The organism is Mycobacterium palustre, from assembly GCF_002101785.1.
In the GTDB taxonomy this organism is placed as follows: Bacteria; Actinomycetota; Actinomycetes; order Mycobacteriales; family Mycobacteriaceae; genus Mycobacterium; species Mycobacterium palustre.
The window spans coordinates 1-57,671 of sequence record NZ_LQPJ01000127.1 but is presented as its reverse complement, the minus strand read 5'-3'; the positions used below and the strand labels follow the sequence as shown (position 1 = coordinate 57,671).

General features: G+C 70.7%; 42 protein-coding genes and 4 pseudogenes. 15 read left to right on the top strand and 31 right to left on the bottom strand.

Features of this window, described 5'->3' with window-relative positions:
* Positions 1–222 (top strand): RecQ family zinc-binding domain-containing protein, encoded by a 222-nt coding sequence (locus AWC19_RS31435; RefSeq protein WP_308207189.1) that lies wholly within the window; start codon positions 1–3, stop codon positions 220–222.
* Between the two features lie 93 nt (positions 223–315).
* Positions 316–1,782 carry an aminotransferase class I/II-fold pyridoxal phosphate-dependent enzyme gene (locus AWC19_RS21280; protein ID WP_085079997.1) on the top strand — a complete coding sequence of 489 codons (1,467 nt, stop codon included), beginning with the start codon at positions 316–318 and terminating at the stop codon, positions 1,780–1,782.
* Positions 1,783–1,791: 9 nt separating this feature from the next.
* Here the strand turns inward: AWC19_RS21280 and AWC19_RS21275 are convergent, their stop codons facing one another.
* The 12 genes and pseudogenes from AWC19_RS21275 to hrcA all read right to left on the bottom strand — a co-directional run bounded on the left by AWC19_RS21275 (position 1,792) and on the right by hrcA (position 11,199).
* Positions 1,792–2,574: an SDR family NAD(P)-dependent oxidoreductase gene (locus tag AWC19_RS21275; RefSeq protein WP_085079995.1), complete on the bottom strand. Its 783-nt coding sequence runs from the start codon at positions 2,572–2,574 to the stop codon at positions 1,792–1,794.
* 76 nt (positions 2,575–2,650) lie between these two features.
* Entirely contained in the window at positions 2,651–3,571 is a 921-nt protein-coding gene (gene era / locus AWC19_RS21270; RefSeq protein ID WP_085079994.1) for a GTPase Era, read from the bottom strand.
* Complete coding sequence (locus tag AWC19_RS21265) at positions 3,568–3,888, bottom strand: cytidine deaminase (protein WP_085079993.1); 321 nt, start codon at positions 3,886–3,888, stop codon at positions 3,568–3,570. Before AWC19_RS21265 ends, era begins: the two co-directional genes overlap by 4 nt.
* Entirely contained in the window at positions 3,881–5,179 is a 1,299-nt protein-coding gene (locus AWC19_RS21260) for a hemolysin family protein (RefSeq protein ID WP_085079991.1), read from the bottom strand. Before AWC19_RS21260 ends, AWC19_RS21265 begins: the two co-directional genes overlap by 8 nt.
* Positions 5,176–5,709, bottom strand: coding sequence for an rRNA maturation RNase YbeY (ybeY, locus tag AWC19_RS21255; protein ID WP_085079990.1), 534 nt, complete (start codon positions 5,707–5,709; stop codon positions 5,176–5,178). Before ybeY ends, AWC19_RS21260 begins: the two co-directional genes overlap by 4 nt.
* Positions 5,710–5,716: 7 nt before the next feature.
* Positions 5,717–6,055, bottom strand: a pseudogene (locus tag AWC19_RS30805) (PhoH family protein); the annotation flags it as partial.
* A gap of 267 nt (positions 6,056–6,322) precedes the next feature.
* Positions 6,323–6,823: pseudogene (locus AWC19_RS30800) on the bottom strand (LAGLIDADG family homing endonuclease); the annotation flags it as partial.
* Between the two features lie 309 nt (positions 6,824–7,132).
* A pseudogene (locus AWC19_RS30795) lies at positions 7,133–7,843 on the bottom strand (PhoH family protein); the annotation flags it as partial.
* Positions 7,844–7,931: 88 nt separating this feature from the next.
* The gene (locus AWC19_RS31430; protein WP_342743803.1) at positions 7,932–8,144 is read right to left on the bottom strand and encodes a hypothetical protein; all 213 of its coding nucleotides are present in this window, start codon (positions 8,142–8,144) and stop codon (positions 7,932–7,934) included.
* Positions 8,141–8,911, bottom strand: a complete 771-nt coding sequence (locus AWC19_RS21245) for a 16S rRNA (uracil(1498)-N(3))-methyltransferase (RefSeq protein WP_085079986.1) — start codon at positions 8,909–8,911, stop codon at positions 8,141–8,143. Before AWC19_RS21245 ends, AWC19_RS31430 begins: the two co-directional genes overlap by 4 nt.
* A 19-nt stretch (positions 8,912–8,930) precedes the next feature.
* Positions 8,931–10,076 (bottom strand): molecular chaperone DnaJ, encoded by a 1,146-nt coding sequence (dnaJ, locus tag AWC19_RS21240; RefSeq protein WP_085079985.1) that lies wholly within the window; start codon positions 10,074–10,076, stop codon positions 8,931–8,933.
* Between the two features lie 79 nt (positions 10,077–10,155).
* Entirely contained in the window at positions 10,156–11,199 is a 1,044-nt protein-coding gene (gene hrcA / locus AWC19_RS21235; RefSeq protein WP_085079984.1) for a heat-inducible transcriptional repressor HrcA, read from the bottom strand.
* A 154-nt stretch (positions 11,200–11,353) separates the two neighbouring features.
* On the opposite strand from hrcA, the gene AWC19_RS21230 reads away from it, so the two are divergent.
* The 3 genes from AWC19_RS21230 to AWC19_RS21220 all read left to right on the top strand — a co-directional run bounded on the left by AWC19_RS21230 (position 11,354) and on the right by AWC19_RS21220 (position 13,208).
* Complete coding sequence (locus AWC19_RS21230) at positions 11,354–11,668, top strand: type II toxin-antitoxin system VapB family antitoxin (RefSeq protein ID WP_085079982.1); 315 nt, start codon at positions 11,354–11,356, stop codon at positions 11,666–11,668.
* Between the two features lie 74 nt (positions 11,669–11,742).
* A complete protein-coding gene (locus AWC19_RS21225) occupies positions 11,743–12,339 on the top strand; it encodes a carboxymuconolactone decarboxylase family protein (protein WP_085079981.1) in 597 nt (198 codons plus the stop codon).
* Positions 12,336–13,208 carry a sigma-70 family RNA polymerase sigma factor gene (locus AWC19_RS21220; RefSeq protein ID WP_085079980.1) on the top strand — a complete coding sequence of 291 codons (873 nt, stop codon included), beginning with the start codon at positions 12,336–12,338 and terminating at the stop codon, positions 13,206–13,208. Before AWC19_RS21225 ends, AWC19_RS21220 begins: the two co-directional genes overlap by 4 nt.
* A gap of 57 nt (positions 13,209–13,265) precedes the next feature.
* Here AWC19_RS21220 and AWC19_RS21215 read toward each other — a convergent pair whose 3' ends face one another.
* The 9 genes from AWC19_RS21215 to AWC19_RS21175 form a co-directional block, all read right to left on the bottom strand.
* Positions 13,266–13,763 (bottom strand): MTB12 family secreted protein, encoded by a 498-nt coding sequence (locus AWC19_RS21215; protein ID WP_085079978.1) that lies wholly within the window; start codon positions 13,761–13,763, stop codon positions 13,266–13,268.
* A 17-nt stretch (positions 13,764–13,780) separates the two neighbouring features.
* Positions 13,781–14,317, bottom strand: coding sequence for an MTB12 family secreted protein (locus AWC19_RS21210; RefSeq protein WP_085079977.1), 537 nt, complete (start codon positions 14,315–14,317; stop codon positions 13,781–13,783).
* A 154-nt stretch (positions 14,318–14,471) separates the two neighbouring features.
* Positions 14,472–14,687 (bottom strand): MbtH family protein, encoded by a 216-nt coding sequence (locus AWC19_RS21205; protein ID WP_085079975.1) that lies wholly within the window; start codon positions 14,685–14,687, stop codon positions 14,472–14,474.
* Positions 14,668–15,978: an NADPH-dependent L-lysine N(6)-monooxygenase MbtG gene (mbtG, locus tag AWC19_RS21200; protein WP_085079974.1), complete on the bottom strand. Its 1,311-nt coding sequence runs from the start codon at positions 15,976–15,978 to the stop codon at positions 14,668–14,670. The genes AWC19_RS21205 and mbtG overlap by 20 nt, the downstream gene beginning before the upstream one ends.
* A complete protein-coding gene (locus AWC19_RS21195; protein ID WP_211284972.1) occupies positions 15,975–20,363 on the bottom strand; it encodes a non-ribosomal peptide synthetase in 4,389 nt (1,462 codons plus the stop codon). Before AWC19_RS21195 ends, mbtG begins: the two co-directional genes overlap by 4 nt.
* Positions 20,360–25,558, bottom strand: coding sequence for a non-ribosomal peptide synthetase (locus AWC19_RS21190; RefSeq protein WP_085079972.1), 5,199 nt, complete (start codon positions 25,556–25,558; stop codon positions 20,360–20,362). The genes AWC19_RS21195 and AWC19_RS21190 overlap by 4 nt, the downstream gene beginning before the upstream one ends.
* On the bottom strand, positions 25,551–28,544 hold the full coding sequence (gene mbtD / locus AWC19_RS21185; RefSeq protein WP_142281328.1) for a mycobactin polyketide synthase MbtD: 2,994 nt from the start codon (positions 28,542–28,544) through the stop codon (positions 25,551–25,553). Before mbtD ends, AWC19_RS21190 begins: the two co-directional genes overlap by 8 nt.
* A complete protein-coding gene (locus AWC19_RS21180; RefSeq protein ID WP_085079970.1) occupies positions 28,544–29,839 on the bottom strand; it encodes a beta-ketoacyl [acyl carrier protein] synthase domain-containing protein in 1,296 nt (431 codons plus the stop codon). The genes mbtD and AWC19_RS21180 overlap by 1 nt, the downstream gene beginning before the upstream one ends.
* Positions 29,829–34,100: a non-ribosomal peptide synthetase gene (locus AWC19_RS21175; RefSeq protein ID WP_085079968.1), complete on the bottom strand. Its 4,272-nt coding sequence runs from the start codon at positions 34,098–34,100 to the stop codon at positions 29,829–29,831. The genes AWC19_RS21180 and AWC19_RS21175 overlap by 11 nt, the downstream gene beginning before the upstream one ends.
* A gap of 140 nt (positions 34,101–34,240) precedes the next feature.
* Between AWC19_RS21175 and AWC19_RS21170 the strand changes: the two genes are divergently transcribed.
* Complete coding sequence (locus tag AWC19_RS21170) at positions 34,241–35,923, top strand: (2,3-dihydroxybenzoyl)adenylate synthase (protein WP_142281342.1); 1,683 nt, start codon at positions 34,241–34,243, stop codon at positions 35,921–35,923.
* A gap of 59 nt (positions 35,924–35,982) precedes the next feature.
* On the opposite strand, the gene AWC19_RS21165 is transcribed toward AWC19_RS21170, so the two are convergent.
* Entirely contained in the window at positions 35,983–37,335 is a 1,353-nt protein-coding gene (locus tag AWC19_RS21165; RefSeq protein WP_085079966.1) for a salicylate synthase, read from the bottom strand.
* 709 nt (positions 37,336–38,044) lie between these two features.
* Between AWC19_RS21165 and AWC19_RS21160 the strand changes: the two genes are divergently transcribed.
* Positions 38,045–39,283 carry a sodium-dependent bicarbonate transport family permease gene (locus AWC19_RS21160; protein ID WP_085079964.1) on the top strand — a complete coding sequence of 413 codons (1,239 nt, stop codon included), beginning with the start codon at positions 38,045–38,047 and terminating at the stop codon, positions 39,281–39,283.
* 282 nt (positions 39,284–39,565) lie between these two features.
* Here AWC19_RS21160 and hemW read toward each other — a convergent pair whose 3' ends face one another.
* Positions 39,566–40,738 (bottom strand): radical SAM family heme chaperone HemW, encoded by a 1,173-nt coding sequence (gene hemW / locus AWC19_RS21155; protein ID WP_085079963.1) that lies wholly within the window; start codon positions 40,736–40,738, stop codon positions 39,566–39,568.
* 145 nt (positions 40,739–40,883) lie between these two features.
* On the opposite strand from hemW, the gene AWC19_RS31655 reads away from it, so the two are divergent.
* From AWC19_RS31655 to AWC19_RS21135, 4 genes are all read left to right on the top strand, one after another.
* Entirely contained in the window at positions 40,884–40,985 is a 102-nt protein-coding gene (locus tag AWC19_RS31655; RefSeq protein WP_372508556.1) for an Ms4527A family Cys-rich leader peptide, read from the top strand.
* A 111-nt stretch (positions 40,986–41,096) separates the two neighbouring features.
* Positions 41,097–42,776, top strand: coding sequence for a nitrite/sulfite reductase (locus tag AWC19_RS21145; RefSeq protein WP_085079961.1), 1,680 nt, complete (start codon positions 41,097–41,099; stop codon positions 42,774–42,776).
* Complete coding sequence (locus tag AWC19_RS21140) at positions 42,773–43,516, top strand: phosphoadenylyl-sulfate reductase (protein ID WP_085079959.1); 744 nt, start codon at positions 42,773–42,775, stop codon at positions 43,514–43,516. The genes AWC19_RS21145 and AWC19_RS21140 overlap by 4 nt, the downstream gene beginning before the upstream one ends.
* A gap of 32 nt (positions 43,517–43,548) precedes the next feature.
* Positions 43,549–44,277: a sirohydrochlorin chelatase gene (locus AWC19_RS21135; RefSeq protein ID WP_372508557.1), complete on the top strand. Its 729-nt coding sequence runs from the start codon at positions 43,549–43,551 to the stop codon at positions 44,275–44,277.
* On the opposite strand, the gene AWC19_RS31650 is transcribed toward AWC19_RS21135, so the two are convergent.
* Positions 44,227–44,583 (bottom strand): hypothetical protein, encoded by a 357-nt coding sequence (locus AWC19_RS31650; protein ID WP_372508558.1) that lies wholly within the window; start codon positions 44,581–44,583, stop codon positions 44,227–44,229. The genes AWC19_RS21135 and AWC19_RS31650 overlap by 51 nt on opposite strands.
* Here AWC19_RS31650 and AWC19_RS21125 point away from each other — a divergent pair.
* On the top strand, positions 44,576–46,498 hold the full coding sequence (locus AWC19_RS21125; RefSeq protein WP_211284971.1) for a gamma-glutamyltransferase family protein: 1,923 nt from the start codon (positions 44,576–44,578) through the stop codon (positions 46,496–46,498). The genes AWC19_RS31650 and AWC19_RS21125 overlap by 8 nt on opposite strands.
* A 1-nt stretch (position 46,499) precedes the next feature.
* Here AWC19_RS21125 and AWC19_RS21120 read toward each other — a convergent pair whose 3' ends face one another.
* The 5 genes from AWC19_RS21120 to AWC19_RS21100 all read right to left on the bottom strand — a co-directional run bounded on the left by AWC19_RS21120 (position 46,500) and on the right by AWC19_RS21100 (position 50,855).
* Positions 46,500–47,579 (bottom strand): sulfate/molybdate ABC transporter ATP-binding protein, encoded by a 1,080-nt coding sequence (locus AWC19_RS21120; RefSeq protein ID WP_085079956.1) that lies wholly within the window; start codon positions 47,577–47,579, stop codon positions 46,500–46,502.
* Between the two features lie 22 nt (positions 47,580–47,601).
* Positions 47,602–48,417, bottom strand: a complete 816-nt coding sequence (gene cysW / locus AWC19_RS21115; protein WP_085079955.1) for a sulfate ABC transporter permease subunit CysW — start codon at positions 48,415–48,417, stop codon at positions 47,602–47,604.
* Positions 48,414–49,301, bottom strand: a complete 888-nt coding sequence (cysT, locus tag AWC19_RS21110; protein WP_085079953.1) for a sulfate ABC transporter permease subunit CysT — start codon at positions 49,299–49,301, stop codon at positions 48,414–48,416. Before cysT ends, cysW begins: the two co-directional genes overlap by 4 nt.
* Positions 49,298–50,344 carry a sulfate ABC transporter substrate-binding protein gene (locus AWC19_RS21105; protein WP_085079952.1) on the bottom strand — a complete coding sequence of 349 codons (1,047 nt, stop codon included), beginning with the start codon at positions 50,342–50,344 and terminating at the stop codon, positions 49,298–49,300. Before AWC19_RS21105 ends, cysT begins: the two co-directional genes overlap by 4 nt.
* A 316-nt stretch (positions 50,345–50,660) precedes the next feature.
* A complete protein-coding gene (locus tag AWC19_RS21100; protein WP_085079950.1) occupies positions 50,661–50,855 on the bottom strand; it encodes a hypothetical protein in 195 nt (64 codons plus the stop codon).
* 54 nt (positions 50,856–50,909) lie between these two features.
* Between AWC19_RS21100 and AWC19_RS21095 the strand changes: the two genes are divergently transcribed.
* Together AWC19_RS21095 and AWC19_RS21090 are read left to right on the top strand one after the other, a co-directional pair.
* A complete protein-coding gene (locus AWC19_RS21095) occupies positions 50,910–52,136 on the top strand; it encodes an FAD-dependent oxidoreductase (RefSeq protein ID WP_085079948.1) in 1,227 nt (408 codons plus the stop codon).
* Between the two features lie 59 nt (positions 52,137–52,195).
* Entirely contained in the window at positions 52,196–54,232 is a 2,037-nt protein-coding gene (locus AWC19_RS21090) for a glycoside hydrolase family 15 protein (RefSeq protein ID WP_085079947.1), read from the top strand.
* An 8-nt stretch (positions 54,233–54,240) separates the two neighbouring features.
* Here AWC19_RS21090 and AWC19_RS21085 read toward each other — a convergent pair whose 3' ends face one another.
* A complete protein-coding gene (locus AWC19_RS21085; protein WP_085079945.1) occupies positions 54,241–54,990 on the bottom strand; it encodes a sensor domain-containing protein in 750 nt (249 codons plus the stop codon).
* 2 nt (positions 54,991–54,992) lie between these two features.
* Positions 54,993–56,997: pseudogene (gene lepA, locus AWC19_RS21080) on the bottom strand (translation elongation factor 4).
* Here lepA and AWC19_RS21075 point away from each other — a divergent pair.
* Positions 56,974–57,576 carry a type II toxin-antitoxin system PemK/MazF family toxin gene (locus AWC19_RS21075; RefSeq protein WP_085079942.1) on the top strand — a complete coding sequence of 201 codons (603 nt, stop codon included), beginning with the start codon at positions 56,974–56,976 and terminating at the stop codon, positions 57,574–57,576. The pseudogene lepA and the gene AWC19_RS21075 sit on opposite strands and share 24 nt — an antisense overlap.
* Positions 57,577–57,671: the final 95 nt, after the last annotated feature.

The window sequence follows — 57,671 nt, the reverse complement described above, 5'->3', positions numbered from 1 at the left end:
ATGTCCCCCGATGCGGCCGTGACCGCGGCCGTGCAGGCTGTCGACCTGCGCGAACGCGTCGATCTCAGCCGCGTCGAGATGATGCGCGGATACTCCGAAACCCGTTCCTGCCGAAGGGTTTTCCTGCTTTCCTACTTCGGCGAACAGCTGGCGGGGCCGTGCGGCAATTGCGATCGATCACCGTGCTTTTCGAGGAATTCGGTTACCGCACGTTGTCGATGACCGCGCTGTGCGAAAACGGACTGCTCGAGGTCGACGACCCGATCGCCGAGCCGGCGTGCGGGTAGCCCGCGACGAGACGGGTATCCCGTGGCAATGGACCAATCCGAAGCCCCGTTGCTAGACGCGCTGGCCGACTACCACGACAAGCATCGGTACGGGTTCACGCCGCCCGGCCACCGGCAGGGCCGCGGCACCGACGACCGGGTGCTGGCCGTGCTGGGCCGCGAACCCTTCCTCGACGACGTGCTGGCCAGCGGCGGCCTGGACGACCGCAAGACCAGCAACCAGTACCTGAAGCGGGCCGAGGATCTGATGGCCGAGGCCGTCGGCGCCGACGTCGCGTGGTTTTCCACCTGCGGAAGTTCGCTGTCGGTCAAGGCCGCGATGATGGCGGTGGCCGGCGGCGGAGAGTCCGGTGGCAGCCTGCTGGTCGGCCGGGACAGCCACAAGTCCGTGGTGGCCGGCCTGATCTTTTCCGGCGTGCAGCCGCGCTGGATCACTCCCCGCTGGGACGCCGAGCGGCACTTCTCGCACCCGCCCTCACCGCAAGAGGTGGAGGAGACCTGGCAGCAGCATCCCGACGCCGCCGGTGCGCTCGTCGTGAGCCCCAGCCCGTACGGAACCTGCGCCGACATCGCCGGGATCGCCGACGTGTGCCACGCGCGCAACAAGCCGCTGATCATCGACGAGGCATGGGGCGCCCACCTGCCGTTCCACGAGGACCTGCCCACCTGGGCGATGGATGCCGGCGCGGACGTCTGCGTGGTCAGCGTGCACAAGATGGGCGCCGGCTTCGAACAGGGCTCGGTGTTTCACCTGCAAGGTGACCGCATCGACCAGGACCGCCTGTCGGCGTGCGCGGACCTGCTGATGACCACCAGCCCCAACGTCCTGGTCTATTCGGCGATGGACGGGTGGCGGCGGCAGATGGTCGAGCACGGCCACGAGTTGCTCGGTGCCGCACTGGATCTGGCGGCGCAACTGCGTCAGGAGATCGAAATGATTCCCGACGTCGAGGTGCTCGACGACGAATTGCTCGGGGTGGAGGCATCCCACGACCTGGACCGGCTGCAGGTGATGATGGACGTGTCGCGCACGGGCACCTCCGGCTATCAGGCCGCCGACTGGCTGCGCGCCAACGCCCACGTCGACGTCGGGATGAGCGATCACCGCCGCATCCTGGCGACCCTGTCCTTTGCGGACGACAAGTCCACCGCGAGCCGGCTCACCGAGGCGCTGCGGGCGTGGCGCAAAGCGGCCGACGGCTTCGATCCGTCGCCCCGGATCGAGCTGCCCTCACCCACCGAGCTGCAGCTGGACAACGTCTGCTCGCCGCGGGAGGCGTTCTTCGGCCGCGTCGAGGCGGTGCCCCTAAAGCGGGCCGCGGGCCGCGTCGCGGCCGAACAGATCACGCCGTATCCCCCCGGCATCCCGGCCGTCGTGCCGGGCGAGCGCCTCAACGACGCGGTGCTGGACTACCTGTGTTCGGGCGCGCGTGCCGGCATGAACGTCCCGGACGCCGCGGACCCGTCGCTGCAGACGATCCGGGTGCTCGCCTAGCGTCCGCGATCAGCTCCGCGGCATCGAAAGGACCCGGTTGCCAACGGCTTTCACCTGATCGGGCAGGACGTGGTTGGCCGCGCCCATGACCTTCGTGAGGACCGAGCCGGCGACGACCTTCCGATCGCCGCGCATCAGCGCCTCGAACCCTTGCCGGGCCACCTGGGCCGGATCGTCCTTTGGCCCCTTGCCCATCAGCGAGTCGACCATCTTTGCGCGGCTGAAGAAGTTGGTGTCGGTGGGTCCGGGCATCAGCGCCGTGACAGTGATTGCCGTGTCGCGCAATTCGTCGCGCAGCGCCTCCGCGAACGACTGGACGAACGACTTCGACGCGTTGTACACCGGCTGATACGAGCCGGGCATCTGCGAGGCGATGGAGGAGGTGAACAGCACCTTGCCCGCGCCGCGGTTCGCCATGTCACGCAGCACCAGCTTGGCCAGGTGCACGGTCGAGCGCACGTTGAGGTCGACGATGCTGAGGTCGTCGGCGAGCTCGCTTTTCAAAAACATCTCGCCGCGGCCCACGCCGGCGTTGAGCGCCGCCGCGGCCAGCGCGCGGTCGCCTTCGATCGCGCTCTGATACAGGTGCTCGACCCCTTCGGGCGTGCGCAGGTCCACATGAACCGGCTGCACGGCCGCGCCGTATTCGGACAGCTTCTCGGGTACGTCGTGGATGGCATCGTCGTCGGCGGCCACGACGAGGTCGTAGCCGTGCTCGGCGAACTGCTTGGCCAGTTCGAACCCGATGCCACTGGATGCGCCGGTCACCAGCGCCAGTTGCGGTTGCGTCATACGCGACGGCTACCCGCCCGCCGCCCGGCCAAACCTTCGTCGGGTCGACGCGGCCGCCCGCCCGGGACGCAAGTGGTCAAAAGCCAAGGCGGCCAAGCTGTTTGGGATCGCTCTGCCAGTTCTTGGCGACCTTGACGCGCAGGTCGAGGTACACCTTGCTGCCGAGCAGCTTCTCGATGTGCCCGCGCGCGGTGGTGCCCACGTCGCGCAGCCTGGCGCCTCCCTTGCCGATCACGATGCCCTTCTGGCTGTCGCGTTCCACGTAGAGGATCGCGTGCACGTCGATCAGATCGTCCCGGTCGTCGCGCCTGGCGACCTCGTCGATCACCACCGCCAGGGAGTGCGGCAGCTCGTCGCGCACCCCCTCGAGCGCCGCCTCGCGGATGAGCTCGGCCATCAGCACCTCCTCGGGCTCGTCGGTGAGCTCACCGTCGGGATAGTAGGCCGGACCGGGCGGCAACGCGGCGGCGAAAACCTCGATCAGCACGTCGACCTGCTCGCCCGTGGCCGCCGACACCGGAACGATCTCGGCCGAACCGCCGACCAGTTCGCTCACGGCGACCAGCTGCGCGGCCACCCGGTCCCTGGGCACCTTGTCGATCTTGGTGACGACGGCGACCAGCGTGGTGTTGGGCGCGACCGCGCGAACCTGCTCGACGATCCACCGGTCCCCCGGCCCGATCGCCTCGTCGGCAGGGATGCACAGCCCGATCACGTCGACCTCGGCGTAGGTGTCGCGGACCAGATCGTTGAGGCGCTTGCCCAGCAGGGTGCGGGGCCGGTGCAGGCCCGGGGTGTCGACGAGGACGATCTGGAAGCCCTCCCGGTGCACGATCCCCCGGATGGTGTGCCGGGTGGTCTGCGGCCGCGTGGAGGTGATGGCCACCTTGGCGCCGACCAGGGCGTTGGTCAGCGTCGACTTGCCGGTGTTGGGCCGGCCCACCAGACACACGAAGCCGGAACGGAATTCGGCGTGGCCGCGCGCGCTGGGGGTCACAACGGGTTCCCGGCGCGATCCGTGACGATGACGACCGCCGTCGGCGACAGTTCGCGCACCGCGGCGATCCCCGGATCGTCCGCGGACGCCGCCACCAAGACGGCGGCCTCCAACCCGGTCGCGCCGCTGGATGCCGCCGCGGCCACCGCCGCCTGCAGGCCGGTCAGCTCGAGGCTCGACAAGCGCACCGGCGCAGCGGCATAGGTGCGCCCGTCGACGTCGCGGACCGCGGCGCCGCTTCGCGCGTCGGCGCGGGCCATCGCCGCGCGCGCCAGCGTCACCAGCTTGGCGTCCTCGGCGTCCAGCCGCTCACTCATGGGACCCTCCGGGCTGCGAACCGTCCGTTTCGAGCGGGCTGAGCAGGACGGTGTTGATCCGCACCCGCCCCCGGTGATCGGGGCCGCCCTCGGCGCGCAGCCGCAAGCCGTGCGACACGACCTCGGCGCCCGGCAACGGCACCCGGCCCAGTTCCAGGGCCAGCAGGCCGCCCACCGTGTCCACGTCGAGGTCATCGAACTCCACCCCGTACAGTTCGCCGAGGTCCTCGATCGGCAGCCGCGCCGAAACCCGAAAACGGTTGTCGCCCAACTCCTCTATCGGCGCCGTCTCCGCCTCGTCGTACTCGTCGGCGATCTCGCCGACGATCTCTTCCAGCACGTCTTCGATGCTGACCAGGCCGGCTATGGCGCCGTACTCGTCGACCAGCAGGGCCATGTGGTTGCGGTCGCGCTGCATCTCCCGCAGCAGCGCGTCCAGCGGCTTGGAGTCGGGAACGAACACCGCCGGGCGCATCACCTGCGACACCTTGGTGTCCCGCCCGCCGTCGGGCGCCAGGAACGTGTGCTGCACAAGGTCTTTCAGGTAGACGACGCCGACGATGTCGTCGACGTTCTCGCCGATCACCGGGATGCGGGAATGCCCGCTGCGCACCGCCAGGTTCGTCGCCTGGCTGGCGAACTTGTCGCTTTCGATCCAGATCATCTCGGTGCGGGGCACCATCACCTCGCGGGCCGGGGTGTCACCGAGCTCGAAGACCGACTGGATCATCCGGCGTTCGTCGGCGGCGACCACACCGCGCTGCTGCGCCAGGTCGACGACTTCGCGCAGTTCGATCTCGGACGCGAACGGGCCGTTGCGCAGGCCGCGGCCCGGTGTCAGCGCGTTGCCCAGCACCACCAGCAGCCGGCTGATCGGCATCAACAACCATGAAATCGCCCGCAGCGGAAGGGCCGTCGACAGCGCGATGGAATACGCGTGCTGGCGGCCGAGGGTGCGCGGGCCCACGCCGATGACGACGAAGCTGGTCACCACCATGATGGTGGCCGCGCCGAACAACGCCCATGTCATGCCGAAGTTGTCGTAGAGGAACACCACCAGCAACACGGTCGCGGTGATCTCGCAGACGATGCGCAGCAGCACGACGAGGTTGATGTAGCGCGGGCGGTCATTCATCACCTTGAACAGCGACCCCGCGCCGGGCCGCTCGTCACGCACCAGTTCCTGCACGCGGGCCAGCGACACGGTGCTGACGGCCGCGTCAATCGCCGCGAAGAGGCCGCCCAGAGCGATCAGCGCGATCGCGCCGAGCAGCTGAGAAACGCCGCTCAACTGTCGAAATACCTTGACTTGTCGAGCAATCGGCGGTCCCGCTCCTGCTGGCGGTCCTGCTGGTAGGCCTCGACCTGTTCGGCGACCCACTCCTCGAGCAACCGATCCTGCAGGGCAAACATCTCTTTTTCCTCGTCCGGCTCGCCGTGGTCGTAACCGAGCAGATGGAGCACGCCGTGAATCGTCAACAGCGCCAACTCATGTCCCAGGCTGTGGCCCGCCGCGGCCGCCTGCTCGGCGGCGAACTCCGGGCACAGCACGATGTCGCCCAGCATCGACGGCCCCGGCTCCGGCGCGTCGGGCCGACCGCCCGGCTCCAGCTCGTCCATCGGAAAGCTCATCACGTCGGTGGGGCCGGGCAGGTCCATCCAGCGCATGTGCAGGTCGGCCATCGCCGCGCTATCCAACAGCACCATCGACAGCTCGGCGCTCGGGTTGACGTCCATCCTGGCGATCACAAACCGCGCGACGCTGACCAGTTCGGCTTCCGAGACGTCGATGCCCGACTCGTTGGCGACTTCGATGCTCATGAGCCCATCATCGGCGACTACGCGTCGCCGATGCGCGCCGAGCCGCCCGGTTCATCCCGGAGCCGGGCTCTTCGTAGCGGGCGTAGGCGTCGACGATCTCCGAGACCAGCCGGTGGCGCACCACGTCGACGCTGGTCAGCTCGGCGATGTGGATGTCCTCGACGCTCGCGAGGATGTCGATCGCCGACCGCAGGCCCGAGCGCGCGCCGCCGGGAAGGTCGATCTGCGTCATGTCGCCGGTGACGACGATCTTCGACCCGAAACCCAGTCGGGTGAGAAACATCTTCATTTGCTCGGCGGTGGTGTTCTGCGCCTCGTCGAGCACGATGAAGGCGTCATTGAGCGTGTTGTGCGTCAGCAAGAAATCCTCGGTGACGTAGAGCGAATCCGCCGCGGCGACCCGGATGCATACCGCCTCCTCGGTGCCCGCGGGCTCGATTCGGTCGATGAAACGCATCGGCCGGCCGCCGCCGGCCGCATCGTATTTCGCGGCTTTGCGGGCGAGCCGGAATGGAACGACGCCCTGCGGCAAGCGGATGTCGACGATGTGCGCGTCACATCGGTGATGCGCGTCGCGTCCGCGGGCAAGCCCCGGTTTGCGCCCTTCGGCCGGCCCGGTGCGCGGGTAGGCGACTCCGCCCAGCGACCGCACCAGGAAAACCACGTCGTCGCGGAGTCGAGCGGACACCGTCGTGAACCGAATGCGGCAACTACGACCCTGTTGCGTGACCGGACCCCCGTCGGAATCCAAGAGACCCTGCAGAACCCCCAGCCGCACCTCAGGTGCGTTGAGTAGGTAGTCCGTGGGGACGAACTTGGTGTCCGGCCGCAAGCCCGCCAGGCCAAGTCGACGAAGCGCGCCGGTCACCGGGTTCTGCGCGGCACGGCCCTCACCGGGGCGAGGGATGCGGTTCAGTGTGTAATCGACGTCTGTCTTGCGCCGAACTTCGATTCCGGTGATCAACCGTCCAAGAGACGCCGCAAGCTCGGGATCCCCCGTCGCGAAGCTTGGTGTCGTGGCACAGGTCAGGCATCCATCGCTTAGAAGCAGGCCAAGCGCGTAGGGATCGAGCGGCACCTCACGTGCGGCGAAGCGCGCGGGCCGGCTGAGCATGGGCAATTCGTAGCGGTAATGGTGCGCCGCCCGGAGGTTCCCGATCATCTCCTTGGTCTGCAGCACGCGTGCCGGCTTGCCGCCCCTCCGATCTCCCCGCGTGTACACCGACCACAGGTGATCACCGGACGCGAGCGTGGAGGCTCCGTCTTGGGTGTGGACCCGGTAGATCTCTTTGAAGCCCTGCGGATAGACGCCCAGGACCTCGGTGGGGCACCCGTCGGCGCCGATCACGAAATCACCGACCCGCAGTTCGCCTATCGGCCGGAACCCGTTGGGGGTCAACACATTGGTGAACACCGGTTGCGCCCTACCCCGCATGTACGCCAGCGGCGCCACCTCGATCACCCCGGCGGACATCAGCTTGGGGATGAGCTCGGCGTCCATCATGTCGTACAGCGCGTCATAGAGCGGGCGCAGATACGGGTCGATCTTCTCGCTCAACGTGCCCGGCAAAAAGCCAAGGCGCTCACCGGCTTCCACCGCCGGCCGGGTCAAGATGATGCGCGAGACCTGCTTGGTCTGCAGCGCGTGGACGGCCTTCGCCATGGCCAGATAGGTCTTGCCGGTGCCGGCGGGGCCGACGCCGAAGACGATGGTGTTGGCGTCGATGGCGTCGACGTAGCGCTTCTGGTTCAGGGTCTTGGGCCGGATCGTGTTGCCGCGCCGCGACAAGATGTCGAGGGTGAGCACCTCGGCGGGTGACTCGTTGCCGGTGCCGACCAGCATGGCGACGCTGTGGCGGACCACCTCCGGCGTCAACGGCTGCCCGCTGGCCACGATGGCGACGAGCTCGGAGACCGCCCGCTCCGCGAGCGCGACGTCGGCCGGCTCACCGGACAGGGTGACGGCGTTGCCCCGCACATGCAGGTCGGCGCTGAGGGTGCGTTCGAGGGCGCGCAGGTTTTCGTCAGACGAGCCGAGCAGGCCCACGACGAGGTCGGGCGGAACATCGATGCTGCTGCGAACCTGAGCAGAGCCCGAAGATGCGTCGGCAGCGCTGGTTTCGCGGGGCGTCACGTGGTTTCCGATACCTGCTTCCTCGTTTTGTCAGGGGCTTGTCGGGGTTCGCTAAGCCGTCTCAGTCTACGCCGGGGGCCCCGGTTGGTCAGCCTCCTCGCCGCCGTCGCTTGCGGGTCAGGGCCCGGATCAGCCGGTCGGTGACGGCGCCGGCTTCCCGGCGTGCCGTGCCGTGATCTTCCGCCCGCGCGACGTAGCGGGTGGCCTCGCGCACCGCGCCAAGCATGGTCAGGGCGGTGGCCTCGATCGGCTGCGGGATGCGGCCGGCCTCGACGGCGCCGGAAAGCCGCGCGCGCGTCAGTCGCCGCCGTCCGGACCGGCGCCATCCCAGCGCGGGGTGAGCACGCCCAGCGCGCCCAGCGCCACCGCGGCGGCCGTCGACGTCCGCAGCACCTGGGGACCGAGGCGCACCGCGACCGCGCCCGCGTCGGTCAGCGCGGCGATCTCCTCCGGCGCGACGCCGCCTTCGGGGCCGACCACGAGCCACACCGAATCCGCTTGGGCGACATGGGTATCGGCGAGCCGGTCGGTGGCCGACTCGTGCAAGACCAGCACGGCCGATCCGGCCGCCGTCTCCTCGCCGACGCGCCCGATCAGCTCGACGGTGGACAGCACGCCGCCCACCGCGGGGATGTGCGCCCGGCGCGACTGGCGGGCCGCCGAGCGGGCGACGGCACGCCACCGGCGCAGGCCCTTGTCGACCCGGGGCCCCTCCCAGGTGGCGACGCACCGGGCCGCCCGCCAGGCCAGGAACGCGTCGGCGCCGGCTTCGGTCGCCAATTCGATGGCCAGCTCGGAACGGTCGGACTTGGGCAGTGCCTGCACGACCGTGACCGCCGGGCGCCCCGGCGCGACGCCCCAGCGTTTCAGCACGCGGGCCCGCAGGCCGTCGCGCCCGGCGTGCTCGACCCGGCAGCGGGCCAGGCCGCCGCCGCCGTCGCCGAGCACCAGTTCCTCCCCGGGACGGATGCGCCGCACGGTGGCGGCGTGAAAGCCCTCGTCGCCGTCGACGACGGCCAAGCCGCCGGTGTCGGGCAGTGCGTCGACATAGAACAGCGTCGCCACCATCTACAGCGGCACCTGAAATCTAGCGGCCGGTGAACGTCTCACGCAGCCTGCTGAACAGCCCGCCCCCGGAGTGTGTGGAGCGCACCTCGGCGACGTCTCGGCTGCGGCGGTTTTTCAGCTCGCGCAGCAGTTCGGCGTCGTGGTGGTCCAGCCGGGTGGGCACCACCACCTCGACGTGGACGTGCAGGTCGCCGCGCACCCCCGACCGCAGGTGCGGCATGCCGTGGCCGCGCAGCGTGATGACCGTGCCCGGCTGGGTGCCCGGCGGGATGGTGATCTCGCTCTTGCCGTCCAAGATGGCGTCGATGGTGACGGTGGCGCCGAGCGCCGCGTCGACCATCGGCACCGACACCGTGCAGTGCAAGTCGTCGCCCTCGCGCACGAAGATGTCGTGGGGCTGCTCGTGGACCTCGACGTACAGGTCACCGGCGGGACCACCGCCGGGGCCGACCTCGCCCTGGGCGGCGAGCCGGACGCGCATGCCGTCGCCGACGCCGGCGGGGATCTTGACGCTGATCTCCCGGCGGGCCCGCACCCGGCCGTCGCCCATGCACTGGTGACACGGGTCGGGGATGACCACGCCGACGCCGCGGCAGGTGGGGCAGGGCCGCGACGTCACCATCTGGCCCAGCAGGGACCGCTGCACCGTCTGGACCTCGCCGCGACCCCCGCAGGTGTCGCACGGGACCGGCACGGAATCCCCGTTGGTGCCCTTGCCCTGGCAGCGGTCGCACAGCACCGCGGTGTCGACGGTGACCTGCTTGGTCACGCCGGTCGCGCACTCTTCGAGATCCAGCCGCATCCGCAGCAGCGAGTCCGACCCCGGCCGCACCCGGCCGGTCGGGCCGCGGGAGGCGGACGCGCCGCCGAAGCCGCCGCCGAAAAACGCCTCGAACACGTCGCCCAGGCCGCCGAATCCACCGAAGCCGCCGGCCGACGCGGCGGCGCTTTCCAAAGGGTCCCCGCCCAGGTCGACGATCCTGCGTTTCTCCGGATCGCTCAGCACCTCGTAGGCGGCGCTGATCTCCTTGAACTTCGCCTGCGCGGCCTCGTCCGGGTTGACGTCGGGATGCAACTCGCGCGCCAGCCTGCGGTAAGCGCGCTTGATCTCCGCATCGCTGGCGTTCCTGCTCACCCCGAGCAGCCCGTAGTAGTCGCGTGCCACGCCTGACCTTTCTAAGCCTCTTCAGCCTCTTCAGAGCCGTTTGCGGAGGCCTCCGCAGAGGCCTCCGCAGGGTGCGCGTTCATCGAGCACCCAACACTTCGCCGATATAGAGAGCAACCGCGGCGACGCTGGCAATAGTTCCCGGATAGTCCATCCGGGTGGGCCCGAGGACGCCCATGCCGCCGTACACGGTATCCGAGGTGCCGTAGGAGGTGGACACCACCGAGGTGCCCGCCATCTGCTCGACGGCCGTCTCGTGGCCGATGCGGACGGTCACCTTGCCGGCCTCCTGCTGCGCCGCCAACAACCGCAGGACCACCACCTGCTCCTCGAGGGCCTCCAGGATGGACCGCAGCGAGCCCCCGAAATCCGCGGCGTTGCGGGTCAGGTTGGCCGTGCCGCCCATCAGCAGCCGCTCTTCGGTGTGCTCGACCAGCGACTCCAGCAACACCGTGGCCGAGCGCCCCACGGCGTCGCTGAGGCTGTTGGCCAGCCCGCTGCGGCCGTCGAGTTCGCCGGCCAGGTCCGCGACCGCGGTGGACGCCGCCGAAAGCTTCTTGCCCACCAGCGCCTGGCCCAGGATCTCGCGCAGCTGGGCAAGCTGATGGTCGTCGATGACGTCGCCGAGTTCGACGATGCGCTGGTCCACCCGGCCGGTGTCGGTGATGACCACCATCAGCAGCCGGGCCGGCGTCAGCGAGATCACTTCCAGGTGGCGAACCGTCGACGTCGACAGCGTCGGGTACTGCACCACCGCGACCTGGCGGGTCAGCTGGGCCAGCAGCCGCACCGCCCGGCGCAGCACGTCGTCGAGGTCGACGCCGGACTCCAGGAAGCTTTGGATAGCGCGCCGCTCGGCCGACGACAGCGGCTTGACGTCCTCGAGGCGGTCGACGAATTCGCGGTAGCCCTTTTCGGTGGGCACCCGCCCGGAGCTGGTGTGCGGCTGGGCGATATAGCCCTCAGCCTCCAGCACCGCCATGTCGTTGCGCACGGTCGCCGACGACACGCCCAGGTTGTGACGCTCCACCAAGGTCTTCGAACCGATGGGTTCCTTGGTGGCGACGAAGTCGGCGACGATGGCTCGCAGCACCTCGAAACGGCGCTCGTCGGCGCTTCCCATCGCACCCACCTCCTTGATCGCGTCCAGTTTACGGTCTCACGCGGGGCGAACTGCCATTTCACGGGCGTCCGGCGGGGACCTTCGGCAAGTTCCCGACTAATCTGTCCCTCATGTGTCCATCGGGCCCAGGCGACGCCTCGCGGGGGCTGCGCCCATGATTTTCAAGGGCGTGCGCGAGGGCAAGCCGTACCCCGATCACGGGCTGTCCTACAGGGATTGGTCCCAGATACCGCCGCAGCAGATCCGGCTCGACGAATTGGTCACGACGACGACGGTGCTCGCGCTGGACCGCCTGCTCTCGGAGGACTCGACCTTCTACGGCGACCTCTTCCCGCACGCGGTGCGGTGGAGGGGCATCACATACCTCGAGGACGGGCTGCACCGCGCCGTGCGGGCCGCGCTGCGGAACCGCACCGTGCTGCACGCCCGGGTGTTCGACATGGACACGCCGCTGCGGCAGCCGACGTAGCTTTCCTGGGTGCGGTCACGTTTCTGCGTCGCCGGGTGTCGACGTAGCAAAGACCACGTTCGAGGAGGACCGCCATGGCACGCCTTCAAGGAGTCTCCGACCGCGACGCCGGCCTGGGCGCCAAGATCGCCTTTTTCTTCACCAGGCGCAAACTGGCGCAGATGACCGGCCTAGAGACCGTCGGGATGCTCGAGCCGCTGCGCATGTATGCGCACATCCCGCGGCTGCTCAGCGCCTACGGAAAGCTGGAGCAGGCCGAATCGAAGCTGGACATCCTCAGCCCCCGGGTACGCGCCCTGGCCGAGCTGAAGGCGGCGACGACGGTGCGCTGCGAGTACTGCATCGACCTGGGTTCACAGATCGCCCGCCAGTGGGGAATCACCGACGAGGAGCTCCTCGCCCTGTCGGATTACCGCAACGCCCAATGCTTTTCCGATGTCGACAAGCTGATCCTCGACTACGCGACGGCGATCAGCCGCACCCCGGTGCAGGTGAGCGATCAACTGTTCAACGCGTTGCGCGCCCACTTCGACACCCCGCAACTCGTCGGGCTCACGCACGTCATCACGTTGGGCAACCTGCGGGCGCGGTTCAACGTCGCGCTCGGCATTGGGTCGTCCGGCTTTTCCGGCGACCGGGTGTGCGCCCTGCCCGAGACCGGCCGCGCGTGAGCGCACCCGGTGCGTCGTTGGCCGCGCGCTTCGAGGCCGCGCGGCCGCGGCTGGGCGCGATCGCCTACCGCATGCTCGGCTCGGTCGACGACGCCGAGGACGCGGTGCAGGAGGCGTGGATTCGGCTGAGCCGCACCGACGCCGAGATCGCCAACGTCGACGCCTGGCTGACCACCGCGGTGGCCCGCATCTGCCTGAACGCGCTGCGCGACCGGCATGCCCGCGGACGGGAGGAGCTCGTGGCGCAGCTGCCGGATCCGATCGTGGACGCGGAAGGCGAATTCGACCCCGAGCACCGGGCGATGCTGGCCGACGCGGTGGGCCTGGCGCTGTTCGTGGTGCTGGACACCCTGCCGCCGGCGGAGCGACTGGCCTTCGTGCTGCACGACGTGTTCGCCGTGCCGTTCGACCGGATCGCACCCATCGTCGACCGGACGCCGGAGGCGACGCGCAAGCTGGCCAGCCGGGCCCGCCGGCGCATCGAGCAGGCCGAACCCACCCCCGACGGCGACATCGGCGTCCAACGCGAGGCCGTCGACGCGTTTTTCGCGGCGGGGCGCAGCGGCGACTTCGACCGGCTGGTGTCGGTGCTGGACCCCGGCGTGGTGTTGCGCGGCGACCTCGGCGCGGGCGCGCCCCCGTTCCGCGCCGAGGGCGCGGCCAACGTGGCCCGGCTGGCGCGCAGCTACGCCGGCCCCGGGCGCGAGGTGCGCCCCGCCACGGTCAACGGCGCCGCCGGCGCCGTCATCTTCGTCGACGGGCGGGCGAGCGCCATCATGGGATTCGTGGTGCGCGCCGCGCGGGTGGCGGCGATCGACGTGCTCGCCGACCCCGAGCGCATCGCCCGGATCGACTTGAGCGCGGTTTAGCGGCGACCGCGGGCGCGGCGGAGCCGGGCGAAGAGGGTCGCCGCCCATCGATCGGGCTTAGCCCGTGGCCGTGGCCGCCTGGATCAGCGCGATGGCCGCATCGTGCTGCAGCACCCAGTTGCCGCCCTGGTTGACGAACGCGAGGTGCTTGGTGACCGGTCCCGCGAACTTCGGCCCCGCGATGGCGACGTCGGCCTGGGCGGCGTTCGGGCCGGCCGGCGCGATGTTCGTCACCGTGAAGGTCTCCGGGAAGTTGCCGTTGCGGTAGGCCTTTCGCAGGTCGTGGTCGGCCACGTGGCCCTCGTCCGGGGTGATGCCGTTTTCGACCAGGTTGTTCTTGGTCGTGTACGACACACCGGGATCGGTGGCCTGGTTGCAGAGGGTCGACAACTGCTCGGGCGTCGGCAATCCCGGCGCCGGCGGCGGGTCCTGCGGCAACGGGGCACCGACCCCGGCCAGTTGCACCTCGGCCACGGGCGCCGCGACGGCGGCGATCCCCGCGGCCCCGCCGCCGATGACGGCAAGCGCCGCCACACCGGTGATGACAGATTTCATGGTTCCCCCTTAAGGCCTCACTGCCCGGCGGCCTGCAACAACTCCATCGCCGAGGCCCGCGACAGCACCCCGCTGCCCTGGTTGACGAACTTGACGTTCTGTGTGACCGGGCTGAGGATCTTCGGGCCCGACACCGCGACGTCGGCCGTGGCCGCGCCCGGCCCGCCCGGCTGGATGTTGGTGACGTTGAACGCCAGCGGCAGGTCGCCGTTCTTGGCGGCCTTGCTCAGCTTGCGGTCGGCGATGTGGGCTTCCATTCCGCTGATGCCGCCCTCGACCAGGTTGCTCTTGTTCGCGAACGGCACGCTGGGATCGGCGAGGCTGTTCAGCAAGCCCGTCAGTTGGTCGGCGCTCGGGACATTGACTGCCGGGGCCGGCGCCGGATCCGCCGGCAAGGGCGCGCCGACCGCGGCCAGCCGCACCGGGACCTCGCCGTTCGCGACGGATGCGACGGACGACGCCCCGAAGGTCGCCGCGCCGATCGCGCCCAGGACCGCCACGCCGGTGACGAGTGATGTGATTCGCACGGTCAGGTTCCTCCCCTGTTTCCGCATGGCCGTAACCGGCCGATGCCGTGTGTTCTAAGTGTGCCCTCTGTGACTGCTGTTGTGTGTCTCAGGCCGATCACGTTACGGGCAAGCTCTGTGGAGGGCGCATGAACAATCTATGCGCTCGCTGTGTGGCCGCCCAGAAACGCCGGCCGCGGCGTCAGTCGGCGGCCATGGCCTCACGCAGGCTGCGGGGCCGCATGTCGGTCCAGTGTTGTTCGACATAATCCAGGCACGCCTCCCGGCCCGCTTCCCCGTACACCACGCGCCAGCCCGCCGGGACGTCGACGAACGCCGGCCACAGGCTGTGCTGGTCCTCGTCGTTGACCAAGACGACGAACGTGCCGGCGTCGTCGTCAAAGGGGTTGGGGCTCATCGCTTCTCCTTCGGTGGTTCGCCGAGCGCCCGGAGCCAGCGGAACCCGCCGGCGTCCCGGTGCCGCCCAGCACCCGGTCCGACAGCAGCCCCAGGCAACTCAGGTTGGGAAATCCGGGCCCCTGGGTGAGCCCGGACAGGTTGGGCAGGAACAGCTTCGGCGCGACGTCGGCGACGGCCAGGTCGTAGCCGATCGCCTCTTGCAGGCTGTCGGCGGTCAGCGGGCCACCCAGCCCGAGCTCGAGCAGGTCCAGCGCGTCCTGGCTGAACAGCGACGTGAACCAGAGCGGGTCGGCGCCGGAACCGTCGATGACGAGGTCGAAACCGTGCACCGTCTCCAGGTTTTCGCTGCCGCGGTTGGTGGACAGGGTCAGCCGGATCTGCCCGTCGCGGCCCACCGCGTGGGCCACGCGGCCGCGCAGGTGGTGAATGCGGTCGTCGGCGAGCAGCGCTTCCTGCACGTTCGCCGAGAACACCCCGCGGTCGGTGCGGGCCAGCGCGTCGCGGCGTTCGTCGAGCGTCAGCGCCGTCCAGTCGGTGGGGTCGGAGAACAGCGAGTTCTCGAAGTAGCCCTCGCCCCGGGTGAACAGCGTGACCTGCGGAGAGATCACGGTGATCGTCGAAACCCGGTGGCGGAACAGCTCGTTGAGCATCGAGGCCGCGGTCTCGCCGCCCCCGATGACGGCCACCCGCTCGGCGCTGATCCGGTCGTCGCCCGCGGCGCGGTCCCAGAATTGGGCGATCGACAGCATCCTCGGATTGCCGGGCAGCAACGACTTTTCGGCCTGGCCGGGGCCGGTGATCATCAAGGCGTCGCCGTGCACGGTGGTTTCGTGGGTGTGCAGCGCCCAGCGGTCTCCGGCGACGGCCAGCCGTTCGACCTCGCCGTGCACCACCTTGAGGCCGACCTGGTCGGCCACCCAACGCAGGTACTGGCTCCACCGGCGGTGGGTCGGCGCCGGCCGGCCCCGGTCGATCCATTCGGCGAACGACGCGGTGGCGATCAGGTAGGACTGCCAGCTGTAGCGGGTCATCCGGTCGTCGAGTTCGGCGTTGCGGCGCGGCACCAGCGCCGAGCGGTAGGGAAACCCGACGTCCTTTTCCGGGCTGGTGCCCAGCCGGTGGGCGCCGTCGGTCCAGCCGCCGCTGGCCTGCCAGTTGGCCCCGACGCCGGTGCGTTCCACCGCCACGACGTCGGGGACCTCGACGCCCATGTCGCGCAACACCGACGCCTTGGCCGCGACGGCGACCGCCTTGGCTCCGGCGCCCAAAATCGCCAGCGTTGGGGTCATCTCACCATCTCCCACAGTGCGTCATTCCAAAGTTCTTGCAGCGCGGCGACATCCGCAGGGTCCAGGATGTCGGGCAGGGCGCGCCACTGCGTGGCGAGCATCCGCGCGTCGCCCGCGCCGAGGATTCCGGCCACCACGGTCAGTTCGTGGCGCACCGCCTGCTCGGGTTCAGGCACCGGGTCCACGTCGGCCAGCAGTTCGCGCTCTAGTCGCAGGCCGCCGACGTCGGCGTGGGCGCTGCCGAGAAAGTTCAAGAGCAGCTGCGGTTCGGGATGGTCGCGCAGGTCGGTGTCGGACCGCAGATACCGCAGCAGGCCGTAATCGACGGGGCTGCCGGGAATCCGGGCCAGGTCGGTGAGGCCGTCGCAGTGGATGCGCAGCGGGTAGATCGCGCTGAGCAACCCGACCGTGTCGCTGGTGTCGATCGTCGCGTCGATGTGGGCGTCCGCGCGGCCGTGCGTCTCCAACGCCAGCAGCGGGGCCGGGGTTTCTTGGCCCCGTCGGCGCCGCCACGCGGTCACCGTGCGCGCGGCCGCGGTCACCAGCAGTTCGTTCATCGGCCGCCCCAGGGCCATCAGGCGGGCCGTCAGGTCGGCCCCGCAGGTCGAGACGCTGACCGCCACGTCGCCGACCCGGTCGGTTTCCGGTCGCAGCCGGCGGGCTCCCAGCGGCGGGTCGGCGCCCTGGAGTTCGCCGACCCAAAAGGCTTGGGTGGTCAACGTTTTGGCGCGCTCCGCCAGCGCTCGCGACCACCGCCGGTAACTGGTGTGCTCGCGGGCCGGCGCGGGTTGGCGGCCCGCGGACAACGCGTGCAGGCCGGCGTCGAGCTCGCTCAGCACGATGCGCCAGGACGCCGGGTCCATCGCCAGCACGTGGGCGGTCAGCACCAGCACGCCGGGACCGTCGGGCTCGCGCAGCCACATCGCCGACAACAGCCGGCCGGCCCCCGGGTCGAGGCCTTCGACCGCGCGGCGGGTGTGCGCGGCGACCTCGACGACCAGCTCCCCGCCGACTTGCGCTTCGGTGAGGACGTTCGTCTTCGGTTGTGCCACAAGCGTCATCGCGTCGCGGTCCAGCCGGCAGCGCAGCACCTCGTGCCCGTCGATGACGGCGCCCAGCAGCGCCCGCAGGCCCTCGCGCGTGACGGTGTCGGGCAGCCGGATGACCTCGGTCTGGGCGAGGCGGCGCGGGTTGCCGTGCTCGTAGAGCCAGCGGGCGTTGGGCAGCACCGGGATCGGCTCGCCGGCCTGGGCCGTCGCCTCCGAAGGCGCGTGCCGCGCGGTGTCGGCGGCGACCGCCACGGCCAGTTCGCGGATGGTGTCGCACTCCAGCATCAGCCGGGCGCGCAGCGCGATGCCGCGGCGGCGGGCGGCCTGCACGACCGACAGCGCCACGATGCTGTCCAAACCCATCTGGTGAAAGTCCGCCGCCACGTCGATCTTCTCGATGTCCTGGGCGCCCAGAACGTCGGCGAACGCTTCGGCCAACGCGGCCTCCGTCGGCGTCTCGGGCGGGGTGGTCGCGCCCTCGGTGAGGTCGATTGCGGCCAAGGCCCTTTCGTCGATCTTGCCGTGGGGGGTCAGCGGCAGCTCGTCGAGGACGACGATGTGGTGCGGGACCAGGTAGCGCGGCAGGCGTTCGGCCAGCATCGAACGCAGCGCGGCCGCCGACGGCGGGTTCGCGCCGCCGGCCACGTACGCCGTGAGGCGGGGACCGCTGGTGTGGGGGCGGGCCGTCACGTAGGCACCGCGCACCCCGTCGTGGCCGGTGAGCGCGGCCGCGATCTCGCCCGGCTCGACGCGAAAGCCGCGGATCTTGAGCTGGTCGTCGCTGCGTCCGAGGAACTCGAGGCCGCCGTCGGGCATGCGGCGCACCAGATCGCCGGTGCGGTACATCCGGCGGCCGCGGCCGGTGGGATCGGCGACGAACCGTGCGGCGGTCTCGGCGGCGCGTCCCAAATAGCCGCGGGTCAGCTGGTCGCCCGCCAGGTACAGCTCGCCCGCGGCGCCGTCGGGCACCGGCCGCAGCCAGGAGTCCAGGACGTAGGCGCGGGTGCTTCGGGTGGGACGCCCGATCGTCGGCCGCGGGTGCTCGTCGATCGCGGCGACGACGGCCTCGACCGTGGTCTCGGTGGGGCCGTAGCAGTTGAAGGCGGTCATGGCGGTTCGCGCGCATTCGGCTTGGATCGCTTGCCACGCCGTGCTTCCCAGCGCCTCGCCGCCCAGCGCCAGAACCGCCAAGGGTACCCGCCGCAGCAGGCCCGCGCTGTGCAGCTGGGCGAACATCGACGGCGTGGTGTCGATCATGTCCAGCCCGAAACGGTCGATCGTGTCGACCAGGGCCTCGGCGTCACGCTGGCGCTCGTCGTCGACGATGTGCACGCAGTGCCCGTCGAGCAGCGCCGCCAACGGCTGCCAGGCCGCGTCGAAGGTGAACGACCAGGCGTGCGCGACCCGCAGCGGCCGCCCGACCCGAGCGGCGGCCGGCTTGAGGACGCGGTCGATGTGGTCGTCGGCGTAGGCCGATAGGGCCCGGTGGGTTCCGATCACGCCTTTGGGCGCGCCGGTGGTTCCCGAGGTAAAGACGGCGTAGGCCGCCTGGTCCGGCGGCACCGTGGCCGGCCGCTGATCCGCGGGCGCGGCGCCGGAACCGGTCAACGCGGCGTATGCCGGTTCGTCGATGACGATCGGGGCCGACGTCTGGCGCAGGATGTCGTCGACCCGCTCGCCCGGCATCGCCGGGTCCAGCGGCACGATCATGGCGCCCGCCTTGAGGATCGCCAGCATCGTGGCCACGTAGCTCGGGCCGCGGGACAGCCTGACGGCGACGGGGGTTTCGCTGCCGGCGCCCGCCCGGCGCAGGGCGGCGGCCAGCCGGTCGGCGAGCGCGTCCAGCTCGCGGTAGGTCAGGCGACCGCCGGCCCAGCTGACCGCGATCGAATCGGGTTGTGCCGCCGCGATTTCGGCGAACCGGGTGTGCACCGCGACCGGCCGCCCGATCGATGCGGGCGAGCCGGTCGAGCCGCGCTCGCCGTCGAGCAGGATGTCGACGTCGCGCAGCGGCCGCTCCCAGGCGGGCGCCAGCCGCTGCGTCACGGCCAGCAGCCGCCCGCCGAGGGCCTCGGGCGCCATGTCGCCCAGCGCGCCGTCGAGGACCTCGACCAACACGGTGAGCTCGCCCGCGCTCAAATGCGCGGCGATCGTGACGGGGAAGTGCGACACGCTTTCGAGCGCCACGGGACGGAACGTGGCGCCGTTCGCGACGAACTCGGTGGCCCCGACCACCCCGCCGGGCGGGAAGTTTTCGTACACCAGCAGGGTGTCGAACATCTCCCCGACGCCGGCGAGGCCACGCAGCTCGGCGTGGCCCAGGTAGCTGTGCTCGCGCAGGGCGGCGGAGTCCCGTTGCAGCCCAAGGCATTGCGTCCCGACGGTTTCGCGGGGATTTAGCCGCACCCGCAACGGCACGGTGTTGATGAACATGCCGACCATCGCCTCCACGCCCGACAGGTCGCCGGGGCGCCCGGACACCGTCACCCCGAACGCCACGTCGCTGCGGTCGGTGAAGGCAGAAAGCACCGCGGCCCAGGCGAATTGGACGAGGGTGTTGAGGGTGACGCCGCGGGCGCGGGCGGCGCCGGCCAGCGCGGCGGTGGCCTCGGCGTCCAGCCGAACGGTGGTGCGACGCGGAATTCCCGCGGGCGGCGAGGTGGCGGCGAGCGCCGGCGACAACAGCGTCGGGCCGTCCAGGCCCTTCAGGTGCTGGGCCCAGACGGCCCGGCTGGCGTCCTGGTCGCGGGCGGCCAGCCAGCCGATGTAGTCGCGGTAAGGCCGCGGCGCCGGCGGCAGGACGGCGGTGTCGCCGCCCGCGCGATACAGGGCGAGCAGTTCGGAGACGAAGAGCGGCAGCGACCAGCCGTCGATCACGATGTGGTGGGCGACGATGGCCAGACGCCACTGCTCGTCGGGCATTTCGACGAGCAGAAACCGGAGCAGCGGCCCGCGCGCCATGTCGAAACGGCGTTGGCGCTCTTCGGCTTCCAGCCTGCCGACCTCGTCGGGGGCCCCACGCACGTGGCGCCAGGGCACCTCGACGGTGCTCGGTATCACCTGCACGGGCCGGCTGAGGTTGCCGTGCACGAAGCTGGCCCGCAGGTTGGGGTGCCGGGTCAGCATCGCCGCCGCGCAGCCCCGCAGCAGGGGCACGTCGAGCGGGCCCACCACGTCGGCTGACATCGCGATGACGTAGGGGTCGACCTCGTCGGGCCCGGCCGTTTCCGCTGCCCCGGCCTCGGAGGCCAGCGCCGCCATCGAGAACAGCCCCTGCTGCAGGGGGCTGAGCGCCATCACGTCCTCGATGGCCGGTCGCTCGTCGGCGCGGGTCACGGCCGGCTGCCCCAGGACGCGGTCAGGGCCGCCAGTTCGTCCTCGGACAGCCCGGAGGTGCTCATCGGCGCGTGGTGGGTGTCGTGGGCTTCCCGGGGCACGGTGTCCGCCTGTGAAGCGTCGACGGCGGCCGCGAGGTCGTGCAGCACGGGGTGCTCGAACACCATGCGGGGGGTCAACGGCAGCCCGGCATCACGCGCCCGTGCGGCGGCGCGCACCGCGAGGATGCTGTCGCCGCCGAGGTTGAAGAATTCGTCGTTGCGGCCGACTTCGGCGACGTCGAGCAGCTCGGAGAGGATGGCCGCCAGCGCGCGCTCGGTGGCGGTGCTCGGCGGCCCGCCCGGGCCGGTCGTGCTTGCCGTCCCGGCCGGCGGCGCCGCGGCTTCAGGGCCCGTCAGCAGTTCCAGTTGGCCGTCGTCGGCCCACACGCCGCGCTCGCCGGTGCGGTAGAGCCTCGAACCCGGTTGCGCGGCAAACGGATCGGCGACGAAACGGGTCGCGGTGAGCGACGGTTTTGGCAACCGGGCGCTGACGGCCACCCCGCCGCCGTAGTAGACGTCGCCCACGACGCCGACGGGAACGGGGTTCAGCGAGGGGTCCAGCAGGTACACGCGGGCCGCGCCGTCGCCCGCGCTGGACCGCTCCAGGATGCGTTGCCGCTCTTGGGCATCGGCGATCTGCAGCTCGCACAGGCGTTGGTCGGGCCGCTCCGCGAACGCCTCGACGACGCGGACCAACCACGCGGCGAACCGTTGCGCGGTGCTGCGCTTGTAGAGCTCGGGGCGGTAGATGACCACACCGCGGTAGCCGCCGGACCGCGGGTCGGATGCGAAGAAGTTGACCGACATGTCGGCGTGGGCGACGTCGAAGGTGGGTTCCAGGGCGCTGAACGTCGTGTCGCCGTCAGGCCCGCGGTCGATGACGCGGTCCTGCGGCAACCGTTCGCGGACGTGGACCACGACGTCGAACAGCGGGTTGCGCGACAACGACCGCGCCGGGTTGACCGCGTCCACCACCTGGTCGAACGGCAGGTCCTGGTGGGCATAGGCCGCCAGCGCCGTCTCCCGGGTCCGCCGCAGCACCTCGCGCAGGGTCGGGTTGCCGCGCAGATCGTTTCGCAGCACCACGATGTTGACGAAGAAGCCGATCAGCCGATCCAGTTCGGGTTCGTTGCGGCCGGCCACCGGGGTGCCCAGCGCGATGTCGGGGTTGCCGCCGGCCTTGTGCAGCACCACCGCGACGGCGGCCTGCAGCAGCATGAACTCGGTGACGCCGAGTTCGCGGCACAGCGTCGCCAGCTTCGCGCGGGTCGCCGCCCCGAAGCCGAACTCGACGGCGTCGCCGGCGCCGGTGAGCGACGCCGGGCGCGGGAAGTCCGGCCGCAGGCCGTTGTCGCCGGACAGTCCCGCCAGTTGGCGGGCCCAATAGTCGCGTTGCGGTGCGACGATGCCGCCGCCGGCGTCGAGCAGCTCGGCCTGCCACGCGCCGTAGTCGGCGTATTGCACGGGCAGCGGCTCCCAGGACGGCGGTTGCCCGCTGCAGCGGGCCCGGTAGGCGGTCAGCAGGTCGGTGAAGAGCACCCCGGCCGACCAGTGATCGGCGGCGATGTGGTGCACCACCAGCGACAGCGCGTGCTGGCCGGGGGCGCTCAGCAGGGCCGCGCGGATCGGCCAGTCGGTCTCCAGGTCGAAGACGTGGCCCCGCTCGTTTTCCAGCTCGGCGCGCAGCCAGGCCTCGTCGGGCCCGTCGGCGCGCCGGACCGGCACCTCGGCGGGCGGGTGGACGATCTGGCGGGGCACGCCGTCGATCTCGCGGTAGGTGGTGCGCAGGATCTCGTGGCGCCCCACCACGTCGGTGATCGCCGCCGCCAGCGCGTGGGTGTCGCAGGGGCCGCGCAGCGCCGCGGCGAACGGAATGTTGTTGACGGCGTTGGGTCCGTCGAAGCGATAGGTGAACCAGCTGCGCAGCTGCGAGGACGACAGCCGCGGCGGCCCCGCGTGGCGCGCCGGCGTCAACCGCGGCCGCGCCGGGCCGGCTCCCGACGCGACCCGGGTGTCGATGTGTTCGGCGATCCTGGCCACGGTGGCCAGCTCGAAGACCTCCCGCACACCGACTTCGGCGCCGCACGTCCTGCGCACGCCGGCAACGAGTTTGGTGGCCAGCAGCGAGTGGCCGCCGAGGTCGAAGAACGAGTCGTCGGCGCCGACCAGCTCGCGGCCCAACAGCTCGGCGAACAGCTCGGCGACGCGCCGCTCGGTGGGCGTTTGCGGTTCGCGGAATTCGGCGCCGGACCCGACCTCGGGGGCCGGCAGCGCGGCGCGGTCGATCTTGCCGTGCGCGGTGATCGGAATCTCGTCGAGCACAACGTAAGCCGCCGGCACCATGTATTCGGGCAGCGCCGCCGCCACCCGGGCCCGGATGCGGTCGAGGTCGACCTGCTCCCCCGCGGCGGGCGTGACGTAGCCAACCAGGCTCTTGCCCAGCCGGGGCAGGTCGTTGACCACCACGACGGCCTGCCCGACGGTGGGGTCGACCGAGATGGCCGCCGCGACGTCGCCCAGCTCGATCCGGAAGCCGCGGATCTTGACCTGTTCGTCGGCGCGGCCGACGAACTCGACGTCGCCGTCGGCGTTGCGGCGCGCGAGGTCTCCGGTCCGGTACATCCGGGCGCCGGGCCGGTACGGGTCGGCCACGAACCGCTCCGCGGTCAACCGGGCGCGCCGGTGGTAGCCGCGCGCCAGATGGGTTCCGCCCAGATAGATTTCGCCGATCACGCCGACGGGCACGGGTTGCAGCGCGTCGTCGAGCAGGTACATCGCGGTGTTGATCTTCGGCCGGCCGATCGGCACGATGCGGGTGCCCTGCGGGCCCTCGACCTTGAATCGGCTGGCGTTGATCACGGTTTCGGTGGGGCCGTAGAAGTTGTGCAGCAGCGCGTCGAACGTGGCGTGGAACCTGTCGGCCACCTCCCCGGGCAGCGGCTCGCCGCCGATGGGCACCCGCCGCAGCGTCCGCCACTGGTTGACGCCCGGCAGCGACAAAAACAGGCCGAGCAGGGACGGCACGAAATGCATTGCGGTGATTGACTCGTCGCGCAGCAGCTCGGTGAGGTAGCCGACGTCGTTGAGTCCGCCGGGTCGCGGGATCACCAGCCGTGCGCCGCAGGCCAGCGTCCCGAAGATCTCGGCGATCGACACGTCGAAGCTGGGCGAGGCGACCTGCAGCAGCCGGTCGGTGTGGTCGACGCCGTACTCGCGCTTGAACCAGGCGAAGTACTCCGCGACGGGGCGGTGCGGCACCGCGACGCCCTTGGGCAGCCCGGTGGTGCCCGACGTGTAGATCAGGTACGCGGCGTTCTCCGGCCGCAGCGGCCGGACGCGGTCGGCGTCGGTCGGGTCCACGGCGGGACGGGCGGCCAGGTCGGTCACCGGCTCGCGCAGCACCAGCTTGGGGTCGCAGTCGTCGAGGATGAATTCCAGACGCTCCCGCGGGTACGTGGGGTCCACCGGGACGTACACGGCGCCCGCTTTGGCGATCCCCAACGCGGTGACGACCAGTTCGGGCGACTTGTCGAGCAGCACGGCGACCCGGTCCTCGGCCCCGATGCCGCGCTCGATGAGCCAGTGCGCCAGCCGGTTTGCCGCCTGGTTGATTTCGCGATAGGAGAGGCGGCGGCCCTCGTAGACCACAGCGATCGCGTCCGGGGTCCGCGCGGCCTGCTCGGAAACCAGGTCCGCGAGCGTCCCGGGCGCGGCGTCGAACGGCTCGCCTTGCGACACCTCGCGCAGCCACTCGGCGTCGGCGTCGCCCATCAACGCCAGCGCGGCCAGCGGCTTGTCGGGTTCGGCCAGCGCGTCCTCGAGCAGCACGGCGAAGTGATCGAGCAGCTGGCGCACCAGGGCGGGCTCGAGGATTTCCAGCAGGTGCTCGGCTTCGACCAGCGCGCCGGTGGTGTCGAACTCGACCATGAAACCCAACGGCAGCTGGGTGAGGTTGCCACGCAGGTGGTAGCGCTCGCACTCGACGCCGGGCGGGCGGAATCCGCCGCCGTCGGGCTCGCGGAATCCGAAGCTGACCCGGGTCAGCCGCTCGGCGCCGTGGCGGCGATCGGGATTGAGTTCGCGCACGGCGCGGTCGAGGCTGACTCGTTGGTGTGCGAACGCCCCGGTGGCGACGTCGCGCGTGGCTTTCAGCAACTCGCGAAACGTCATCGACGCCCGGGGCCGCAGCCGCATCGCCACCGTGTTGCCGAAATAGCCGATGGCGTCCTCGGTTCCGGCGCCGCGGTTGAGCACCGGTGCGGCCACCAGGAAGTCGTCGCTGTGCGTGTAGCGATGCATCAGGGCGCCGAACGCGGCCAGCAGCACCATGTAAGGGGTGCATCCGGTATCGCGCGCGATCGCGCCGACGCGTTGGGCGGTGTCGCCGGGCAGCCGCAGCGTGCTGCGGCCGGCCTTCCAGTTGGAGGGCATGTGGGTTCCGGCCGGGCCCGGCAGCTCCAAAGGCTCGGGCGGGTCGGCCATGACGGCCCGCCAGTACTCGAGGTCGGCCTCGGTGGTGTCCGGCGCGGGCGGGCCCGACGGGCGGCGTTCCGGCCCCAGGCCCGCCCCCTGGTAGGCCTTGGTCAGGTCGGCGAAGAACACCCGCCACGAGCCGTCGTCCCAGGCGATGTGGTGGGCCACCAGCAACAGCACGTGTTCTTCGGTTGCGGTGCGTGCCAAGGTGATTCGCAGCGGCGCGTCGGTGGAGAGGTCGAAGGGCGCCGAGAACTCGCGCTGCGCCAGCACCTCGAGGCGGAGCCGGCGGGCGCGTTCCGGCAACCCGGTCAGGTCGTGTTGTTCCCACCGCGGGCGAAGGTCGTCGTGGACCGTCGGCCGCGGATCGCCGTCCTCGCCGACCGCGTAGGTGGTGCGCAGCACCCGATGCCGGCGCGCGACGTCGTCGACGGCGCGGTGCAACCGGGCGGCATCGAGGTCGCCGGTGATCCGGTACGACACGCAGACGTTGAGCAGGGCGCCACTGGGGTCGGCCAGCTGCACGAACCACATCCGCGCCTGGCCGTCGGTGAGCCGGTCGGCGGCAGGCGATTCCGGCTCCGCGGTGTCCGCGGCGAGGCCACGGTCGGCGAGCCTGCGGCGCAGCAGCTCCAGGCGGGCCGCGTCGAGCCGCGCGCCCGTGTCGGCGATATCAGTCACGCGAATGTCCACTTTCTGAGAGTTGTGCGACGAGTTCGTCGCCGGTGATTTCGCCCATCAGCGTGGCCAGGGAAACCGTGCGTCCGACCACCCGCTTGAGGCGCTTGCGTAGGTCCACCGCCAGCATCGAGTCGATGCCAAGGTCGAACAGGGATTCGGCGAGGTTGACCGCGGCGGGCCGGTCGATTCCGAGCACGGCCGCCAATTGGCCGCGCACCGCGTCGACGACCGGCACCGGCGCCTCGGCGGGGCGCTGCGCCGCGCCGCTGGCCGGGCCGCCGGTCGGTTCGAAGCGCCGGTCGCCCAAAAAGATTCGCAACCGGGTGGCGTCGGCCGAGAACACCAGCGGGTCGTCGCGCCAGTCGCGCAGGCTCGCCTCGATCGCCTCGCGCGGGATCATCGGGCGCAGCCCGGACCGCTCGATGCTGGCGGCCTCGGCGGCGTCGACGATGCCGCGGCTCCACTCGCCGTCGGTCGAGGCCTGCCACAAGCCCCATTTCACCGCCACGCAGTGCCGGCCCCGCGCGCGAAACTGCGCGGCCATCACGTCCAGCAGGCGGTTGGCCGCCGAGTAGGCGCCGTGGCCCCGCCCGCCCCATACCCCGGACACCGAGGAGCACAACAGCATTCGGGCGTCCGGGCGGGCGGGCCAGGCCTCGGCCACGTTGGCCAGGCCCCCGACCTTGGCCGCGAAGGTCCCCGCGGCGGCGGTCGCCGAAAGCCCGGCGGCCCCGAAGGTCGCGCTGCCCGCCGCGTGCACGATCAGCGACGCGCCCGCACCGCCGTGTTCGGCCGCGGTGCGGCGCACCTGATCCACATCGGTGACGTCGCAGGCCAGTGACAGCACATCGGTGCCGTGTTCGGCCGAAAGCCGGTTCAGCACTTGACGATCCGCCAGCCGGCGGCTCAGCAGGACGATGCGCCGCGCGCCGCGCTCGGCGAGGTAACGCGCGTAGTGCAGGCCGATCGCGCCGGCCCCGCCGGTGATGACCACGTCGTCGAGCAGCCCCGAGTCGAGTGGCCACGGCGAGGCGGCCGGCGCGTCGCGGAACGAACGCTCGAGCAACGCGTACCGACCGGCCGAGGCGCGCAGCGCGGTCTCGCCGCGACCGGACAACAGCGCCGCTACCACGTCAGCACCGGCGGCGGGCGGCAACTCCCGCGACGGCAGGTCCAGGTGGGTGAAAGCGGTTTCCGGGCGGTCGAACCCGAGGCTACGGTGCATCGCGGCCAGCGCCGCGTGGCCGGCCGACGGCGGCGGGTCGGGATCGCCGACCCGCTCGGCGCCGACGGTGACCAGGCAGACGGTTTGGCAGCGGGGCCCGACCGCCTGGGCATAGTCCAAAAGGCCGGAGGCGATCAGTCTGGTCAGTTCCTCGGCGGCCGAAACGGCGTCGGCGGCGTCGAGGGCGGGCGCGATCGCCACCACGACGTCGGCCTCCCCCGCCGCGCTGGGCGCGGCCGACGGGTGGGACTCGATCGCCGCCCGCAGCGTTTTTGCCAGGGCGGCGTCACCGCCGAGATCGACCACCGCCAGCCGGGCCGGCGGCCCGGCCACGGCGGGCGGCGCAGGCTTCCAGTGCTCGACGGTAACGGTGGGGCCCGCGGGCGCCCCCGGCGGCGCGGGTAGCGGCTCGGGGTGCGCCCACATCGGCGTGGCACGCATCGGCGCATTGGGGAATCCTTGCAGGACAACCCCTTTCACCGCGCAATCCAGGTGGTCGGCCCAGGGGTAGCCGGGGTCGGCGACCGCCGCGGCGACGATGTTCGCCGACAGCACGTCGAGCACCGGCTCGTCGCGGCGCGTCGAGCCGACGAGCACCGCCGGGCCGTCGGGCGCGCCCGCCTCGAAGGCCTGGCCGATCGAGAACAACAGCGCCGGGTGGGCCGACAGTTCGATGAAGGACCCAACGCCGCAACGGATCGCCGACTCGAAGGCCCGGTCCAGTCGCACCGGGTTGCGCAGGTTCGCGTACCAGTAGTCACCGAAGGCCGTGCCGGCGGCCACCACGTCTCCGGTGGTGCCGCCGATGAATCGGATTGGCGTGTCGGCGAATGCGGTGGCGGGCAGTTGCGCCTGGAAGTCGTCGCGGAGCGGTTCGAGCAGGCTGGTGTGTCCCGGAAAGTTCGCGGTGATCTCGCGGGCGAACCCACCGCGGGAGCGGACCTCGTCGACGATGGCCAGCACCGCGTCGCGATCGCCCGAGACCGCGACGGTTTCGGCGGAGTAGACGACGGACAGTTCCACCCAGCCGTCGCAGGCCGCGATCAGCGGTTCGGCCGCCGCGGCTGCGACGCCCAGGGTCGCCATGGCGTAGCGGCCCGGCAGGCGGTCCACCACGCCGGCGCGGGCCGCGACCACGGCGACGGCGTCCGGCAGCGTGATGCCGCCGGCGATGAGCGCCGCGGCGACCTCGCCGAGGCTCTGGCCGATGGTGAGGTCGGCAACCACACCGCACGAGCGCCAAACCTCGGCCAGCGCGACGGCGTGGACGAATTGCGCGCCCTGGATCTCGGTTTCGGAGAAGGCCTGCGGCTCGGCGGCGGCCGTCAGATAGCGCAGCGGCGACGCGACGCCGGCGTCCTCGAACGCCGCGGCGCAGGCGTCGGCCGCGGCCCGATAGCTCGGCAGCGCTTGGTAGGCGACGGTGCCCATGCCGGGCCAGTGGCCGCCCTGGCCGGGAACAACGAACGCCTGCCGGGGCGCCGAACCCAGCGCCGAGGAGGCGACCAGCGGATGCTCGCGCCTTGCGGCCAGCGCCCGCAACCCGTCGACGAGCTCGGCCCGGTCCGCGGCCCGCAGCACCGACCGGTAACGGCGGACCCGGCGGGTCCCGGTCAGCTGCCGGGCCACCTGCGCCACGGTCGTTTCCGGGCGGCGGTCGAGGTAGTCGAGGATCGCTTGCGCGTCCGCGCGGACGAGTTCCTCGGCGTGGGCGCTGAGCAGGACGGGGATCCGCCCGTCGGGCAGTCGGTTGCGCGCCATCATTTCTCCGGCATCGATACGACCAGGTGGGCGTTGGTGCCGCTCATCCCGAACGCCGAGACGGCGGCGGTGCGCCATCCGTTCACGGCCGGCCACGGCGTCAGCTTGTCCGCCAACCGCAATCCCTGGCTGTCCCAATCGATTTCGTGGCTGGGCTCGTCGACGTGCAGCGTCGGCGGGATCGTGGCATGCTCGGCGGCCAGGATCACCTTGGCGAGGCCCAGCGCTCCCGCCGCGGCCTGGGCGTGCCCGATGTTGGACTTGACCGATCCCAGCAGCGGTCCGCGCCCGGCCGGCGTGGCGCCGTAACTGGCCGCCAGCGACAGCAGTTCGGTCCGGTCGCCCAGCCGGGTGCCGGTGCCGTGCCCTTCGACGAGCCCGACGTCGGCGGGGTCCAACTCGGCCTGCGCGAGGGCCCGCCGGAACAGGCGCAGCTGCGCGTCGCCGCTGGGCGCCGTCAGCCCGTTGCTGCGTCCGTCGGAGTTCAGGCAGCTGGCGCGCACCTGGGCGAGGACGCGCCGCCCGTCGGCGTTCGCCCGGGACCGGCGCTGCAGCACGAACATCGCCGCGCCCTCCGCCCAGACGGTTCCGCTGGTGTGCGCGCTGTACGGTCGGCAGTGGCCGTCGTCGGACAGCGCGTGCTGCTTGGAAAATTCGACGAAGTAGCCCGGGGTGCCCATCACGCAGACCCCGCCGGCCAGCGCCAGGTCGCAGTCGCCGGCCCCCAGTGCCGCTACCGCGGTGTGAAACGCGGTCAGGGCCGAGGAGCACGAGGTGTCGACGGTCAGCGCCGGCCCGGCCAAATCCAATGTGTAGGCGATGCGCCCCGAGATGACGCCCAGCGACGTCCCGCTGATCAGATGCCCGCTGTGGTGGGAGAACTCGGAGAGCTTCGGTCCGTACTCCAGGGCCGAGGCCCCGACATAGCAGCCCACGTCGTGGCCGGCCAGGTCGTCGGGATTGATCCCGCTGTTCTCCAGGCTGCGCCACGCCACCCGCAACGCGACCCGCTGCTGCGGGTCCATCGCCACCGCCTCGCGCGGTGAGATTCGAAAGAACTCCGGGTCGAATGTGGTTGCGGTGGACAGGAATCCGCCGAGATTGTGGATGGGTTTGAATCCGTCGCGCCGGGAGCCGTCGAACAGCTCGCGCAGGGCCCAGCCCCGATCCGTGGGAAAGGGGCCCAAGCCCTCGCGCTGTTCGCACAGCAACGCCCAGAAATCGTCGGCGGTTTCCACCCCGCCGGGCGCCTCCAGCGCCAGCCCGACGACGACGACCGGATCGTTATCGGACATCGGCGCTTACCATCCGGGCCACCGCGTCGAGGTGATCGTTGAGGTAGAAATGGCCGCCTTCGAAGCCCGACAGAAAGAATCGTCCCGACGTGTGGGTTTCCCAGGCGGCCAGCATGTCCCGGGTGATCCGGTGGTCGCCGTGGCCGCCGACGGCGTGGATGTCGGCGTTGATGCGCACGTGGGGCGGGCAGGAATAGGCGTTCAGCGCGCGGTAGTCGGCCTGCACGGCCCGCACCAGCAGCTCGACGAATTCCTCGTCCTCGAGCAGCACCGGGTCGGTGCCGCCCAGGTCGACCATGTCGGCCAACACGCCACGCTCGTCGGTCGGAAGGGGACCGGAGGCCGCTACCAGCGACGGAGGCTGCCCCGCCGAAGCCCACAGCGCGCGCACCGGCACGCCGTTGCGCTCGGCGATGCGGGCGAACTCGAAGGCCACCACGGCGCCCATGCAGTGGCCGAACACCGTCAGCGGAGCCACCGACGGCCAGTCACCCGCCTCGAACAGCTCCAGGGCCAGCGCGCCGATGCTCTCCGCCGCCGGGTGGTCGCGCCGGTCCGCCCGCTGCGGGTATTGCACGACGTAGGCGTCGACGTCGTTGCCCGCCAAGGCTTTTGCCAGCGATCGGTAGGCCGCGGCGGCGCCGCCCGCGTGTGGGAACACGATCACCGCGCCGCGCGCGGCGCTGCCGGTGAACCGCTTCACCCACGGCTGGAACTCCCGCCGGGCTGGTTCGGCCTTCGAACCGGGGTCTGGCTCAGCCTCGAGCGCGGACAGCACGTCGGTGCTCGACATCTCCGCGATCTCCAGGTACACGTCGGCCACCTGCTCGAGCCGGTCGCCACCGGCCTCGCGGCCGGCGAGCAATTCGGCGAGCGCGGCCACGGTTCGGGTGGCAAAGACGTCGGCGACCATCAGGCTCGGGGAATCGAGCCACTGCCGGATGCCCGCGACGGCCTGGGTCGCGTGCACGGAATCGCCGCCGAGGGAAAAGAAGTCGTCGTGCACGCCCACCGCGGCGGGGTCGCGGCCCAGGATTTCGGCGACGATGTGGCACAGCGCGCGTTCCAGCTGCGTGCGCGGCGCCTCCCGCGGTCCCGCCGCGCCGTCGCCTTGCCCGGCCAGCGCGGCCGTGAGCAGGGCCGTGACCGCCCTGCGGTCGATCTTGCCGCCGTCGGTGAACGGGATGCGCTCGAGGACCGACACGTGCCGCGGGATCATGTGCGCGGGAACGAGGTCGGCCAGGGCCTCGCGCACCCCCTGTGCGGTCGGCCCGGCGTCGTCGAGGCGGACCGCCGTGGCCAGCACGTCGGTGTCGCCGGGCGCGGGCACCAGCGCGGCCACGGCCGCGCGCACGCCGGGCACCCGCCGCAGCGCGGCCTCGATCTCGCCGAGTTCGACGCGGTAGCCGCTGATCTTGATTCGGTGGTCGGCGCGGCCGACGAATTCCAGCGTGCCGTCCGGCCAGTAGCGCGCCAGGTCCCCGCTGCGGTACCAGGTCCGGCCGTCGTGTTCGACGAAACGCTCGGCGGTCAGGTCGGCGCGCCCGCGGTAGCCCCGGGCGATGCCGCGTCCGGAGAACCACAGCTCTCCGGGCACCCAGTCGGGGCAGTCGGCGCCGGTGTCGTCGACGACCCGGCAGGCGATGTTCGGAAACGGCCGGCCGTAGGGCACCGCGGTCCAGTCGGCCGGCAGCTCCCCGGTGACCTCGAAAATGGTTGCGTGCACCGCGGTTTCGGTGGCGCCGCCCAGCCCGGCGAAGCGCAGGCCGGGTGCCTGCGCCTGGAGCGCGCGGGCCAGCCCCGGGCGGACCCAGTCGCCACCGGTGGCGACCACCCGCAGCGACGGCAGCCGTCCGTGGCCGACCTCGACCAGCATCTCCAGCCAGCCCGGCAGGAAGTTCAGCACGGTGACCCCGTGGGTGGCGATCAGCCGGGCCCAGGCGTCGGGATCGCGGCGCTGCGCCTCGTCGACGACGACGACCGACCCGCCGGCCCGTAGGGTGGCGAAAATGTCGAGCACCGACAGGTCGCATTCCAGCGTCGACAGGGCCAGGCACTTATCGGCGGGGCCGATGCCGAAATGGCGGGTGAGGAATTCCACGGTGTTCATCGCGCCGTCGTGCGTCATCTCGACGCCCTTGGGCTCCCCGGTCGAGCCGGACGTGAACAGCACGTAGGCGAGCTCGGCGGGATCGGTTGTGGCGGGATCGGTTTCGTCAACCGCCGGGGCGTCGCGCAGCACGTCGGCGATCACCAACGCGGGCACCGGCAACGACAACGGGCGCCCGCCGCACACCAGCGCCAGGCGCACCCCGCCGGTGGTGAGGATGCGCTCGGCGCGGTCGCGGGGCTGGTCGATTCCGATCGGCAGGTACACGCCGCCGGCGGCCAGGATCCCGAGCAGCGCCGGCAGCTGTTCGGCGGTCTTGGGACCCATCACGGCGACCGTGTCGCCGGCCCCGATCCCGTTGGCGCGCAACGCCGCGGCGAGGGCCAGCGCCTGGTGGCGCAGCTGCGCATAGCTGAGGTCACCCGTGCTGGCGAAGATCGCGGGCGCGTCGGGCTGCCGTCGGGCGCGGCGAAAGAAGCCATCGTGCAGCGCTTCCCGGCTGGGCTCGGCGGTGCGGCCGTTGGCCGCGTCGCGCACGGCGCGCTGCGCGTCGGGCAGCGCCGACGGGCCGGGGGCGTCCCAGGCGTCGTCGGTCGAGGCGAGGCGGAGCAGTTCGTCGACGTGGTGGGCGAACATGGCGTCGATGACGCCGGGCGCGAACATGCCGTCGCGCACGTCCCAGTTCACCAGGACCCCGCCGTCGAACTCGGTGACCTGCGCGTCGAGCAGCACCTGCGGGCCCTGGGAGATCAGCCACACCGGTGTGCCGAATTGCGTTGTGACGTCGCCGTGGAACAGCTCGCCGAGGCCCAGCGCGCTGGTGAACACGACCGGCGCCAGCACCTGGGTGCCGCGGTGGCGGCTCAGGTCGCGCAGCACCGAGAGCCCGGGGTAGGCGGCGTGCGCGGCGGCGGTGCGCATGGCGTCCTGCACGGCGTGCGCCCGCGCCGCCGCGGTGTGTTTTGCGCCCGCCAGGTCGCTGAAATCAACGTCGAGCAGCAGCGAGGACGTGAAGTCGCCGACCAGCCGGTCGACGTCGGGGTGCAGGGGCTGCCGCCCGAACAGCGGGACGTTCAGCAGGAACCGCGACGTGGCAGACCAGCGCGCCAGCGTGCCGGCGAACGCCGCGGCCAGCGCCATCGCGGGCGTGACGCCGCGGGCCCGGGCCCGGGCGAACAGCGCGTCGCGGGTCGCCGGGTCCAGCCAGTGCCAGCGCCGCGTGCTGGTGCGCGAGTCGGGGCCGCCGGTCGACGGCGGCGCTGGCGGGTCGGGCAGCTGCGGGATGCGCCGGGCCCACCACTCGCGGTCGGCGTCGCGGGTCACGTCCGGCTGGCGGTCCCGGCGCGCGACGGCCCGACGGTATTCGCGGTAGGTGTAGCCCAGCGGGGGCAGGTCGCGACCGGCGTAGAGGGCGGCCAGGTCGGCCATCAAAGTGCGGTAGCTCATCGCGTCGGCGGCCTGCATGTCCAGGTCGACGTGCAGCCGGGAGCGCTCGCCCGGCAACAGCGTCAGCGTGAGCTCGAAGACGGCGCCGACGAGCTGCTGGTGCGACTTGGCCTCGCGGATGGCGGCCAGCCGCCCCTCGGCGCCCCCGTCGTCGTCGCGCAGATCGACCACGGTGACCGGAAAGTCGCCGCACTCCTGCGGCGGGGCCACGCGCTGGGTGCCGTCGGGCAAGAACCGCACCCGCAGCATCGGGTGGCGCAGCGCCAGCCCGGTGGCCGCCGCGCGCAGCCGGTCCGGATCGATCGGGCCGCCGTCGAATTCGACGTAGAGGTGCCCGGCCACCCCGCCGAACCGCTGATTGTCCTGGCGGCCCACCCACATCGCGTGCTGCATCGGGGCGAGCGGAAAGGGGTCGCCCTCGGGGGCGTGATCGGCCTCGGCCGCAGGCGCGGGTTCGTCGCCGCCCCGCCCGGCGCCGGCCGCGACCAGCTCGGACCAGGCCTCGATGGTCGGCGCGGCGCTCAGGGTCGCGAAATCGACGGCGACTCCCCGGCGGCGCCAGCGACCGGCCAGCGTCATCATCCGGATCGAGTCCAGGCCCTGCCCGATCAGGTTCTCACCTGGGTGAATGGCGTCGGCTTCGACGCCGAGCAGTTCGGCGACCTCCGCGCGGATGTCCTCCGAGCACGCCGGGGCACGCACCACGAATCCTCCTGAATTAGCAAAGGCTGCCCTAAGTTGTTGGTTACCCTATCCTCGATGCCTACGCCGCCGCTACCGCCCCCGCCGGATCAAAGTTGAGGAGACAGGTGCCCCCGAACGCGACGCAGCCGTCGGCCGGAGCCATGGACGGGTTCGTGCCGTTCCCGGCCGACCGGGCCGCCGCCTACCGGGCGGCCGGCTATTGGGCTGGTCGGACCCTGGACACGATCCTGACCGACGGGGCGCGGCGCTGGCGCGACCGGACGGCGGTAGTCGACGCCCTCGCCCCTCGCGGCGTGAGCTATGCCGAACTCGACGAGCGGGCCGACCGTGCGGCCGCCGGGCTGCGCGGACTGGGCATCGCGCCGGGCGACCGCGTCCTGTTGCAGCTGCCCAACGGTTGCCAGTTCGTGGTGGCGCTGTTCGGGTTGTTGCGGGCCGGGGCGATCCCGGTGCTGTGCCTGCCCGGTCACCGGGCCGCCGAACTGGCGCACTTCGCCGCCGTGAGCCAGGCGAGCGCGCTGGTGATCGCCGACGCCGCCGGCGGTTTCGACTATCGGTCCATGGCGGGTGACCTGCTGCGGGATCAGCCCGCGCTGCGCCACGTGATCGTCGACGGCGACGCCGGACCGTTCATCCCGTGGGCGCGGCTGTGCGACGAAAGCCCCGCGCAGGCACCGCCGCCGACGGCCGACCCGGCGTCGCCCGCGCTGCTGCTGGTTTCCGGGGGCACCACCGGCATGCCCAAGCTGATTCCGCGCACCCACGACGACTACCTGTACAACGCGACCGCGAGCGCCGAACTGTGCCGGCTCGGCGCCGACGACGTCTACCTCGCGGTGCTGGCGGCGGGCCATAACTTCCCGCTGGCCTGCCCGGGCCTGCTCGGCGCGATGACTGCGGGCGCCACCACCGTGCTGGGCACCGACCCCAGCCCCGAGGCCGCCTTCGCCGCCATCGCGCGCCATGGCGTCACCGTCACCGCCCTGGTGCCGACCCTGGCCAGGCTGTGGGCGCGCGCCTGCGAATGGGAGCCGCAGCCGCCGAAGTCGTTGCGGCTGCTGCAAGTTGGCGGGGCCAAGCTGGAGCCGGAGGACGCCCGGCTGGTGCGCGCCGCGCTGACCCCGGGCCTGCAGCAGGTGTTCGGGATGGCCGAGGGGCTGCTGTGCTACACCCGCCTGGACGACCCGCCCGAGATCGTCGAGAACACCCAGGGGCGCCCGTTGTGTGCCGCCGACGAAGTCCGCGTCGTCGACGGCGCGGGCGAGCCCGTGGCGGCCGGCGAGGAGGGCGAGCTGTTGGTGCGCGGGCCGTACACGATCAACGGTTATTTCCGCGCGGAACGCGACAACGAGCGCGCCTTCGATCCCGCCGGCTTCTACCGCAGCGGCGACCTCGTGCGCCGCAGGGGCGACGGCTACCTGGTGGTCACCGGCCGGGTCAAAGACGTCATCTGCCGTGGCGGGGAAACGATCGCCGCGGCCGACCTGGAAGAGCAGATGTTGAGCCATCCCGCGATCTTCTCGGTCGCCGCGGTCCCCCTGCCCGATCCCTATCTGGGTGAAAAGATTTGCGCGGCAGTCGTTTTCGCCGGAGAGCCGATCGGCCTCGCGGAGCTGAACGCCCATCTCGACGCGCGGGGGGTGGCCACCCACGCCCGCCCCGACATGCTGGTCGCGATGGCCGCCCTGCCCACCACGCCGATCGGCAAGGTGGACAAGAAGGCGATCGTTTGCCAACTCGGTGACGCCGCCACCCCGGGGCGGCACGGAGCGACCTTGGTACCCGGGCGGCGGCGGCCCGAAACGTGTTCGGGGGACCGTTGACGTGAAAACGCCTATTGTCCCCCGCTGAGCGTTCCTTCGTCGTCGAGCAGAGCGCCGCCTTACCGCCGCGGGACCAGATACGGGGCGAGCGTGGACAGCTTTTCGCAGGTTTCCTCGAACTCGCGCTCGGGTTCGGATGCCTCGATGATCCCGGCGCCCGCGCGCAGCCACGTCCGGTCGTCGTACTCGTAGGCGGCCCGCAGGGTCAGCGCCGCGTCCAACCCGCCGTCCGCCGAAACCATGACGACCGCACCGGAATACAGGCCGCGGGGCCCTTCATCGAGCCGCAGGATCGCCTCGACGCCGGACGCCTTCGGGATGCCCGACGCGGTGACCGCCGGGAACAGGGCTTCCAGCGCGTCCATCCGGTCGCGGGCGGCGGCCAGCCTGCCGGTGACGGTGGAGCCCAGGTGTTGCACGCTCCCCCGCTCCCGCACTGTCATGAAGTCGGCGACGACCGCGGTGCCGGGCTCGGCGATCTCGGTCATTTCCTGTAGCGAGCTGCGCACCGAAATGGCATGCTCCACAATCTCTTTGGAGTTGGACTCCAGGTCCTCACGGGCCCGCCGGTCGTGCGCGGCGCCCCGGCCGAGCGCGCGGGTGCCGGCCAGGGGCTCGGTCACCACGACCCCGTCGTGCCGGACGGCCGCCACGAGTTCGGGGCTGTAGCCCACGGCGCGTATCCCGCCGAGCCGCAACAAGAACGACCGGACCGGCGTGTTGTGGCGGCGCCCCAGCCGGTAGGTGGCCGGGAAGTCGAGCGCGAAAGGCACCGCGACGCAACGGGACAAGATCACCTTGTGGTAGCGGCCCGACGCGATCTCGGTCACGGCGACCGCCACCCGCTCGCGATAGCCGGACGGGTCGGCGGTGACATCGACCGCGCGGGGGTCGCCCGCCCCGCGCAGGCCGCCGTCCAATAGGTCGCGGACCGCCTCCCGGTGGCCCGCCGCCGCGCCGAAGATCCGCACCCCCTCGCCGGACACCACGACGCGGGTGCGCGGCCAAAACAGCCGCGCCAACGGGGTTCGCGGCGCCAACCGCTCCTGTAGGCCGTAGCGGTAGACCCCGAATTCGAAGGCGACCCAGCCGAAGAGCTGGTCGGTTTCCAGCAGCAGCCGGTCGACGGCCTCGGCCAGGACCGGCGCTGGCCGGCCCGACCACCGCTGCCGCTCGGTCGCGCCGTCGCGGATCAACCGCAGCTCGTCGCTGTCGAGTTCGACCATCGCGAGGACCCCGCTGGCCAGCACCCATCGGCCGTCGCGCTCGTAGAGCAGGTACTCCTCGCCGAGCCGCTCGGGCAGCGCCCAGGCCAGCTCGGCGGCCACGTCGGCCGGACGGATGCCGGAAGGCAAGGGGATCGGCGGCGACGCCGTGCCGATGGGACTCGTCTCGACGCTGACCTCGGTCACGAAGTAAATGTAGCCTAACCTATGAAGCCGCGCGCGACCCCTCCCGCCCGCGGCGCGTCCCCGCCGGTTGCCCGCGGCGCCGGAGAGGAGGTTCGCGCGCCGCGAAACGGCCGTTCGGCCCGGTGGGCGCGGCGTTAACACAACTTTTACGACCGGCTTTTTCGGCGTGCTCCAGCTAACAATTTGCCGTGCACCCGCGATGACGCCCGACACCCTGTTCGCGGCGCCAGGCTTTCGGGTTTGTGAGAATCCTGGGAGCCCCCGGCTACGGATTGCCCGGGATTTCCAGCACCGAGGGCGCCGGCCGGGCGCTGGCGACTCGTCTCAGGCGTCGCGAAACCCTCACGGGTTGCAGGTCTTCGGTGTGAGGTCCGGTCCCGTCGACCCGCCGGCGGGCGCCCGACGATTGGGGCGGCGGCCACGGTCGCCCGCCGGGCGACACGCCACTTTCCAGTCAACACACAGAATAATCACAGTGGATTCACGCCAATCCCCGCTCAATGGCCCTACCTGCACCGCTGTGACCACGCGCTTTAGCAAAACCGGCCCGATGGGCCGCACACGCCCAAACCTGGGGATTGTGGGCCGCTTCCGAGTGGCGACGCCGTAATCGCGGGGCTAAATTTCTGCACGGTCTGGGGATGTTGGTGGTTAGGCCCGGTCACGGGCGGTGCTTCCCTTGATCACCGCATCAATTAGAGAGGCGCCCATGCTGCAAGAGTTTTGGCACAACTTCACGCACAACCTGTTCAAGCCGCTTCTTCTCTTTTTCTACTTCGGGTTCCTGATCCCGATCCTCAAGGTGCGGTTTGAATTCCCCTATGTGATTTACCAGGGCCTGACGATGTACCTGCTGCTGGCCATCGGCTGGCACGGCGGTGAAGAGCTCGCCACGATCCGACCCGACGAGGTCGGCAACATCGTCGGCTTCGTGGTGTTGGGCTTCCTGTTGAACATCACCCTCGGATTCCTGGCCTACTTCCTGCTGGGCCGGTTGACCTCCATGCGGCGCGTCGACAAGGCGACCGTCGCCGGTTACTACGGGTCGGACTCGGCGGGGACGTTCGCCACCTGCGTGGCCGTGCTGGCCGCCATCGGGATGGCGTTCAACGCCTACATGCCGGTGATGCTGGCCGTCATGGAGGTCCCGGGCTGCCTGGTGGCGCTGTACCTGGTGGCGCGGCTGCGCCACCGCGGCCTCGACGAGGCGGGCTACATGCCCGACGAGGCCGGCTACACGCCGCCGGTCCGGGTGGGGGTGGGCCCCGGCACCGCCGCGCGCCCCCCGCACGGCGGCAGCCTGGAGGCCGAGAACGACCGGGGCCTCGAGCAGGAGCTCGAACTCTCGATGGAAAAGCTCGAGCATCCCAACTGGGAGCCCGACCAGAGCCCGGCGATCGGCAAGGCCAAGCGGATGCCGCTGTTTTCTCGGGAGCTGCTGCAGGAGGTCTTCCTCAACCCCGGTCTCGTCCTGCTCTTCGGCGGCATCCTGATCGGCCTGATCAGCGGGCTGCAGGGCCAGAAGGTCGTTGCCGACGACGACAAGTTCTTCGTGCTGGCCTTCCAGGGTGTGCTGTGCCTGTTCCTGCTCGAGATGGGAATGACCGCGTCGCGCAAGCTGCGGGACCTGCGATCGGCCGGTCCGGGCTTCATCTTCTTCGGGCTGCTCGCGCCGAACATCTTCGCCCCGCTGGGGATGCTCGTCGCCCACTGCTACGCCTACCTCACCCACACCGACTTCAAGCCGGGCACCTACGTCCTGTTCGCGGTGCTGTGCGGCGCGGCGTCCTACATCGCCGTCCCGGCGGTCCAGCGGCTGGCCATCCCCGAAGCCAGCCCCACCCTGCCGTTGGCGGCATCGCTCGGCCTGACGTTCTCCTACAACGTCACCATCGGCATCCCGCTCTACGTCGAGATCAATCGCTTGATCGGGCACTGGTTCACCTAAGGACGTTTCGCCCTGGCGACGACGGCGGCGCGGTGTAAAGCACCGCGCCGCTCTCAATTCGCCCGCCGAGGAAACGATATTGTTAAGCATGCGTTAATGCGTTGATTCAGCCAGGAAAACTCCTCGTGTCGCTTTCCCCGCGGCCGGACCGAATTCCCGCGAGGCGCCGATGCTTCAGGGGTTCTGGCAAAACTTCACGCACAATTTCACAAGCCGCCGCTGCTTTTTTGATTTCGGATTTATCGAAGATTACGGCTGCGTCGGCGCTGGTTTCCGGAGCTACTAGTCCAGCAGCGCCCGCACCACCCCGTCGGCGAGCAGCCGCCCGCGTGCGGTGAGCACCAATCGGTCGCCGTCGGGAACCAACAACCCGTCGGCGACGGCGCCCTCGGCGCGTTCGCGTTCGGCCTCGCCCAGCAGCTCGAGCGGAAGGCCGCGACGCAGGCGGATCTTCAACAGCACGTCCTCGGTGTGGCGGGCTTCGGCGTCGAGCTGCTCGAAACCGGCCACCGGCAGCGCACCGCCGGCCAACGCCTGGGCATAAGCGTTGGGATGCTTGACGTTCCACCAGCGCGTGACGCCGACGAAGCCGTGCGCGCCCGGGCCCGCACCCCACCACTGCCCGCCGTCCCAGTAGCCGAGGTTGTGCCGGCACTCACCTCCCGGCCGCGACCAGTTGGACACCTCGTACCACGTCAGGCCCGCCGCCGAGAGCCGCTCGTCGACCAATTCGTAGCGGCGCGCCAGCACGTCCTCGTCGGGAGCGGACAGTTCGCCGCGCCGGACCCGGCGGGCCAGCGCCGTGCCCTCCTCGACGACCAGGGCGTAGGCGGAGACGTGGTCGACGCCGGTCTCGACCGCCGTGTCGACCGACCGCAGCAGGTCGTCGTCGGACTCCCCGGGGGTTCCGTAGATCAAGTCCAGGCTGACGTGGTCGAATCCCGCGGCCAGCGCCTCGCGGGCCGCGGCGGCCGACCGGTTCGGGGTGTGGATCCGGTCGAGGACCCCCAGCACGTGCGGGACCACCGACTGCATGCCCAGCGACACGCGCGTGTATCCGGCGTCCCGGATCGCCGCGAAGAAGTCCGGCCACGCCGACTCGGGGTTGGCTTCGGTGGTGACCTCGGCGCCGGGCGCCAGCGTGAAGTGCTCGCGCACCATGCTCAGCAGCCCGGCCACCCGCTCGCCGCCCAGCAGAGACGGGGTGCCCCCGCCGACGAACACGGTGGCCACGGTCGGTCCGCCCAGCCGCGCGGCCGCCAGCTCGAGCTCCGAGCCCAGCGCGCTCAGCCAGGCGTCGGGGTTGACGCCGCCCAGCTCGGCCGGCGTGTAGGTGTTGAAATCGCAGTAGCCGCAGCGCGTGATGCAGAACGGGACGTGCACGTACAAACCGAACGGCTGCCCGGGGCCCGGCTGTACGGCGGGCAGGTCGACCGGGGCCTCGCGAAGGGGCATGCCAAATGATCCCACGCCGGCCGGTCCGCCCTTCCCAGGCAATTCCCGGCTTTGTCAACCTGATAACCCAGGATTGCCGCCTAGTTTTGCTCATCGTGAGAGCAAATTTGACCTGGTGGCGTAGTTGGGCGGCATTCATGGCACAATGGGGCCCGTGATCGCCGCCCAGCCCAGCTCGCGCATCGCCCTCGTGGCGCGGCGGCACATCGATCTCAAGCGTGTCTGCAGCTGTTGCTGTCTGCCTTGATGTCGTAGACCGCCCCCTGTACGTCCAGGCGCCGGATCTGCGCCGCCGAAATAAAACCGGTGAGCCGCGCGTCCAAGCCTGCAACGTTCGCGAAGAGGAGAACCTTCAAAAATGACCACAGCCCGTCCCGCTAGGGCGCAAAGCAAGGCCCGCAGCGAGGGTCAGTGGGCGCTGGGAGATCGTGAGCCGCTCAACCCCAACGAAGAGATGAAGCAGGCCGGCGCCCCGCTCGACGTGCGCGAACGCATCGAAACCGTTTACGCCAAGGCCGGATTCGACAGCATCGAGAAATCCGATCTGCGTGGGCGCTTCCGCTGGTGGGGGCTCTACACCCAGCGCGAGCAGGGTTACGACGGCTCCTTCACCGGCGACGACAACGCCGACTTGCTCGAGGCCAGGTACTTCATGATGCGGGTGCGCTGCGACGGCGGCGCCCTGACCACCGACGCGCTGCGCACGCTGGGCCAGCTGTCCACCGAGTTCGCCCGCGACACCGCCGACATCTCCGACCGACAAAACCTGCAGATGCACTGGATCGAAATCGAGAACGTCCCGGAGATCTGGCGGCGTCTGGACGAGGTGGGGCTGCAGACCGCCGAGGCGTGCGGCGACTGCCCCCGCGTCATCCTGGGTTCGCCGCTGGCCGGCGAGTCGCTCGACGAGGTGCTCGACCCCACCTGGGCGCTCGAGGAGATCGTGCGGCGCTACATCGGCAAGCCCGACTTCGCCGACCTGCCGCGCAAGTACAAGACCGCGATCTCGGGCCTGCAGGACGTCGCGCACGAGATCAACGACGTCGCGTTCATCGGGGTCAACCACCCCGAGCACGGGCCCGGCCTGGACCTGTGGGTCGGCGGCGGCCTGTCCACCAACCCGATGCTGGCGCAGCGCCTCGGCGCCTGGGTTCCGCTGCACGAGGTGCCCGAGGTGTGGGCGGGGGTGACGTCGATATTCCGCGACTACGGCTACCGCCGGCTGCGCTCCAAGGCGCGGCTGAAGTTCCTGGTCAAGGACTGGGGCGTGGAAAAATTCAGGGAAGTCCTCGAAACCGAGTACCTCAAGCGCCCCCTGATCGACGGCCCGGCCCCCGAGCCCGTCAAGCACCCCATCGACCACGTCGGCGTGCAGCGGCTCAAAAACGGGCTCAACGCCCTGGGGGTTTCCCCGATCGCCGGCCGGGTTTCGGGCACCATCCTCTCGGCGGTCGCCGAACTCGCCGCGCAGGCCGGTTCGAACCGGATCCGGTTCACCCCCTACCAAAAGCTGGTCATCCTCGACGTGCCCGACGCCGCGCTCGACGATCTGATCGCCGGAGTCGAGGCGCTGGGCCTGCAGTCGCGGCCGTCGCAGTGGCGTCGAAACCTCATGGCATGCACGGGAATCGAGTTTTGCAAGCTGTCGTTCGCCGAAACCCGTGGCCGCGCACAGGAATTGGTGCCCGAACTGGAACGCCGGCTCGAGGACATCAACGCGGGCCTGGACGTGCCGATCACCGTCAACATCAACGGCTGCCCGAACTCGTGCGCGCGAATTCAGGTGGCCGACATCGGGTTCAAGGGGCAGATGGTCGACGACGGCCACGGCGGATCCGTCGAGGGCTTCCAGGTGCATCTGGGCGGCAGCCTCGGCCTGGACAGTGGCTTCGGCCGAAAGTTGCGCCAGCACAAGGTCACCAGCGACGAGCTGGGTGACTACGTCGAACGGGTGGTCCGCAATTTCGTCAAACACCGCTCCGACGGGGAACGATTCGCCCAGTGGGTCGTCCGCGCCGACGAAGGTGACCTGCGATGAGCCAAGAAACGACCAAGCCGACCGAGGCCGAACTGCGCGAGCTGGCCGCCCGCGGCGCCGCGGAACTCGAGGGCGCCAGCGCCACCGAGCTGCTGCGGTGGACCGAGGAGAACTTCGGCGGCGTCAACGGACCGCGCGGCTGGGCGACGTGCAACTACGTGGTGGCCTCGAACATGCAGGACGCCGTGCTGGTGGACCTGGCCGCCAAGGTGCGCCCGGGCGTGCCGGTTCTGTTCTTGGACACCGGATATCACTTCGTCGAGACCATCGGCACCCGCGACGCCGTGGAGTCGGTGTACGACGTGCGGGTCCTCAACATCACTCCCGAGCACACCGTCGCCCAGCAGGACGAGCTGCTGGGCAAGGACCTGTTCGCCCGTGACCCCGGCGAATGCTGCCGGCTGCGCAAGGTCGCCCCGCTGCGCAAGGCGCTGCGCGGCTACTCCGCCTGGGTCACCGGGCTGCGCAGGGTGGAGGCGCCCACGCGGGCCAACGCGCCGCTCATCAGCTTCGACGAGGCGTTCAAGCTGGTGAAGGTCAACCCGTTGGCGGCGTGGACCGACGAGGACATGCAGAACTACATCGCCGAGAACGATGTGTTGGTCAATCCCCTTGTGTACGAGGGCTATCCGTCGATCGGCTGCGCCCCTTGCACCGCCAAGCCCGCCGCGGGCGCCGACCCGCGCAGCGGGCGCTGGCAGGGCCTGGCCAAGACGGAATGCGGGTTGCACGCTTCGTGAACCACGCGCCGGCGACGATGCAGAACGCAGCGATGAGCAGGAGCGGCGCCATCATGCTGCTGCTGACCGCTCACGGGAGCAGGGATCCACGGTCGGCGGCCAATGCGCGGGCCGTCGCGGGGCAGGTGGCGCACCTGAAGCCGGGCCTCGACGTGCGGCTGGCGTTCTGCGAGCACAACGCGCCGAAACTGGTCGACGTGCTCGACGGCCTGACCGGTGCGGCGGTGGTGACCCCGTTGCTGCTGGCGAACGCTTACCACGCGCGCATCGACATACCCGCGCAGATCGCGCGGACCGGGGCGGATGTCGTCCAAGCCGACGTCCTCGGCGAAGACCCTCGGCTGATCTCGCTACTGCGGCAGCGGATCACGGAAGCAGGCGTGTCCCGGCTCGACGACCGGGTGGGCGTGCTCGTCGCGGCGATCGGGTCATCCGACCTGCTGGCCAACGCCCGCACCCGGCAGGTGGCGCCCCAGCTGTTGACCGGCACGAACTGGGTGGGCGCGACGACGGCCTTCGTGACCCGACCGGGACCGTCGCTGGCGGAGGCCGCCGGCCGGTTGCGCCGACAAGGCGCGCGCCGGGTGGTCGTCGCCCCGTGGTTCCTGGCCCCCGGGCTGCTACCGGACCGGGTACGGCGTTTCGCCGACGGCGCCGGCCTCGCGCTGGCCGAACCGTTGGGTGCGCACCGACTGGTCGCCGAGACGGTGCTAAGCCGCTTCGATCAGGCGCGAAGCACGCTGGGACGGGCCGCGGCATAGGCGGCCAGCTGGGCCGCCGGCGGCCTCGACGGCGAGGCCGTGCTTGGGCTTCGGCCAGCCCGCCAGGGCCGGGCCGGCGATCGCGTGCAGTTCTTTACGGACGGCACCGCTGCGGGCCTGGATCGAAATGCCTTGGCAGACGGCGCTAATCCAGCGAGCCAGGAACAGGGTGTCCAGGACGCGCAGTTCACCCGCGGCCGCATCGTGAAACTCGGCCGGTCCGGCCGCATTTCCGGCCAGCAGGCGGCCATCCGGGTGCAACCGCGCCCGCGAGGTCGGGTCCAGTACACTTCGTGGCTTGAACACGCCCCGGACCGCAGCCCTGCTCGGCGCGCTGGTGGTGTGGCTGGCAGCGTGTAGCGGCAACCACCCGCCCGCGGCGCCTGCGGCGGGCCCGTGCCAGATCGTGCCCAACGGCGTGCCCGCATCCCAAATGCCTTCGGCCGCAGCACCTTCGGCGGGCAGCCCCGAGATGGCGACCGGGTACCGCAGCGACATGGCCGTCGTGCGGACGGCGCACTACGCGGTGGCCACCGCCAATCCCCTGTCCACGCGGGCGGCCTGCCAGGTCTTGCGTGACGGCGGAACGGCCGCCGACGCGATGGTGGCGGCCCAGGCCGTCCTGGGTCTCGTCGAACCGCAGTCGTCGGGCATCGGCGGAGGCGGCTTCGCGCTCTACTACGACGCCCGCGCCGGGTCGGTGCAGGCCTACGACGGCCGCGAAACCGCCCCGGCCGCGGCGACCGAGAACTACCTGCGCTGGATCGGCGACGCCGGCCCCGCCGCCCCCAAACCCAATGCGCGGGCATCGGGACGATCGATCGGGGTTCCCGGGGTCCTCCGCCTGCTCGAGCTGGTCCACAACGACCACGGGGGCAAGCCCTGGCGCGACCTCTTTGGTTTCGCGCAGGCGTTGGCGGACAACGGTTTCGACATCAGCCCACGCCTCGCCGCCGCGATCGCCGACTCGGCGGCGCAACTGCGCGCCGACCCGCAGGCGCGCGGCTACTTCCTCAGCCCCGACGGTGGCGCCAAGGCCGCGGGAACGCACCTGACGAACCCCGCCTATGCAAAGACCTTGTCCGCCATCGCCTCCGGCGGTGTCAACGCCTTCTACACCGGCGAGATCGCGCGCGACATCGTCGCCGCGGCGCGCGACACCTCGGGCGGCCGCACGCCGAGCCTGATCACCGACGCGGACCTGGCGGGTTACGCCGCCAAGAAACGCGACCCGCTCTGCGCGACGTATCGCGGCCGCCAGGTCTGCGGCATGCCACCGCCGTTGTCGGGCGGCATCGCGGTCGCCGCCACGCTGGGCGTCCTCGAGCACTTCCCGATGCGCGACTACCCGCCCACCCGCGTCGACCGCAACGGCGGTCGACCCAATGTGATGGGAGCCCATCTGGTTTCGGAGGCGGAGCGGCTGGCCTACGCCGACCGTGACAGGTACGTCGGCGACCCCGATTTCGTCGGGCAGCCGGGCGGATCGCTCACCGCGTTGATCGATCCCGGCTATCTGGCCGGGCGCGTCCCGCTGATCTCGCCGGGGCGCAGCATGGGCACCGCCAAGCCGGGAGACTTCGGCGCGCCGACCGGCGCGGCCCCGCCCGGGACGGAGCACGGCACCAGCCACGTCAGCGTCGTCGATTCCTACGGCAACGCGGCCGCGTTCACCACCACCGTCGAGTCGGCGTTCGGTTCGTTCCACATGGTCGACGGGTTCGTCCTCAACAATCAGCTCACCGATTTCGCCACCGACCCCCGCGCGGCCGACGGATCGCCGGTGGCCAACCGCGTCCAGCCGGGCAAACGGCCGCGCAGCTCGATGGCGCCGACGTTGGTGTTCGATGCCGCGCCGGCCGGCCGCGGCCCGCTGTACGCGGTCACCGGTTCACCGGGCGGCTCCACCATCATTCAGTTCGTCGTGAAAACCCTTGTTGCCCTGCTGGATTGGGGCCTGGACCCGCAGCAGGCGGTGTCCCTGCTCGACTTCGGTGCCGACAACTCACCGGCTACCAACGTCGGCGGCGAGGATCCCGAGATCGACACCTCCGACGACGGCGACCACGACCCGCTGGTGGCCGGCCTGCGCGCGCTGGGCCACCAGGTCAACCTGGCCGCCCAGTCCAGCGGCCTTTCGGCGATCACCCGAAGCTCGCCCGACTGGGCCGGCGGCGCCGACCCGCGCCGCGAGGGCGCCGTCATGGGCGACACTAGGTGAGTCACGCCGACGTCAGCGTGCTCTGATCTTCGTCGGCGCCGCCGCGGGCGATCACGTTGTGGCCGGGCAGCGGCGGCACCCGGGTGGCGCGCACGTACACCGTGTCGCCGTCGCGCAGGGCCAGCGCCTCGGCGTCGCCGCGGGTGATCTGGGCCGTGAAGGGGTTGCCGGTGGCCGCGCTGGTGAGCTCGACGCGGACCTCGAAGCCGAGCGCCACCACCCGGTCCACGGTGGCGCGCACCACCCCGATGGACTCGGCGGTGCCGTCCCCGCCGGCCACGGCCATGTCGGGCTTGCGGCCGACCCGGATGTCGTGGGGGCGGACCAGCGCGCCGTTCAGCTCGGACACGGCGCCGAGGAACGACATCACGAACGTGCTCGCGGGCGAGTCGTACACCTCGGTCGGGGATCCGACCTGCTCGATGCGGCCCTTGTTGAGCACCGCGATCCGGTCGGCGACGTCGAGCGCCTCTTGCTGGTCGTGGGTGACCAGCACCGTGGTGACGTGGACCTCGTCGTGCAGGCGCCGCAACCACGCGCGCAGGTCCTCGCGAACCTTGGCGTCCAGCGCGCCGAAGGGCTCGTCGAGCAGCAGCACCTGCGGGTCGACGGCCAGCGCCCGCGCCAGCGCCATGCGCTGGCGTTGACCCCCGGAGAGCTGGTTGGGGCACCGGGTCTGAAAACCGCTGAGCCCCACCACCTCCAGCAGGTTGTCGACCTTCTCCTTGATCTCGGCCTTGGGGCGCTTGCGGATCTTCAGCCCGTAGGCCACGTTGTCGCGAACGGTCATGTGCTTGAACGCGGCATAGTGCTGGAACACGAACCCGATGCCGCGGCGCTGCGGCGGCACCCGGGTGACGTCGCGGCCGTTGATCGTCACGGTCCCGCTGTCGGGCTGGTCCAGGCCGGCGATGGCGCGCAACAGGGTGGACTTGCCCGAACCGCTGGGTCCCAGCAGCGCGGTCAGCGATCCGGTGGGCACGGCGAAGTCGACGTGGTCCAGTGCGACGAAGTCGCCGTAGCGCTTGTACGCGTCGCGCACCACGATCGCCGGCTCGCGCTCTGTTCCGTTACCGCTCATATACGAGTCTCCTTTGTCGGGCTTACCTGGTCGCCCGTGCCCGGCGCACGTCGAGAACCACCTGGAAGATCAGGACCAGCACGGCAACCCCCATCAGCAAAGTCGACAGCGCGTAGGCGCCGTACTCGGCGCCGCGGTTGTACCGGTCCGAGACAAGCAAAGTCAGCGTCTGCGACTTACCCGGCAGGTTGGACGACACGATGATCACCGCCCCGTATTCGCCCAGGGTGCGCGCGACGGTCAGCACGATGCCGTACGTCAAACCCCACCGGATGGACGGCAGCGTGATCCGCCAAAACGTCTGCCACCAACCCGAGCCCAGGGTGGCCGCGGCCTCCTCCTGGTCGGTTCCCAGCTCGTGCAGCACCGGCTCGACTTCGCGGACCACGAACGGCAGTGTGACGAAGATGCTGGCCAGCACGATGCCGGGCAGACCGAAGATGATCTTGAACCCGAGGTCTCTCTCGACGAACCCGAACGCACCCGCCGCCCCCCACAGCAGGATCAGCGCCACGCCCACGATGACCGGTGACACGGCGAACGGCAGGTCGATGACCGCCTGCAGCACCCCCTTGCCACGAAACCGGTTGCGCGCCAGCACCAGCGCGGTCGGGATGCCGAAGATCACGTTGAGCGGCACCACGATGGCCACCACCAGCAGCGTCAGGTCCAGCGCCGACTGCGCCGCCGGCGTGCTCACCCAGTCGAAGAACTGGCCGAACCCGGGCCGGAAGGTGCGCCACAGGATCAGCGACACCGGGACGATGAGCAGCCCGAAGATGTACGCCAGCGCGACGACTCGGATGAGATACCGGGAAGTGGGCGACGCGGCCGTCATGACGCCAACTCCTGACGCTTGGCCGCACGCCCTCCCACGATCCGCAGGGCGAACAGCACGAGGAACGAGATTGCCAGCAGCACAATGGATATCGCCGCCGCGCCGGTGCGGTCGTCGTTCTCGATCAGCGTGCGTATCCACTGCGAGGACACTTCCGTCTTGCCCGGCACCGCACCCCCGATCAGCACCACCGAACCGAACTCGCCGATCGCGCGCGAAAATGCCAGCCCCGCACCGGATAACAACGCCGGCGTCAGCGACGGCAACACCACCGAGGTGAAGATCTTCGGGCCGCTGGCGCCCAGCGACGCCGCGGCTTCCTCGGTCTCGCGGTCGATTTCGAGCAGCACGGGCTGAACGGCGCGCACCACGAACGGCAGCGTGACGAAGGCCAGCGCCACGGCCACGCCCCAGGCGGTGTGCTGCAGGTGAAGGCCCACCGGGCTGTGGTTGCCGTACAAAGCCAGCATCACCAGGCTCGCCACGATCGTCGGCAACGCGAACGGCAGGTCGATGATCGCGTCGACGAGCCGTTTGCCGACGAAGTCGTCGCGCACCAGCATCCAGGCGATCAGCAGGCCGAAGACCAGGTTGACGATCGTGACGCCGGCCGAAATCGTCAGCGTCACACGGAACGACTCCAGCGCGGCGTTCGACGTGACGGCGAGCCAGAAGGCGTGCCAGCCCCCGCCCGCGGCCTGCCACGCGATGGCCGCCAGCGGCAGCAGCACGATCACCGAAAGCCACAGCGTGGCCACCCCGACCCGGAGGGACGTGGTGCCCGAACCACGCGAGCCGCGGCGCCATCCCGATGGCCGCTTTGCGGCGTCATCGTCGAGCGCGGGCGGGATCGCCTCGGGGTCCGGGGTAATCAGCGTCGTCATCCGGTGGCCTGCGTGTAGATCTTGGTGATGCTGCCGGTGTTCTTGTCGAACAGCTGCGGGTCGGCCACCGCCCACCCGCCGAGGTCGGCGATCGTCCACAGCTTGGCCGGCACCGGATAGGTGCGCCGGAAATCGGCGGCGACCGCGGGGTCGACGGGCCGAAAGCCGGCCTGCGCCCACACCGTCTGCGCCGCGGCGGTGTATTGGAAATTCTTGAAAGCCACGGCGGCGTCCAGGTGCTGGCTGGTCGTCACCACGGCCAACGGATTGTCGATCTTGAACGTCTGCGGCGGGTTGACGTGCTCGACGGGCTTGCCCGCGCGTTCGGTGGCGATCGCCTCGTTTTCGTAGCTGATTAGCACGTCGCCGCTGCCCTGCACGAAGACATCGGTGGCTTCCCTGCCGGACCCGGGACGCAGTTTGACGTGTTCGCGCACCAACTTGCCGATGAAGTCGACCCCGGCCTGGCTGTTGGTGCCGCCTTCGCTCTTGACGGCGTACGGGGCGAGCAGATTCCACTTGGCCGAACCCGAACTCAGCGGGCTGGGGGTGATCACCTCGACGCCGGGCCGCAACAGGTCGTCCCAGTCCCTGATGTTTTTCGGATTACCCTTGCGCACCACCAGCGTGACCACCGACCCGAACGGGATTCCCTTGGTGGCGTCGGCGTTCCAGTCCTTGGAGACCTTGCCGGCCTTGACCAACCGCGTGACGTCCGGCTCGACCGAGAAGTTCACGACATCGGCCGGCTTGCCGTCGACGACGCCGCGGGACTGGTCACCCGAGGCGCCGTACGACGTGATCACCTGCACGCCCTTGCCCTCGTCGGAGGCGTTGAAGGCGGGGATCACCTTGCTCCACCCCGGTTCTGGGACCGAGTAGGCCACCAGCGTGATGCTCGCGTGGGCGTTGGAAAGCCCACCGCCGCCGACCACGTCGCTGGGCCCACCGTGACACGCGGCGACGACGCCGACGATCAGTGCGAGCGACCCGACACGCAGGGCACGCCGCCGGCGCGGCGCGCTGCCGATGTCGTTGAGCATTGCTGGCCTTTCAGTGCGGGATGAGCGGTCTGTTCCCGTTGCTTCGGACCAGGATGGGAAGGCGGCTAAAACGTGAGGAATTCACGACTCCATACCAGACCGCGCACGGGGCTTGGGAGTCAGCGACAACAGTGCACGACGACAGAGCATTCCACGACGCCCGACGCCACCTGCATGCCGCGAAGCCTAACAGGAATTCGCTGGCCCGCCACCGCAAGGCGTCGGGCGGGCCGTCAGTGCGCCAGCAGCCACGCGACGATCACCAGCACGACGAGCGAGACCAGAATCAGCGTCACGTGTGAGCGGGGCATGCGCGCTACCCGGGCGCCCCGTCGGCGCGCCGGACGCGCCGCATCAACCGGATCCCCTGGCCCAGCAGGGTGTCGAGCGCCGCGGCCGCGAGGTAGGCCACCACGAGAACGACGGGCATCACCACCATGGCCTGCAGCACGAAGGCGAGCCCGGACAGCCACAGCTCGTTGCCGTCCCACCAGTTCAGGAACCCGTTCATCGCGCCCACCCTATTCGCCCCGACACCGCAAAACCAATGTGTCAAGATCAGCGTATGGCCCCCGAATCGGACCGCACGACCTGTCTGGTCGCCGGCGGTGGGCCGGCCGGCATGATCCTGGGCCTGCTGTTGGCCCGCGCCGGGGTCTCGGTCACGGTGATGGAAAAACATCCCGACTTCCTGCGCGATTTCCGGGGTGACACCGTGCACGCGAGCACCCTGCGGCTGCTGGACGAGCTCGGCCTGGGGGCGCGGTTCGCCCAGCTTCCGCATCGCCTCGTCGACGCCGTGCGCATGGAAATCCAGAACGCACCGGTCAGCCTCGACCTGACCCGCCTGCCGGGCCCGCACCAGCACATCGCCCTGGTGCCGCAGTGGGACTTCCTGGAACTCGTGGCCACCGCCGCCGAGGCCGAGCCCACGTTCAGGCTGCTGCGCAGCACCGAAGTCCTCGGGGTGATTCGCGAGGGCGACCGGGTCGTGGGTGTGACGTACCGCGACCCGGCGGGCCGGACGAACGAAATGCGCGCCGAACTGACGGTGGCCTGCGACGGCCGCTCGTCGACGGTGCGCTCGGCGCTGGGTCTGAAACCGCGCAGCTTCGGCGCGCCGATGGACGTCTGGTGGTTGCGGCTTCCGCGGCGGCAAGACGATCCGAGCGGGCTGGCCGGCGTGCTGCGGGCCGGGCACGCGACGATCATGATCGACCGCGGCGACTACTACCAGATCGCCTACATCATCCCCAAGGGCACCGACGCCGATCTGCGCGCCCAAGGCATCGAGGCGCTGCGCCGGGCGCTGGTCGGCATGGTGCCCTGGATCGCCGACCGGGTCGAGGGGCTGACGTCGTTCGACGACGTGAAACTGCTTGACGTGCAACTCGATCGGCTGCCCCGCTGGTATTCCGGCGGTGCGCTGTGCATCGGCGACGCGGCGCACGCGATGTCGCCGGTCGGCGGCGTGGGCATCAACCTTGCGGTGGCGGACGCGGTGGCCGCGGCCCGAATCCTGGCCGGCCCGTTGCGCGCGGGGCGGGTGTCTGACCGGCAGCTGGCCCGGGTGCAGCTGCGCCGGTGGGCGCCGACGGCCGTCGTGCAGGCGGCGCAACGGATGATCCACGCCAAGGTCATCGCGGCCGCCGTCGGCGGCGGGGAATCGAAACCGCCGCGCGGCGTGCTGTTGGTGGGCCGGACGCCCGCGTTGCGGCGCTTCATCGGCTACCTGGTGGCGATCGGCCCGCTGCCCGAACACGCGCCCGCGTTCGCCAAACGGAGCGGGTGACCCGCGACACCTAGCGCGAAAAATGGACGCGGGCCTGCCCGACAGTCGATGATGTCGACATGGTTTTGCACGCCGAACCCGCCGATCAGCCCAGCAACGGCGCCGCCGAGCAAGGCTTCGAATCGGTGCCGGACGCCGTCCTGGCGCCGATCGATTTCAACGCCCCCGGGCCCCTCGCGCCCACCGAGTCGCTGCGAAACCCGTTCCCGCCCATCGCCGACTACGCGTTCCTGTCTGACTGGGAGACGACCTGCCTGATTTCGCCGGCGGGATCGGTGGAATGGCTGTGCGTGCCCCGGCCGGACTCCCCGAGCGTGTTCGGCGCGATCCTGGACCGCAGCGCCGGCCACTTCCGGCTCGGCCCCTACGGCGTGTCGGTGCCGTCGGCCCGCCGCTACCTTCCCGGCAGCCTGATCATGGAGACCACCTGGCAGACGCCCACGGGGTGGCTGATCGTGCGCGACGCGCTGGTGATGGGCCCGTGGCACGACACCGAGCGCCGGTCGCGGACCCATCGCCGCACCCCGATGGACTGGGACGCCGAGCACATCCTGCTGCGCACCGTGCGCTGCGTCAGCGGCACCGTCGAGCTGATGATGAGCTGCGAGCCGGCGTTCGACTACCACCGCGTCGGGGCCACCTGGGAGTACTCGGCCAACGCGTACGGCGAGGCCATCGCCCGCGCCAGCCGCCAGCCGGACGCCCATCCCACGCTGCGGCTGACCACCAACCTGCGGATCGGCCTGGAGGGTCGGGAGGCCCGCGCGCGGACCCGGATGAAGGAGGGCGACGACGTGTTCGTCGCCCTGAGCTGGACCAAACACCCGGCGCCGCAGACGTACGAAGAGGCCGCCGACAAGATGTGGCAGACCACCGAGTGCTGGCGGCAGTGGATCAACATCGGGAACTTCCCGGATCACCCGTGGCGGGCCTACCTGCAGCGCAGCGCGCTCACGCTCAAGGGGTTGACGTACTCCCCCACCGGCGCGCTGCTGGCCGCCAGCACCACGTCGCTGCCCGAAACCCCGCAGGGCGAGCGCAACTGGGACTACCGCTACGCGTGGGTGCGCGACTCGACGTTCGCGTTGTGGGGGCTCTACACGCTGGGGCTGGACCGCGAGGCCGACGACTTCTTCGCGTTCATCGCCGACGTCTCCGGCGCCAACAGCAACGAGCGCCACCCGCTGCAGGTGATGTACGGCGTCGGGGGCGAGCGCAGCCTGGTCGAGGAAGAGCTGCACCACCTGTCCGGCTACGACCACGCCCGCCCGGTGCGGATCGGCAACGGCGCCTACGACCAGGTCCAGCACGACATCTGGGGCTCGATCCTGGACTCGTTCTACCTGCACGCCAAGTCGCGCGAGCAAATCCCCGAAACCCTGTGGCCGGTGCTGAAGAAGCAGGTGGAAGAGGCGATCAAGCACTGGCGCGAGCCGGACCGCGGAATCTGGGAGGTGCGCGGGGAGCCGCAACACTTCACGTCATCGAAGGTGATGTGCTGGGTGGCGCTGGACCGCGGGGCCAAGCTGGCCGAGCGGCAGGGCGAAAAGAGCTACGCCCAGCAGTGGCGCGCCATCGCCGACGAGATCAAGGCCGACATCCTGGAGCACGGCGTCGACTCGCGCGGGGTGTTCGTCCAGCGCTACGGCAGCGACGCGCTGGACGCCTCGCTGCTGCTGGTGGTGCTGACCCGGTTCCTGCCGCCGGACGACCCGCGGGTGCGCAACACCGTGCTGGCGATCGCCAACGAGCTCACCGAGGAGGGCCTGGTGCTGCGGTACCGGGTCGAGCAGACCGACGACGGCCTGTCCGGCGAGGAGGGCACGTTCACGATCTGCTCGTTCTGGCTGGTGTCCGCCCTGGTCGAGATCGGCGAGGTGGGCCGCGCCAAGCGGCTGTGCGAGCGGCTGCTGTCCTACGCCAGCCCGCTGCACCTCTACGCCGAGGAGATCGAGCCGCGCACCGGCCGGCACCTGGGCAACTTCCCGCAGGCGTTCACCCACCTGGCGCTGATCAACGCGGTGGTCCATGTGATCCGCGCCGAGGAGGAGGCCGACGGCTCCGGCTCGTTCCAGCCGGCCAACGCGCCCGTGTAGGGGACGCGTCAGCCCAGCGCGTTGACCTTGTCCATCATCGCGTGCGCGACGTCGAGGGCGCTGGCGTTGACGTCGGCCGATCCCGGGTCCGAGGGGCGTCGCCCGCCGAAGAACACGACCTGAACCTCGACGAGGCAGTTCTGCTGCACCCCGAGGGCGCGCGCTTGCGGGGTGGGCCGCAGGGGTGGCATGTTCGGCAACACCGACGTCGCCGTATTGGTCGCGGCCACAGTCGAATTGGCGACCCGGACGTCGCTGATCGCGTTCGTCGTGCTGATCGGGCCGTTTTGTTCGGTCGTCGTCATGCCGTTGCACTGCTGCCACTGCTGCGCGAATTTCGTGAATTGCGCCTGCGCTTGCTCGGCCGACGGCAGTGCGACGACGCCCTCGATCACGCTGATCACCTGGGCCGGTTCGCCGTTGTTCCACCACGATTCCGACGCGAAGTCGCGCACCCCGGCGCCGGCATAGACGCTCTGCTGCAGCATCGCCGTCACGCCCAGGCAGTCGCCCGGGGGCAGCGAGGTGTAGAGCTTCTCCGGGCCGCCGAAGTCGCCCGGCTTGCGGGATACGAACGGCTGGTTGAGCATTCGCGACAGGGCGGCGCCGTCGAGCAGCACCTGTCGGACGGTGGCGCCGGCAAGCGGCCGCGGCTTGATGTTGGGCGCCGGCTTGGCCGTGCCCTCGACGACGACGCCACAGCCGGCCGCCAGCGCGGCGACCAGGGCCAGCGCCGCGACCCGTCCTGCTTGTGGCATGGCTACTTCTTGCCTGACGAGCTCGACTTGTCCCCGGCGGCGTCGGTGGACAGCGCGGCGACGAACGCCTCCTGGGGGACCTCGACGCGCCCGATCGTCTTCATCCGCTTCTTGCCTTCCTTCTGCTTTTCCAGAAGCTTGCGCTTGCGGGTGATGTCACCGCCGTAGCACTTGGACAGCACGTCCTTGCGGATCGCCCGAATGTTCTCCCGCGCAATGATTTTCGAGCCGATGGCCGCCTGCACCGGCACCTCGAACTGCTGGCGCGGGATCAGCTCCTTGAGCTTGGTGGTCATTTTGTTGCCGTAGGCGAAGGCCGAATCCTTGTGCACGATCGCGCTGAACGCGTCGACGGCCTCGCCCTGCAGCAGGATGTCGACCTTGACCAGCTGGGCCTCCTGCTCGCCGGCCTCCTCGTAGTCCAGGCTGGCGTAGCCGCGGGTGCGCGACTTCAGCGAGTCGAAGAAGTCGAAGATGATCTCGCCGAGCGGCATGGTGTAGCGCAGCTCCACCCGCTCGGGCGACAGGTAGTCCATGCCGCCCAGCTCGCCGCGGCGCGACTGGCAGAGCTCCATGATGGTGCCGATGAATTCGCTGGGCGCGATGATGGTGGTCTTGACGACGGGCTCGTAGACGGTGCGGATCTTGCCTTCGGGCCAGTCCGACGGGTTGGTCACCCGGATCTCGGCGCCGTCCTCTTTGATCACCCGGTACACGACGTTCGGCGACGTCGAGATCAGGTCCAGGTCGAACTCGCGCTCCAGGCGCTCACGGGTGATCTCCATGTGCAGCAAACCCAGAAAGCCGCACCGGAAACCGAAGCCCAGCGCCACCGACGTTTCCGGCTCGTAGGTCAGGGCGGCGTCGTTGAGCCGCAGCTTGTCCAGGGCGTCGCGCAGGTCCGGGTAGTCCGAGCCGTCGACGGGATACAGGCCCGAGTACACCATCGGCTTGGGTTCGCGGTAGCCCGTCAGCGCCTCGGTGGCGCCGTGCCGCGCCGTGGTCACGGTGTCGCCGACCTTGGACTGGCGGACGTCCTTGACGCCGGTGATCAGGTAGCCGACCTCCCCCACGCCCAGCCCCTCACTGGGCTTGGGCTCGGGCGAGACGATGCCGACCTCGAGCAGCTCGTGGGTGGCGCCGGTCGACATCATCGCGATGCGTTCGCGGGGGCTGATCTTGCCGTCCACCACCCGGACGTAGGTCACCACGCCGCGGTAGATGTCGTAGACCGAGTCGAAGATCATCGCGCGGGTGGGGGCGTCGGCGTCGCCCTGCGGGGGCGGCACCTCGCGCACCACGTGGTCGAGCAGGTCGGCCACGCCCTCGCCGGTCTTGCCCGACACCCGCAGCACGTCGCCGGGCTCGCAGCCGATGATGTGGGCGATCTCCCCGGCGTAGCGGTCCGGGTCGGCGGCCGGCAGGTCGATCTTGTTGAGCACCGGGATGATGTGCAGGTCGCGGTCCAGCGCCAGGTACAGGTTGGCCAGCGTCTGGGCCTCGATGCCCTGGGCGGCGTCGACCAACAGGATCGCGCCCTCGCAGGCCTCCAGCGCGCGCGACACCTCGTAGGTGAAGTCGACGTGCCCCGGGGTGTCGATGAGGTGCAGCACGTATTCTTTTCCGGCGTCGGTGCCGCCCGATACCTTCCAGGGCAGCCGCACGTTCTGTGCCTTGATCGTGATGCCGCGCTCCCGCTCGATGTCCATGCGGTCCAGGTACTGGGCGCGCATCGAGCGCTCGTCGACCACCCCGGTCAGTTGCAGCATCCGGTCGGCCAGCGTCGACTTGCCGTGGTCGATGTGGGCAATGATGCAGAAATTCCTGATCTGCGCCGGCGGGGTGAAGGTCTTGTCGGCGAAACTGCTGATGGGAATCTCCTGATGGACCGGTTCTGCGCCCGCCAGACGGGCCGTTCGAGGGTAGGTCCAGCGTATCTACGCGTGGCGGCCCGGACACAATTGGCGCGGTTATCCTCCGAATATGGCGTCTGCGCGGAAGTCTCAGTGGAAGACGTTCCAGCGGTTCGCGGAAAACCTGGTGTTCGATCGGGCCCCGCGGCTGGTGCGGCACGTGCAAAACTCGCACAGCGTGCTGCGCGACCTGCAGCAGGCCGTGAAGATCACGGCGAACGTCATCGCCGCCGTCGCGCCGCCCCCGCCCGCCGAGATCACCGCGGGCCGGCCGGTGACCAGCACCAGCTTCCCGACCGCCCAGCGGGCCCGCAAGCTCGTCTACGCTCCGGACCTCGACGGCCGGGCCGATCCCGGCGAGATCGTATGGACCTGGGTGGCCTACGAGGACGACCCCACCCGCGGCAAGGACCGGCCCGTCCTCGTGGTGGGCCGGGACCGCCGCGTGCTGCTGGGGTTGATGGTGTCCAGCCAGGAGCGCCACGCGGGCGACCGGGACTGGGTCGGGATCGGTTCGGGCGCCTGGGATTACGAGGGCCGGCAAAGCTGGGTCCGGCTGGACCGGGTGCTCGACGTGCCCGAGGAGGGCATTCGGCACGAGGGCGCGATCCTGGATCCCGAGGTGTTCGAGGCGGTGGCCGCGCGGCTGCGCGCCGATTACGCCTGGAGCTGAGCCCCGCCGCGCTTTAGCTGTACTCGGCCAGGACGTTGGTAGCAGGCGTGTCGGCTTGATGTGAGGAGAACCCCCGGGTGGGGTGTGGCGTGTCG

What these genes read in the sequence shown, in the direction of transcription:
- AWC19_RS31435 (WP_308207189.1), top strand. Translation starts at nt 1, where the DNA reads ATGTCCCCCGATGCGGCCGTGACCGCGGCCGTGCAGGCTGTCGACCTG.
- AWC19_RS21280 (WP_085079997.1), top strand. Translation starts at nt 316, where the DNA reads ATGGACCAATCCGAAGCCCCGTTGCTAGACGCGCTGGCCGACTACCAC.
- AWC19_RS21275 (WP_085079995.1), bottom strand. Translation starts at nt 2,574, where the DNA reads ATGACGCAACCGCAACTGGCGCTGGTGACCGGCGCATCCAGTGGCATC.
- AWC19_RS21265 (WP_085079993.1), bottom strand. Translation starts at nt 3,888, where the DNA reads ATGAGTGAGCGGCTGGACGCCGAGGACGCCAAGCTGGTGACGCTGGCG.
- ybeY (WP_085079990.1), bottom strand. Translation starts at nt 5,709, where the DNA reads ATGAGCATCGAAGTCGCCAACGAGTCGGGCATCGACGTCTCGGAAGCC.
- AWC19_RS21245 (WP_085079986.1), bottom strand. Translation starts at nt 8,911, where the DNA reads ATGGTGGCGACGCTGTTCTATGTCGACGCACTGCCCGACACCGGCGGC.
- hrcA (WP_085079984.1), bottom strand. Translation starts at nt 11,199, where the DNA reads ATGGGAAGCGCCGACGAGCGCCGTTTCGAGGTGCTGCGAGCCATCGTC.
- AWC19_RS21230 (WP_085079982.1), top strand. Translation starts at nt 11,354, where the DNA reads ATGATTTTCAAGGGCGTGCGCGAGGGCAAGCCGTACCCCGATCACGGG.
- AWC19_RS21225 (WP_085079981.1), top strand. Translation starts at nt 11,743, where the DNA reads ATGGCACGCCTTCAAGGAGTCTCCGACCGCGACGCCGGCCTGGGCGCC.
- AWC19_RS21215 (WP_085079978.1), bottom strand. Translation starts at nt 13,763, where the DNA reads ATGAAATCTGTCATCACCGGTGTGGCGGCGCTTGCCGTCATCGGCGGC.
- AWC19_RS21210 (WP_085079977.1), bottom strand. Translation starts at nt 14,317, where the DNA reads ATGCGGAAACAGGGGAGGAACCTGACCGTGCGAATCACATCACTCGTC.
- AWC19_RS21205 (WP_085079975.1), bottom strand. Translation starts at nt 14,687, where the DNA reads ATGAGCCCCAACCCCTTTGACGACGACGCCGGCACGTTCGTCGTCTTG.
- mbtG (WP_085079974.1), bottom strand. Translation starts at nt 15,978, where the DNA reads ATGACCCCAACGCTGGCGATTTTGGGCGCCGGAGCCAAGGCGGTCGCC.
- mbtD (WP_142281328.1), bottom strand. Translation starts at nt 28,544, where the DNA reads ATGGCGCGCAACCGACTGCCCGACGGGCGGATCCCCGTCCTGCTCAGC.
- AWC19_RS21180 (WP_085079970.1), bottom strand. Translation starts at nt 29,839, where the DNA reads ATGTCCGATAACGATCCGGTCGTCGTCGTCGGGCTGGCGCTGGAGGCG.
- AWC19_RS21170 (WP_142281342.1), top strand. Translation starts at nt 34,241, where the DNA reads ATGGACGGGTTCGTGCCGTTCCCGGCCGACCGGGCCGCCGCCTACCGG.
- AWC19_RS21160 (WP_085079964.1), top strand. Translation starts at nt 38,045, where the DNA reads ATGCTGCAAGAGTTTTGGCACAACTTCACGCACAACCTGTTCAAGCCG.
- hemW (WP_085079963.1), bottom strand. Translation starts at nt 40,738, where the DNA reads ATGCCCCTTCGCGAGGCCCCGGTCGACCTGCCCGCCGTACAGCCGGGC.
- AWC19_RS31655 (WP_372508556.1), top strand. Translation starts at nt 40,884, where the DNA reads ATGGGGCCCGTGATCGCCGCCCAGCCCAGCTCGCGCATCGCCCTCGTG.
- AWC19_RS21145 (WP_085079961.1), top strand. Translation starts at nt 41,097, where the DNA reads ATGACCACAGCCCGTCCCGCTAGGGCGCAAAGCAAGGCCCGCAGCGAG.
- AWC19_RS21140 (WP_085079959.1), top strand. Translation starts at nt 42,773, where the DNA reads ATGAGCCAAGAAACGACCAAGCCGACCGAGGCCGAACTGCGCGAGCTG.
- AWC19_RS21135 (WP_372508557.1), top strand. Translation starts at nt 43,549, where the DNA reads ATGAGCAGGAGCGGCGCCATCATGCTGCTGCTGACCGCTCACGGGAGC.
- AWC19_RS21120 (WP_085079956.1), bottom strand. Translation starts at nt 47,579, where the DNA reads ATGAGCGGTAACGGAACAGAGCGCGAGCCGGCGATCGTGGTGCGCGAC.
- cysW (WP_085079955.1), bottom strand. Translation starts at nt 48,417, where the DNA reads ATGACGGCCGCGTCGCCCACTTCCCGGTATCTCATCCGAGTCGTCGCG.
- cysT (WP_085079953.1), bottom strand. Translation starts at nt 49,301, where the DNA reads ATGACGACGCTGATTACCCCGGACCCCGAGGCGATCCCGCCCGCGCTC.
- AWC19_RS21105 (WP_085079952.1), bottom strand. Translation starts at nt 50,344, where the DNA reads ATGCTCAACGACATCGGCAGCGCGCCGCGCCGGCGGCGTGCCCTGCGT.
- AWC19_RS21100 (WP_085079950.1), bottom strand. Translation starts at nt 50,855, where the DNA reads ATGAACGGGTTCCTGAACTGGTGGGACGGCAACGAGCTGTGGCTGTCC.
- AWC19_RS21095 (WP_085079948.1), top strand. Translation starts at nt 50,910, where the DNA reads ATGGCCCCCGAATCGGACCGCACGACCTGTCTGGTCGCCGGCGGTGGG.
- AWC19_RS21090 (WP_085079947.1), top strand. Translation starts at nt 52,196, where the DNA reads ATGGTTTTGCACGCCGAACCCGCCGATCAGCCCAGCAACGGCGCCGCC.
- AWC19_RS21085 (WP_085079945.1), bottom strand. Translation starts at nt 54,990, where the DNA reads ATGCCACAAGCAGGACGGGTCGCGGCGCTGGCCCTGGTCGCCGCGCTG.
- AWC19_RS21075 (WP_085079942.1), top strand. Translation starts at nt 56,974, where the DNA reads ATGGCGTCTGCGCGGAAGTCTCAGTGGAAGACGTTCCAGCGGTTCGCG.